The organism is Novosphingobium sp. BL-S-20 (assembly GCF_055521635.1).
On record NZ_CM145494.1, the window covers coordinates 2,879,007 to 2,933,213 of the forward strand.

Annotated in this window: 55 protein-coding genes and 1 tRNA gene (1 of these 56 cut by a window edge); 25 read left to right on the top strand and 31 right to left on the bottom strand. The window is 66.2% G+C overall.

Annotated elements, in window-relative coordinates:
• Nucleotides 1–256 carry the end of a tryptophan--tRNA ligase gene (gene trpS / locus ACZ1II_RS21225; protein WP_465145549.1) on the top strand. The gene continues 761 nt to the left of window position 1, outside the view, so 256 of the gene's 1,017 nt are visible here — the last part of the coding sequence; its start codon lies beyond the left edge, outside the window; the stop codon is at nt 254–256.
• 46 nt (nt 257–302) lie between these two features.
• On the opposite strand, the gene ACZ1II_RS21230 is transcribed toward trpS, so the two are convergent.
• A complete protein-coding gene (locus ACZ1II_RS21230; protein WP_465145550.1) occupies nt 303–983 on the bottom strand; it encodes an MOSC domain-containing protein in 681 nt (226 codons plus the stop codon).
• 203 nt (nt 984–1,186) lie between these two features.
• On the opposite strand from ACZ1II_RS21230, the gene ACZ1II_RS21235 reads away from it, so the two are divergent.
• Together ACZ1II_RS21235 and ACZ1II_RS21240 are read left to right on the top strand one after the other, a co-directional pair.
• The gene (locus tag ACZ1II_RS21235; RefSeq protein ID WP_465145551.1) at nt 1,187–1,873 is read left to right on the top strand and encodes a DUF4136 domain-containing protein; all 687 of its coding nucleotides are present in this window, start codon (nt 1,187–1,189) and stop codon (nt 1,871–1,873) included.
• A gap of 170 nt (nt 1,874–2,043) precedes the next feature.
• Nucleotides 2,044–2,211: a hypothetical protein gene (locus tag ACZ1II_RS21240; RefSeq protein WP_465145552.1), complete on the top strand. Its 168-nt coding sequence runs from the start codon at nt 2,044–2,046 to the stop codon at nt 2,209–2,211.
• Nucleotides 2,212–2,413: 202 nt separating this feature from the next.
• Here ACZ1II_RS21240 and dut read toward each other — a convergent pair whose 3' ends face one another.
• The 4 genes from dut to ACZ1II_RS21260 form a co-directional block, all read right to left on the bottom strand.
• Nucleotides 2,414–2,884, bottom strand: a complete 471-nt coding sequence (gene dut / locus ACZ1II_RS21245; protein ID WP_465145553.1) for a dUTP diphosphatase — start codon at nt 2,882–2,884, stop codon at nt 2,414–2,416.
• Nucleotides 2,868–4,331 carry a bifunctional phosphopantothenoylcysteine decarboxylase/phosphopantothenate synthase gene (locus tag ACZ1II_RS21250; RefSeq protein ID WP_465145554.1) on the bottom strand — a complete coding sequence of 488 codons (1,464 nt, stop codon included), beginning with the start codon at nt 4,329–4,331 and terminating at the stop codon, nt 2,868–2,870. The genes dut and ACZ1II_RS21250 overlap by 17 nt, the downstream gene beginning before the upstream one ends.
• A 242-nt stretch (nt 4,332–4,573) precedes the next feature.
• Complete coding sequence (gene ubiB, locus ACZ1II_RS21255; RefSeq protein WP_465145555.1) at nt 4,574–6,127, bottom strand: 2-polyprenylphenol 6-hydroxylase; 1,554 nt, start codon at nt 6,125–6,127, stop codon at nt 4,574–4,576.
• A gap of 9 nt (nt 6,128–6,136) precedes the next feature.
• Nucleotides 6,137–6,868 carry a class I SAM-dependent methyltransferase gene (locus ACZ1II_RS21260; protein WP_334181658.1) on the bottom strand — a complete coding sequence of 244 codons (732 nt, stop codon included), beginning with the start codon at nt 6,866–6,868 and terminating at the stop codon, nt 6,137–6,139.
• A gap of 307 nt (nt 6,869–7,175) precedes the next feature.
• Here ACZ1II_RS21260 and mutM point away from each other — a divergent pair, with 307 nt between their 5' ends.
• The 6 genes from mutM to ACZ1II_RS21290 all read left to right on the top strand — a co-directional run bounded on the left by mutM (nt 7,176) and on the right by ACZ1II_RS21290 (nt 13,096).
• Nucleotides 7,176–7,988: a bifunctional DNA-formamidopyrimidine glycosylase/DNA-(apurinic or apyrimidinic site) lyase gene (gene mutM, locus ACZ1II_RS21265; RefSeq protein ID WP_465145556.1), complete on the top strand. Its 813-nt coding sequence runs from the start codon at nt 7,176–7,178 to the stop codon at nt 7,986–7,988.
• Between the two features lie 143 nt (nt 7,989–8,131).
• The gene (gene rpsT / locus ACZ1II_RS21270) at nt 8,132–8,395 is read left to right on the top strand and encodes a 30S ribosomal protein S20 (protein ID WP_147221613.1); all 264 of its coding nucleotides are present in this window, start codon (nt 8,132–8,134) and stop codon (nt 8,393–8,395) included.
• Between the two features lie 946 nt (nt 8,396–9,341).
• Nucleotides 9,342–10,793 (top strand): chromosomal replication initiator protein DnaA, encoded by a 1,452-nt coding sequence (gene dnaA / locus ACZ1II_RS21275; RefSeq protein WP_465147357.1) that lies wholly within the window; start codon nt 9,342–9,344, stop codon nt 10,791–10,793.
• A 180-nt stretch (nt 10,794–10,973) separates the two neighbouring features.
• Nucleotides 10,974–11,828 carry a GGDEF domain-containing protein gene (locus ACZ1II_RS21280; RefSeq protein WP_465145557.1) on the top strand — a complete coding sequence of 285 codons (855 nt, stop codon included), beginning with the start codon at nt 10,974–10,976 and terminating at the stop codon, nt 11,826–11,828.
• 60 nt (nt 11,829–11,888) lie between these two features.
• Nucleotides 11,889–12,302 (top strand): DUF983 domain-containing protein, encoded by a 414-nt coding sequence (locus tag ACZ1II_RS21285; RefSeq protein WP_465145558.1) that lies wholly within the window; start codon nt 11,889–11,891, stop codon nt 12,300–12,302.
• Complete coding sequence (locus ACZ1II_RS21290; RefSeq protein ID WP_465145559.1) at nt 12,299–13,096, top strand: HesA/MoeB/ThiF family protein; 798 nt, start codon at nt 12,299–12,301, stop codon at nt 13,094–13,096. The genes ACZ1II_RS21285 and ACZ1II_RS21290 overlap by 4 nt, the downstream gene beginning before the upstream one ends.
• Here the strand turns inward: ACZ1II_RS21290 and ACZ1II_RS21295 are convergent.
• Together ACZ1II_RS21295 and ACZ1II_RS21300 are read right to left on the bottom strand one after the other, a co-directional pair.
• On the bottom strand, nt 13,075–13,413 hold the full coding sequence (locus tag ACZ1II_RS21295; RefSeq protein ID WP_465145560.1) for a GFA family protein: 339 nt from the start codon (nt 13,411–13,413) through the stop codon (nt 13,075–13,077). The genes ACZ1II_RS21290 and ACZ1II_RS21295 overlap by 22 nt on opposite strands.
• On the bottom strand, nt 13,410–14,111 hold the full coding sequence (locus ACZ1II_RS21300; protein WP_465147358.1) for an NAD-dependent deacylase: 702 nt from the start codon (nt 14,109–14,111) through the stop codon (nt 13,410–13,412). The genes ACZ1II_RS21295 and ACZ1II_RS21300 overlap by 4 nt, the downstream gene beginning before the upstream one ends.
• A gap of 36 nt (nt 14,112–14,147) precedes the next feature.
• Here ACZ1II_RS21300 and dapB point away from each other — a divergent pair, with 36 nt between their 5' ends.
• Both dapB and nth read left to right on the top strand, forming a co-directional pair.
• On the top strand, nt 14,148–14,876 hold the full coding sequence (gene dapB, locus ACZ1II_RS21305) for a 4-hydroxy-tetrahydrodipicolinate reductase (RefSeq protein ID WP_465145561.1): 729 nt from the start codon (nt 14,148–14,150) through the stop codon (nt 14,874–14,876).
• Entirely contained in the window at nt 14,873–15,532 is a 660-nt protein-coding gene (nth, locus tag ACZ1II_RS21310) for an endonuclease III (RefSeq protein ID WP_465145562.1), read from the top strand. Before dapB ends, nth begins: the two co-directional genes overlap by 4 nt.
• Before the next feature lie 202 nt (nt 15,533–15,734).
• Here the strand turns inward: nth and ACZ1II_RS21315 are convergent, their stop codons facing one another.
• Both ACZ1II_RS21315 and dapE read right to left on the bottom strand, forming a co-directional pair.
• The gene (locus ACZ1II_RS21315; protein ID WP_465145563.1) at nt 15,735–17,054 is read right to left on the bottom strand and encodes a dicarboxylate/amino acid:cation symporter; all 1,320 of its coding nucleotides are present in this window, start codon (nt 17,052–17,054) and stop codon (nt 15,735–15,737) included.
• A gap of 108 nt (nt 17,055–17,162) precedes the next feature.
• Entirely contained in the window at nt 17,163–18,305 is a 1,143-nt protein-coding gene (dapE, locus tag ACZ1II_RS21320; RefSeq protein ID WP_465145564.1) for a succinyl-diaminopimelate desuccinylase, read from the bottom strand.
• 69 nt (nt 18,306–18,374) lie between these two features.
• Between dapE and ACZ1II_RS21325 the strand changes: the two genes are divergently transcribed.
• Nucleotides 18,375–18,836, top strand: a complete 462-nt coding sequence (locus ACZ1II_RS21325) for a cupin domain-containing protein (RefSeq protein WP_465145565.1) — start codon at nt 18,375–18,377, stop codon at nt 18,834–18,836.
• Nucleotides 18,837–18,839: 3 nt separating this feature from the next.
• Here ACZ1II_RS21325 and ACZ1II_RS21330 read toward each other — a convergent pair whose 3' ends face one another.
• From ACZ1II_RS21330 to rpmH, 8 genes are all read right to left on the bottom strand, one after another.
• The gene (locus ACZ1II_RS21330; protein WP_465145566.1) at nt 18,840–19,502 is read right to left on the bottom strand and encodes a glutathione S-transferase family protein; all 663 of its coding nucleotides are present in this window, start codon (nt 19,500–19,502) and stop codon (nt 18,840–18,842) included.
• Between the two features lie 290 nt (nt 19,503–19,792).
• Nucleotides 19,793–20,794 (bottom strand): anion permease, encoded by a 1,002-nt coding sequence (locus ACZ1II_RS21335; RefSeq protein ID WP_465145567.1) that lies wholly within the window; start codon nt 20,792–20,794, stop codon nt 19,793–19,795.
• 16 nt (nt 20,795–20,810) lie between these two features.
• A complete protein-coding gene (locus tag ACZ1II_RS21340; protein WP_465145568.1) occupies nt 20,811–21,947 on the bottom strand; it encodes a DUF47 family protein in 1,137 nt (378 codons plus the stop codon).
• 256 nt (nt 21,948–22,203) lie between these two features.
• Nucleotides 22,204–22,854, bottom strand: a complete 651-nt coding sequence (gene yihA, locus ACZ1II_RS21345; protein WP_465145569.1) for a ribosome biogenesis GTP-binding protein YihA/YsxC — start codon at nt 22,852–22,854, stop codon at nt 22,204–22,206.
• A gap of 8 nt (nt 22,855–22,862) precedes the next feature.
• A complete protein-coding gene (gene yidC, locus ACZ1II_RS21350) occupies nt 22,863–24,617 on the bottom strand; it encodes a membrane protein insertase YidC (RefSeq protein ID WP_465145570.1) in 1,755 nt (584 codons plus the stop codon).
• 58 nt (nt 24,618–24,675) lie between these two features.
• Entirely contained in the window at nt 24,676–24,921 is a 246-nt protein-coding gene (yidD, locus tag ACZ1II_RS21355) for a membrane protein insertion efficiency factor YidD (RefSeq protein ID WP_442947290.1), read from the bottom strand.
• On the bottom strand, nt 24,918–25,331 hold the full coding sequence (rnpA, locus tag ACZ1II_RS21360) for a ribonuclease P protein component (protein ID WP_465145571.1): 414 nt from the start codon (nt 25,329–25,331) through the stop codon (nt 24,918–24,920). The genes yidD and rnpA overlap by 4 nt, the downstream gene beginning before the upstream one ends.
• Nucleotides 25,332–25,512: 181 nt before the next feature.
• Nucleotides 25,513–25,647 carry a 50S ribosomal protein L34 gene (gene rpmH, locus ACZ1II_RS21365; RefSeq protein WP_021233512.1) on the bottom strand — a complete coding sequence of 45 codons (135 nt, stop codon included), beginning with the start codon at nt 25,645–25,647 and terminating at the stop codon, nt 25,513–25,515.
• A 320-nt stretch (nt 25,648–25,967) separates the two neighbouring features.
• On the opposite strand from rpmH, the gene ACZ1II_RS21370 reads away from it, so the two are divergent.
• Nucleotides 25,968–26,210, top strand: coding sequence for a hypothetical protein (locus ACZ1II_RS21370; protein ID WP_465145572.1), 243 nt, complete (start codon nt 25,968–25,970; stop codon nt 26,208–26,210).
• Here the strand turns inward: ACZ1II_RS21370 and ACZ1II_RS21375 are convergent.
• The gene (locus tag ACZ1II_RS21375; RefSeq protein WP_465145573.1) at nt 26,152–26,979 is read right to left on the bottom strand and encodes an alpha/beta hydrolase; all 828 of its coding nucleotides are present in this window, start codon (nt 26,977–26,979) and stop codon (nt 26,152–26,154) included. The two genes, ACZ1II_RS21370 and ACZ1II_RS21375, sit on opposite strands and share 59 nt — an antisense overlap.
• A gap of 145 nt (nt 26,980–27,124) precedes the next feature.
• On the opposite strand from ACZ1II_RS21375, the gene ACZ1II_RS21380 reads away from it, so the two are divergent.
• The 3 genes from ACZ1II_RS21380 (at nt 27,125) to ACZ1II_RS21390 (ending at nt 30,657) form a co-directional block, all read left to right on the top strand.
• Nucleotides 27,125–28,657: a YifB family Mg chelatase-like AAA ATPase gene (locus ACZ1II_RS21380; RefSeq protein ID WP_465145574.1), complete on the top strand. Its 1,533-nt coding sequence runs from the start codon at nt 27,125–27,127 to the stop codon at nt 28,655–28,657.
• A gap of 99 nt (nt 28,658–28,756) precedes the next feature.
• Complete coding sequence (locus ACZ1II_RS21385; RefSeq protein WP_465145575.1) at nt 28,757–29,677, top strand: hypothetical protein; 921 nt, start codon at nt 28,757–28,759, stop codon at nt 29,675–29,677.
• A gap of 44 nt (nt 29,678–29,721) precedes the next feature.
• On the top strand, nt 29,722–30,657 hold the full coding sequence (locus tag ACZ1II_RS21390; protein ID WP_465145576.1) for an EamA family transporter: 936 nt from the start codon (nt 29,722–29,724) through the stop codon (nt 30,655–30,657).
• On the opposite strand, the gene ACZ1II_RS21395 is transcribed toward ACZ1II_RS21390, so the two are convergent.
• Both ACZ1II_RS21395 and ACZ1II_RS21400 read right to left on the bottom strand, forming a co-directional pair.
• Complete coding sequence (locus ACZ1II_RS21395) at nt 30,654–31,379, bottom strand: alpha/beta hydrolase (RefSeq protein ID WP_465145577.1); 726 nt, start codon at nt 31,377–31,379, stop codon at nt 30,654–30,656. The two genes, ACZ1II_RS21390 and ACZ1II_RS21395, sit on opposite strands and share 4 nt — an antisense overlap.
• A 45-nt stretch (nt 31,380–31,424) precedes the next feature.
• The gene (locus ACZ1II_RS21400; RefSeq protein WP_465145578.1) at nt 31,425–31,964 is read right to left on the bottom strand and encodes a DUF3617 domain-containing protein; all 540 of its coding nucleotides are present in this window, start codon (nt 31,962–31,964) and stop codon (nt 31,425–31,427) included.
• 118 nt (nt 31,965–32,082) lie between these two features.
• On the opposite strand from ACZ1II_RS21400, the gene uvrB reads away from it, so the two are divergent.
• The 4 genes from uvrB (at nt 32,083) to ACZ1II_RS21420 (ending at nt 39,103) form a co-directional block, all read left to right on the top strand.
• Complete coding sequence (gene uvrB, locus ACZ1II_RS21405; protein ID WP_465145579.1) at nt 32,083–34,272, top strand: excinuclease ABC subunit UvrB; 2,190 nt, start codon at nt 32,083–32,085, stop codon at nt 34,270–34,272.
• A 380-nt stretch (nt 34,273–34,652) separates the two neighbouring features.
• Nucleotides 34,653–35,774: a helix-turn-helix transcriptional regulator gene (locus ACZ1II_RS21410; RefSeq protein WP_465145580.1), complete on the top strand. Its 1,122-nt coding sequence runs from the start codon at nt 34,653–34,655 to the stop codon at nt 35,772–35,774.
• A 126-nt stretch (nt 35,775–35,900) separates the two neighbouring features.
• Nucleotides 35,901–37,406, top strand: coding sequence for an acetyl-CoA hydrolase/transferase family protein (locus ACZ1II_RS21415; RefSeq protein ID WP_465145581.1), 1,506 nt, complete (start codon nt 35,901–35,903; stop codon nt 37,404–37,406).
• A 200-nt stretch (nt 37,407–37,606) separates the two neighbouring features.
• Nucleotides 37,607–39,103, top strand: a complete 1,497-nt coding sequence (locus ACZ1II_RS21420; protein WP_465145582.1) for a S10 family peptidase — start codon at nt 37,607–37,609, stop codon at nt 39,101–39,103.
• Between the two features lie 49 nt (nt 39,104–39,152).
• Here ACZ1II_RS21420 and ACZ1II_RS21425 read toward each other — a convergent pair whose 3' ends face one another.
• From ACZ1II_RS21425 to metX, 5 genes are all read right to left on the bottom strand, one after another.
• On the bottom strand, nt 39,153–39,824 hold the full coding sequence (locus ACZ1II_RS21425) for a glutathione S-transferase family protein (RefSeq protein ID WP_334181720.1): 672 nt from the start codon (nt 39,822–39,824) through the stop codon (nt 39,153–39,155).
• Nucleotides 39,825–39,925: 101 nt separating this feature from the next.
• Nucleotides 39,926–40,492, bottom strand: a complete 567-nt coding sequence (locus ACZ1II_RS21430) for a hypothetical protein (RefSeq protein ID WP_465145583.1) — start codon at nt 40,490–40,492, stop codon at nt 39,926–39,928.
• Nucleotides 40,493–40,540: 48 nt separating this feature from the next.
• On the bottom strand, nt 40,541–41,134 hold the full coding sequence (gene metW, locus ACZ1II_RS21435) for a methionine biosynthesis protein MetW (RefSeq protein WP_465145584.1): 594 nt from the start codon (nt 41,132–41,134) through the stop codon (nt 40,541–40,543).
• Nucleotides 41,134–41,571, bottom strand: coding sequence for a GNAT family N-acetyltransferase (locus ACZ1II_RS21440; RefSeq protein ID WP_465145585.1), 438 nt, complete (start codon nt 41,569–41,571; stop codon nt 41,134–41,136). The genes metW and ACZ1II_RS21440 overlap by 1 nt, the downstream gene beginning before the upstream one ends.
• Nucleotide 41,572: 1 nt before the next feature.
• Entirely contained in the window at nt 41,573–42,685 is a 1,113-nt protein-coding gene (gene metX, locus ACZ1II_RS21445; protein WP_465145586.1) for a homoserine O-acetyltransferase MetX, read from the bottom strand.
• A 420-nt stretch (nt 42,686–43,105) separates the two neighbouring features.
• On the opposite strand from metX, the gene hisC reads away from it, so the two are divergent.
• Nucleotides 43,106–44,224, top strand: a complete 1,119-nt coding sequence (gene hisC, locus ACZ1II_RS21450; RefSeq protein ID WP_465145587.1) for a histidinol-phosphate transaminase — start codon at nt 43,106–43,108, stop codon at nt 44,222–44,224.
• A gap of 8 nt (nt 44,225–44,232) precedes the next feature.
• Nucleotides 44,233–45,162, top strand: a complete 930-nt coding sequence (locus ACZ1II_RS21455) for a prephenate/arogenate dehydrogenase family protein (protein WP_465147359.1) — start codon at nt 44,233–44,235, stop codon at nt 45,160–45,162.
• A 199-nt stretch (nt 45,163–45,361) separates the two neighbouring features.
• Here the strand turns inward: ACZ1II_RS21455 and ACZ1II_RS21460 are convergent, their stop codons facing one another.
• Genes ACZ1II_RS21460 through ftsE form a run of 4 tightly spaced genes read right to left on the bottom strand, consistent with a single transcriptional unit; the run spans nt 45,362 to nt 48,280 of the window.
• Nucleotides 45,362–46,057, bottom strand: coding sequence for a lysophospholipid acyltransferase family protein (locus ACZ1II_RS21460; RefSeq protein WP_465145588.1), 696 nt, complete (start codon nt 46,055–46,057; stop codon nt 45,362–45,364).
• Entirely contained in the window at nt 46,057–46,608 is a 552-nt protein-coding gene (locus tag ACZ1II_RS21465) for a YdcF family protein (protein WP_465145589.1), read from the bottom strand. The genes ACZ1II_RS21460 and ACZ1II_RS21465 overlap by 1 nt, the downstream gene beginning before the upstream one ends.
• Before the next feature lie 26 nt (nt 46,609–46,634).
• Nucleotides 46,635–47,570 carry a cell division protein FtsX gene (locus tag ACZ1II_RS21470; RefSeq protein WP_465145590.1) on the bottom strand — a complete coding sequence of 312 codons (936 nt, stop codon included), beginning with the start codon at nt 47,568–47,570 and terminating at the stop codon, nt 46,635–46,637.
• Nucleotides 47,567–48,280 carry a cell division ATP-binding protein FtsE gene (gene ftsE / locus ACZ1II_RS21475; protein WP_465147360.1) on the bottom strand — a complete coding sequence of 238 codons (714 nt, stop codon included), beginning with the start codon at nt 48,278–48,280 and terminating at the stop codon, nt 47,567–47,569. Before ftsE ends, ACZ1II_RS21470 begins: the two co-directional genes overlap by 4 nt.
• A gap of 147 nt (nt 48,281–48,427) precedes the next feature.
• On the opposite strand from ftsE, the gene ACZ1II_RS21480 reads away from it, so the two are divergent.
• Nucleotides 48,428–49,321, top strand: coding sequence for an MJ0042-type zinc finger domain-containing protein (locus ACZ1II_RS21480; RefSeq protein ID WP_465145591.1), 894 nt, complete (start codon nt 48,428–48,430; stop codon nt 49,319–49,321).
• A 230-nt stretch (nt 49,322–49,551) separates the two neighbouring features.
• Nucleotides 49,552–49,638, top strand: a tRNA-Leu gene (locus ACZ1II_RS21485).
• A gap of 102 nt (nt 49,639–49,740) precedes the next feature.
• Here ACZ1II_RS21485 and ACZ1II_RS21490 read toward each other — a convergent pair.
• The gene (locus tag ACZ1II_RS21490; protein WP_465145592.1) at nt 49,741–50,604 is read right to left on the bottom strand and encodes an NTP transferase domain-containing protein; all 864 of its coding nucleotides are present in this window, start codon (nt 50,602–50,604) and stop codon (nt 49,741–49,743) included.
• Between the two features lie 155 nt (nt 50,605–50,759).
• On the opposite strand from ACZ1II_RS21490, the gene ACZ1II_RS21495 reads away from it, so the two are divergent.
• Nucleotides 50,760–52,232 carry a helicase HerA domain-containing protein gene (locus ACZ1II_RS21495; RefSeq protein ID WP_465145593.1) on the top strand — a complete coding sequence of 491 codons (1,473 nt, stop codon included), beginning with the start codon at nt 50,760–50,762 and terminating at the stop codon, nt 52,230–52,232.
• A gap of 188 nt (nt 52,233–52,420) precedes the next feature.
• On the opposite strand, the gene nadB is transcribed toward ACZ1II_RS21495, so the two are convergent.
• Nucleotides 52,421–54,019, bottom strand: a complete 1,599-nt coding sequence (gene nadB / locus ACZ1II_RS21500) for an L-aspartate oxidase (RefSeq protein ID WP_465145594.1) — start codon at nt 54,017–54,019, stop codon at nt 52,421–52,423.
• Nucleotides 54,020–54,207 lie beyond the last annotated feature (188 nt).

The window sequence follows — 54,207 nt, forward strand, 5'->3', positions numbered from 1 at the left end:
CATCTACGCGGTGATGGCCGGAACCACGGTCGAGGCGGTGCTCTCGGACTTCGGCGGCGAAGGCTTCGGCAAGTTCAAGCCCGCGCTGGGCGAACTGCTGGTGGAGAAGCTGGCGCCGATCAACGCCCGCTTCGTCGAACTGCGCGGCGACCGCGACGCGCTCGATGCGATCCTGCGCAAGGGTTCGGAAAAGGCCCGCGCGCTGGCCGTGCCGACGCTGGACAAGGCTTACGAGGCGCTCGGCCTGGTGCGCTGATCCAACGGTTCAGGCGTCGCCCCGCGATCTCGGGGCGGCGCCTTTCTTACGATTCCAGCCCCAGCAGCTTGGCCCGCCGCCTGATCCACGTCGCGGCGAGCGGAGCGACTTCGCCCAGCGCTTCCAGCCCCTCGCGGTCCCGCTTGTGTTCGCCCGCGATCAGCAGGCCGAAGACGCGCTTCACGCTCCAGTCCGGATAGGGCCGCTCGACCAGCACCATGCGGTCCCCGGCGGCAAGTTCCCCTTCCTCCAGCACCCGGTAATACCAGCCCGAGCGGCGGGACTTCACCACGCGGGCATTGACCGCCGCCCCGTCGAAGCGGTGATCGAGCTTCCAGCACGGCTGGCGCCCCTGGCTCACTTCGACCAGCGCCGTGCCCAGCCGCCAGCGGTCTCCCACGCAGATCTCATCCTCGGTCAGGCCCTCAGTGGCGATGTTCTCGCCGAACGCGCCGTAGCCTGACAGCAACGGATGATCGCCGAGCGACTCGCGCCAGAAGGCGTAATGGTCATGCGGGTAGTGATGGATCGCCTTGTCCACCCCGCCATGGACCGCCAGATCGGCCTGCTCGTCACCATCGAGGCCGAGGCGATGAATCCCCACCGGCCCGGCAACCGGCGTCTTGCCGATGGCGCTGGGTTCATCCTCGCCGCGAAAGGGGCTGACCCTGCCGCATTGAATCGAAAGAATCGGGACGGAAAATGTGTCGGGGGAACTGTTCAACATGCAGAGGGCTTCCTACATGATAATCCTGATCTCAAGCCGTGACTTACGGCTGAATGGCGCAAAGGCCCCGGAATCGCTTCACCGCCGCCATGCCACCATTCAACCGCTATTCAGGGCATTGATATTAAGGCAGAGTCAGAAGGAATCACAGGCCACGCTTGGGAAGGGCGTTTCGGGCCTGTCAGGTTCGTGGAGTGAAACCGATGACAGATAATCCCGGAAACCATCGCGGAAAGCTGAGGCTCGTCGCCGCAGCCGCCCTGCTGATGGCCCTTGCCGCCTGCGCAACGCCCTTCAAGGCCAACGTTTCGCGCTTCCAATCACAGCTTCCGGCCCCGTCCGGCCAGACCGTCGCGGTCGTCGCCGACGATCCCAAGCTGGCGGGCGGCCTCGAATTCGCGACTTATGCCCGGCTGGTGAGCGATCACCTCCAGAAGGTCGGCTACACCACGGTCGACGATCCCGCAAAGGCAACCCTGATCGCCCACTTCGACTACGGCGTCGACAGCGGCCGCGAACGCATCCGGTCCAACCCCGGCATGGGCGGCTACTGGGGCCCGTGGTACGGTGGCGGCTGGGGCGGCCGCGGCTTCTACGGTCGCGGCTGGGGCGGCGGCGGTTGGGGCTGGGGCGGCCCGTGGCGCTACGGCTGGTATGATCCGTTCTTCGACGGCGGCGTGGATTCCTACACCGTCTACACCAGCGGCATCACTCTGAAGATCGACCGCGCAGCCGACAACCAGCGCCTGTTCGAAGGCAAGGCCGAAGCGGTCTCGACCTCGAACCACCTGCAGTACCTCGTGCCGAACCTCGTCGAATCGATGTTCACGAATTTCCCGGGGAATTCGGGTGAAACGGTGCGCATTACGGTCGCGCCTGAAAAGAAGTAGTTACATAAACGAGACGACTGGCTCCCCCTGTAAAGAGGGAGGCACCGAGGGGCGGGTCCGCTGAAATATGCGGGCCCGTCCTTTCTTTTTGCCGTTCCGGCCCGTATCCCCGCCCTTCCGGTTGACCCCCGCCAACCGCACGGGAATGCTCGCCGCCGATGAATACCTTCATGGCCATACTATCACAGCTCTTCTGGGGCGTGACCGTGGGCGCACTTTCCGCAGCGTTCTCAACGCTTGCCAAAGGACTGGCGACCATCGTCGGGATCGGCGGCGTGGGCTGGTATTCGCTCAAGCGACGGCGGGAACGGCGCGGGCGAATCGGGCGGAAGGATTGAAGGCTGAAGGGAAGCAGCAGGGGTTAACACCCCTGCACCCCATTACCGTCTAGGTCAGGTGCGACCTACCCGTTGCGCGCCCATAGCTGCGTCGGGAGACATATTGGCTGCGCCGCAAGGAGCGCACAACGGATAGGGTACGCGCGGCGTCGACATTCCGAGGGTCCGGGGGATCATCCCCCGGTATCTTCCCTCATTCTTCTCAATTCCCCAAAGCAACAACCCCGCCGGTAGACCCGAACCCGCCCTCACCCCGCTCGGTGGATTCGAGTTCGTCCACGGTCAGCCACGCCGCCCGCGTCACCGGCGCCAGCACGAGCTGCGCCACGCGGTCGCCGCGCAGGATCTCGAAGGGCTTCGCGCCGTGGTTGATGAGGATCACCTTCAATTCGCCCCGGTAGTCCGAATCGATCGTGCCCGGTGCGTTGGGCACCGAAATCCCGTGCTTGAGCGCGAGGCCCGAGCGCGGGCGAACCTGGATCTCGAAACCCGGCGGGATCGCCATGGCGAGGCCGGTGGCCACCGCGTGACGGGCGCCGGGAGCCAAGGTCACGTCCTCGGCCGAGACCACGTCCATGCCCGCTGCCCCGTCGGTGGCGTAGGCGGGGAGGTCCAGCCCTTCGCCGTGGGGCAGGATCTTGACGGGAACGGGAACATCAACGGGGGAGTGCATCTGAGAACCTTTCAACGAGGGCGCGCGCGACGTCCTCCTTGGGCATTTCCGGAAGACTGATCACATCGTCCGCGCGCACGATGTGGACCGCATTGACGTCCCCGCCCATCACATCGCCCGACACGTCGTTGGCGATGATCCAGTCGGCGCCCTTGCGTTTGCGCTTTTCGGTGGCGTAGCGGATGACGTCCTGTGTCTCGGCGGCGAAGCCGATCACCAGCGGCGGGCGGTTCGGCCCGGTCGCGAGGGTGGCGAGGATGTCGGGATTTTCGGTGAGCAGCAGCGCCGGGGGGGCCGAGCCGCGCTTCTTGAGCTTCTGGTCGGCGGCCTGAGCGACGCGCCAGTCGGCGACGGCGGCGACCATCACGGCGATGTCGGCGGGCAGCGACTGCCGGACCGCCTCGGCCATCTGCAGGGCGCTTTCCACATCGATGCGGTCGACGCCCGGCGGGGTCGGCAGGTGGACCGGACCGGCGACGAGCGTCACCCGCGCCCCGGCCTCTGCGGCGGCGGCGGCGATGGCGAAGCCCTGCTTTCCGGACGAGCGGTTGGCGATGTAGCGCACCGGATCGATCGGTTCCCAGGTCGGGCCGGCGGTGATGAGGACATGGCGGCCGGAGAGCGGTCCCTCGAATGCCTCGCGCAGCGGGTGCAGCGAATCGGGATCGGTCGCCGGGGCGGCGCGCGCTTCGCCCTTACGGGCGGCGAGCGCGGCTTCCTCGGGCGTGAAGCCGAGGTCTTCATGGCTGAAAGTAATCGCCTTCCTGCCCTTGCCGCGCCCTTGCGAGACCATGCCGCCGGTCAGGCCGCCAAGATCGATATTGCCCGGATCGCGATGTTCGGGTTCGTCGAAGTGCGCGGATGCGAAAGGATCGCTCCCCGGCAGCGGGGCCACTTCCACCGGGCCGAGGCCAAGCGCCCAGGCGATGCGCTGCCAGATCGCCAGCGGGTCGGGCAGGCGACCGGGGCCGTATTCGCCGCAGGCCATAGTGCCTTCGTCCGGCTCCATCACGTCCACGCCCGCATCGCGCAGGGTCTGGACGTTGCGGGTGGTGGCGGCGTGCTGCCACATGCGCACGTTCATCGCCGGGACCGCCATGACCGGTTTGTCGGTGGCGAGCAGCATCGTCGTCGCCAGATCGTCGGCGATGCCTGCGGCCATCTTGGCCATGAGGTCCGCCGTCGCCGGGCAGACGACCACGAGATCGGCCTCGCGGCTGAGCTGGATATGCCCCATCTCGGCCTCGTTCTTGAGGTCCCAGAGCGTGGTGTAGACGGGCTTTTCGGACAATGCGGCCAGCGCCATCGGCGTGACGAAGTGCGACCCGCCCTCGGTCAGGACGCAAGTGACTTCGCCGCCTTCCTTGCGGATCTGCCGGACGAGTTCGCAGGACTTGTAGGCCGCGATGCCGCCGCCGACGACCAGGAGAATGCGTGGTCCACTCATGCTGCGGGCTTGTGCAACAGCGGGCGGGCGGGCGCAATCGGTTTGCGTGTGCCGGGCGGGGATAGCGCCTGCGAAATCAGCGCATCGTGCGCATCCCCACCCCTCTCAGGTTGCCCCAAACACTCCGCTCATCCTGAGCTTGCCGAAGGATGGCGTGCAAGGCGCCCCGCCGCCGGGGGCTCGACAGGCTCAGCCTGAGCGGAGTGGGGATGTCAGCTGGAGAAACGCGCCCGGCAGGCCCGCTATCCGAGCAATGTCCAGTAGGTCACGCCCCAGGCCACGGCGCCGCCGATCAGCGCTGCCAGACCATGACCGATCCATTGGCTCGGTTCGGGCCTGCGCGGGAAGATCAGATCGACTTCCGGCAGCGGCGCCTGCTCCGGCGCGCCGCCCTTGGGCGGGAACTTCTCCTCGATCCGCCGCACCAGCGCGGGCAGGCGGAACAGGGTGCCGAGGTCCTCGCGCAGACGGTCGGCAATGACCGCCTCGGGGCCGAGTTCGTCGCGCAGCCAGCTCTTCACGAACGGCGCGGAAACGTCCCACATGTTGATCGCGGGATCGAGCGCGGTCGCCAGCCCCTCGACCATGACCATGGTCTTCTGGAGCAGCAGCAAGTGCGGCTGGACCTGCATGTCGAAATCGCGGGTGATGGCGAAGAGGCCGTCGAGCATCTGGCCGACCGACAGCTCGGATACCGGCTTGCCCCGCATCGGCTCGCCCACGGCGCGCAGGGCGGTCGCGAACTCTTCCACCGTGTGGTAGCTCGGCACGTACTGCGCTTCGAAGTGAATCTCGGCGACGCGGCGGTAGTTGCCGGTGGTCAGGCCGTAGAGGATTTCCGCCAGCCAGAGCCGCGCCTGCCGGTTGATCCGGCCCATGATGCCGAAATCGATGGCGACGATCGTGCCGTCCGCTTCCACGAACAGGTTGCCCTGGTGCATGTCGGCATGGAAGAAACCGCTGGAGATCGCCTGCGTCAGGAACGTCAGCACCAGCTTGTGCGCCAGCTTGGGCAAGTCGTGCCCGCCAGCGCGCAGACCGGCGAGGTCGCTCATCTTGGTGGCGCCGATCCACTCGATCGTCAGGACCTGGCCGTTGGTGCGGTCCCAGTCGATGTGCGGCACGCGGTAGCCGTGAATGCCCTTCATCGCGTCGGACAGTTCGGAGGCCGAGGCCGCCTCGCGCCGGAGGTCCAGCTCGCGCAGGGTCCAGCGCTTGAGATTGGCGACGACCGCGCGCGGGCGCAGGCGCGAAGCCTCGCCGCCCAGCGCTTCGAGATGGGCGGCGGCCCATTCGTAAGTCTCGACATCGCGGGCGAACTGCTCGCGGATACCGGGACGCTGGACCTTGACCGCGACGGTGCGGCCGTCCGGCGTCACCGCCTTGTGGACTTGCGCGATCGAGGCCGCGCCCACCGGGTTCTCGTCGATCGAGGCGAAGACCTGCTTCAGCGGACGGCCGAAGCTGCTCTCGATCGCCTGGCGGATTTCGGAGAAAGCCACCGGCGGCAGGCTGTCCTGCAAGGTCAGCAGGTTGCGCGCGGGGCCTTCGCCGACGAGGTCGGGCCGGGTCGCCAGCGCCTGCCCCAGCTTGATCGCCGCCGGGCCGATTTCCTGGAAGGCACCGGCATAGTCCGGCTCGACCGGCTGGCGCGCGCCGAAACGGGCGATCCGGCACAGGCGCTTGACCTGGGCCGGGGCGTTGCGGTCATTCTCGATACCGCGCAGCGCGCCGTGGCGTGCGAGGATACGCCCCCACTTGAGGAGGCGCAGGATATGGGTCGTCGAACTGGTCACGGTCTGCGCTTAGACTTTCCAGCCCGAGTGGATCGCGACGAGGCCGCCCATGATCGGCTCGACCTTGGTGTGCTTGAAGCCCGCCGCGCGGATCATCTTCTCGAATTCCGGCATCGGCGGGAAGCGGCGGATCGATTCGATCAGGTAGCGATACGATTCGGCGTCACCGGCGATGGCCTGCCCGATCTTCGGCACCAGATGGTGCGAATAGGCATCGTAGACTTCCTTGAAGCCCGGCCATTCGGTGGTCGAGAACTCAAGACAGAAGAACCGCCCGCCGAACTTGAGCACCCGGTGCGCCTCGGCCAGGGCCTTGTCGATATGGGTGACGTTGCGGATGCCGAAAGCGATCGTATAGGCATCGAAGAAACGGTCGCCGAACGAAAGGACCTCGGCGTTCTGGCGCGACCAGACGAGGCCATCGATGCCCTGTTCCATCGCACGCTCGATGCCGACGTCCAGCATGTCCTGGTTGATGTCCGACACGGTGATCGAGGCGCCCTGCGCGGCCATGCGGAAGGCGATGTCGCCGGTGCCGCCCGCCATGTCGAGGATCTGCTCGCCCTCGCGCGGCTTCACGCGGCGGACGAACTTGTCCTTCCAGAGCCGGTGCATGCCGACCGACATGGCATCGTTCATCACGTCGTACTTGCGTGCAACGCTGGAGAAGACGGCGCCGACGCGCCCTTCCTTCTCCTCGGGGCTGACCTCTTCGTAGCCGAAGGAAACCGTTTCGCTCATGGCGCAGTCCTCTAGCCTCCCGGCCGCGCCTGCGCCAGTCCGTCGCACCGGTTATTTTGTCCTTGGCGTTGGTGAAGGAAGAGAAGGAACGCAGGGGGATCATCCCCCTGCACCCCGATACTGTCGAGGTCGTGCCCTGCCCATGCGTCGTGCGCTCACGGCTGCGTCGGGAGACTTATTGGCTGCGCCGCAAGGAGCGCACCACGGATAGGTAGTGCGCGGCGTCGCCAATTCCGAGGGTCTGGGGGATCATCCCCCAGGACTTCCCCTTTTCCTTCTACTCTCCGCCCCCTATCTCCCCATCAAGATGCCAGAACTCCCCGAAGTAGAAACCACCGTCCGCGGCCTCGCCCGCTATCTGGAGGGCGAGCGGATCGCCCGCGTCACGCTGAACCGACCGGATTTGCGCCGTCCGTTCCCGCCTGATCTCGTCCAGGTGCTTACCGGAGCACGGGTCACGTCGATGGGCCGCCGGGCCAAGTACGGCCTCATCCATACCGACCGCGAGCAAACCCTGGTGTTCCATCTCGGCATGTCGGGGCGCTGGCGGATCGAGCCGGAGAAGCCGGAGAAGCACGACCATCTGGTGATCGAGACCGGCGCGGGCCATGTTCTGGCGCTCAACGATGCGCGGCGCTTCGGTTCGGTGGACCTGGTGCCGACGGCATCGCTCGATGCGTGGGGGGCGTTTGCGGCGCTCGGCCCGGAGCCGCTGGGCGTAGGGCTGACCCCGGCGCATCTCAAGACGGCTCTCAAGGGCCGAATCGCCCCGATCAAGCAGATGTTGCTCGACCAGTCAGTGGTGGCGGGGCTGGGCAATATATATGTCTGCGAGGCGCTGTTCCGTTCCGGCATCCGGCCCGACAAGGAAGCGGGGCTGGTGAGCCTGCCCGCCTTGCGCAAGCTGGTTCCGGCGATCCGCGCGGTCCTGTCCGAATCGATCGCGGCGGGCGGCTCGACGATCCGCGACTACGCCCAGCCCAACGGGGAACTGGGATATTTCGCTACCGCCTGGCAGGTTTATGGGCGGGAGGGGCAGGACTGCACCTGCGGCGCACCCGTCCGGCGATTCGTACAGGGTGGGCGAAGCACGTTCTGGTGCTCGAAATGCCAGAAATAGGCGGTTTCGCGGACCTCGCACGGGTTGACGAAACAGCCCTGCACCGTTAAGGGGCGCGCTTTCCGGCGAGTCCGCTCGCCTAGAGATTCGATCAGGCAATTGGGCCGCCATCACCGCTGTGGGGGCCAGACAGAGGAAATTCGATGGCCAATACGCCGCAAGCCCGCAAGCGCATCCGCCGTAACGAGCGCCGCGCGGAGATCAATACGAACCGCATCAGCCGCATCCGCACCTTCCTCAAGAAGGTCGAGACCGCGATTGCCGGTGGTGACAAGGGCGCCGCTTCGGCCGCTCTGAAGGAAGCCCAGCCCGAGCTGGCCCGCGGCGTGGCTCGCGGCGTGCTTCACAAGAACACCGCTTCGCGCAAGCTCTCGCGCCTCACCAAGCGCGTTTCCGCGCTCGGCTGATTACCCGGCAGGCGCGCCTTCGGGCGCGTCCGACCGTACGGCAGTGGCCCGCGTTGCCACCTGAATCCTTGCCCTATGCGGCGAGATTTCAGGTGGCAACGCGGGCCGCGCCCGTTTGGGCTGCGGAAATTTGCGGCGGAACGCCTTGCGCGAGGCTCCTCTGCCTTGTTGCCCTGCCCATTCCCAAGCGCGCGCCGTCCTCTTGCGCACCGGCCGGAGGCGCCCGCTGCGAATCGCAGGCCGATTCGGTAGCGCGCCTGCCCGAAACGACAGAATCGCAGCGCCGATTCGGCAGCAGCCGAATCTCACGGCCTGAGTCGAAAGCCGATTCGCTTCTCCGAACTGCGCGAGCGAGTACGGAACGGGAACGCAATCCCGCATCGCGCGCGACCTGTCGGGACAGTACGCCCGGCTGCCCGCGGCACGTCCGGGGCAAACGCACGGAAATGTTGCGATTCGCATGCAGGCTCGAAAGCCAGATCCATCAAAGCATTGAATTTAATGCATTAAATTCGATCATGACGGAAATTGGGCACTCGAGGCGAGTCAACAGCCATAATTTTTTTTATTTGGGGAGGACCGTCTTGCACCGCGGTCAAACCCGTTCCTAAAAGAAGTCCACAGGCCGAGCGGAACCGGCCCGGGGAACATCGACAGCGACGAAGAACCTGCTGCAAGCCATGCTTTGCAGTTGGGGGATTTTTTGTCTCCGAATTCCCAGTCCCGGCTGAGGTCCACCTCGTCCGGGGCTCGTCTTTCGCTGGGGTTCGCCCCGGAAGAGCACCGGTTCCACGCACGGCATTCAACTTTCGCGGCCCGCTGGGTCACATTCGATAACTGCCAACATAGGGGAGTTGGTGCAGTGTCAGGTTCAACAGCGGGCCGGTCTCCGGCAAGTCAGGGCGCAAACGGCGTGATTAAGAAATCGAAGGCGGTACGAGTGGCGATGGAAGAGGATCAGGAAGCCGTGAATCTGGCGGCAGACTGGGCTGACATCAGCCAGGGCCTGCGCAAGGACCTCGGCCAGCAGGCGCACAGCCAGTGGATCAAGCCCATCCAGCCGGGCAACTACTGCAAGGAAACCGGCACTCTCGACCTCTATCTCCCCACCGAATTCTCGGCGAACTGGGTCGCGGATCGTTTTGCCGACCGGCTGTCGCTGGCCTGGAAGATCGCCCGCCCCGACGTGCGCCACGTCCGTGTGCTGGTTCACCCCGGCCGCCGCCAGCTCCCCGAGCTGCGCCTGGGCGGCGGCAATGGCCGCCCGTCGAGCGCGCCGGCCAACGATTCGGCCCAGGGCTGGCCCAAGGACGGCGGCGCCGATTCGATCGCTGCCGTTCTCCAGGGCGAGGCTTTCGCCGCGCTCGGCCAGGGTCCGGTCGGCATCGACGCCTCGCAGACCTTTACCTCGTTCGTGACCGGCCAGAGCAACGTCCTCGCCTGCAATGCCGCGCAGCGCATGGCCGCCACCGAAACGCCGCAGTTCTCGCCGCTCTACCTCAAGGGCGCGACCGGCCAGGGCAAGACCCACCTGCTCCACGCGATCGGCCACGCCTATCTCGCCAACCACCCGCACGCGCGGATCTTCTACTGCTCGGCCGAGCGCTTCATGGTCGAGTTCGTCCAGGCCCTGCGCCAGAACCAGATGATCGAGTTCAAGGCCCGCCTGCGCGGCTTCGACCTGCTGCTGGTGGACGATATCCAGTTCATCATCGGCAAGGCTTCGGCGCAGGAAGAGCTGCTCTACACGATCGATGCCCTGCTCCAGGAAGGCAAGCGCCTGGTCTTCGCCGCCGACCGTGCGCCCCAGGCGCTCGACGGCGTCGAGCCCCGCCTGCTCTCGCGCCTGTCGATGGGTCTCGTCGCCGACATCCAGCCCGCCGACATCGAACTGCGCCGCTCGATTCTCGAAAACCGCCTCGGCCGCTTCGCTTCGGTGGACGTGCCGGCCGACGTGATCGAGTTCCTTGCCCGCACCATCAACCGCAACGTGCGTGAACTGGTCGGCGGCCTCAACAAGCTGATCGCCTATGCCCAGCTGACCGGCCAGGCAGTTTCGCTCCAGCTGGCCGAAGAGCAGCTGACCGACATCCTTTCGGCCAACCGCCGCCGCATCACGATCGACGAGATCCAGCGCACGGTCTGCCAGTTCTACCGCATCGACCGCACGGAAATGAGCTCGAAGCGCCGCGCCCGCGCCGTCGTGCGTCCGCGCCAGGTGGCCATGTACCTCGCCAAGGTCCTGACGCCGCGCTCCTACCCCGAGATCGGCCGCAAGTTCGGCGGCCGCGATCACTCGACGGTGATTCACGCCGTACGCCTGATCGAGGAACTGCGTACCCGCGACGCCGACATGGACGGCGACGTGCGCTCGCTGCTGCGCCAGCTGGAATCCTGAGCGCCGCTTTCCGGCCCTGTAGTTCCGATTATCGCCTCGCTTCTGGCGGGATGGCTTGCCCGGCACGCGCGAAAAGCGCTTGCCGGGCGGGACTGCAAAATTTTAACCATTGCATAAGCGTCGCTGTGTAAGTCTTCTGCCGATCCGGACATGTTTGGTCCGGCGGAAGAGGCACCCTTCATGCGCTTCTATCAGGCCACGACGTTCCTGTTTCCGCGCCGCTACGAGTGGCGCATCCTCCTCGTCTGCTTTGCCGCCATTCTCGTACCGCCGCTCGCCTGCGCCGCCTATCAGGCCGCGACCGGGCAATGGCAGCCGGAAATTCTGCTCGTCCTGCTGGGCGCCGCACTGGCGAGCGCCGTGCTCGGCCTTGCCGCGATCCGGGCGCTGCTGCGCCCGATCGAGACCGCCACACAGATGCTGCGCGCGGCCCAGGCGGGCGAGCGCGTCGGGCCGGTTCCGGTCGGCAACACAGATCTGATCGGGCGCCTGTTCCACAGCGTCACCGTGGCCGCGGGCGAATCGGCGGCGCGGATCGAACGGCTGGTCGAAACCGCCGAGCGCGACGAACTGACCGGCCTGCGTAGCCGCCGCGGTTTCCTCGATTCCGCCCGCCGCATGCTCACCGATGACAGCAACGGCGTGCTCGCCATGGTCGATATCGACCGCTTCACGGCGATCAACGACCGCTTCGGCCATGCCACCGGCGATGCCCTGCTGCGCGAAGTGGCGTTGCGACTGGAGCATGGGGTGCGCCGCTCCGACATGGTCGGGCGCTGGGGCGGCGAGGAATTTGCGATCCTGTTTCCCGATACCCTGCTGGAGGAAGCCCGCATGGTGATGGAGCGCTTGCGCGCCAGCATCGCCCTCGACCCCAGCCTGCAGGGCGACGAATGGCCGGTGACCTTCTCCTGCGGCCTCGCGCCGGTGCGCAGCTTCGCCCACCTCGATCATGCCACCCGAAACGCCGACGGCGCGCTCTATGCCGCCAAGAACGGCGGACGGAACCGCGTTCAGATTTCAAGGAACGACTAGGGCCAAGGACGACAGGGTCCGCGCTTGCCCCTTCCGGCCCCCATGCTGTAGGCCGGGCAGATGAGCGCTGCCCTTCCCGCCGCCTATTCGCAAGCCGCCCTGCGAGGCATCCGCTGCCGCTGCCCGCGCTGCGGTGAGGGGCGACTGTTCCGCAAGTGGCTGAAGCCGCTGGAACGCTGCCCGGTCTGCACGCTCGACCTCACCCCGCAGCGCGCCGATGACTTCCCCGCCTACATCGCCATGATCGTCACCGGCCACCTGATGGCGCCGCTGATCATCACCCTGTCCAAGGATTTCCACCTCGGGCCGGCAGCGATGTTCGCGATCCTGATTCCGCTGGCGGTGGCGATGATGATCGGCATGCTCCAGCCCGCCAAGGGCGCAGTGATCGCCACCCAGTGGTGGTTCGGGATGCACGGATTCCGCAAGGAACGGCCCGAATCCACCGAAGCGGAAAACACCGAAAGCCGATGACTCTTTCCCCCGATCGCCTCCAGCGCTTCGCGCGCCATATCGTGCTGCCCGAAGTGGGCGGCGTCGGCCAGGTCGCGCTGGCCAATGCCCATGTGGTGCTTGTCGGCTGCGGCGGGATCGGCAGTCCTGCCCTTCAATATCTCGCCGCAGCCGGCATAGGACGGCTGACGCTGATCGACGACGACACGGTGGACGTCAGCAATCTGCAACGCCAGACGATTTATGCGCCATCTGATATCGGCAAGCCCAAGGCGGAAGCGGCGGCCGAATGGGTGCGGCGCTTTGATCTTGGCCTTGAGGTCCTGCCGTACGTTACGCGTCTCGGGGGTGACAACGCAGCAGAGATTCTCTCCGGCGCGAGCGTGGTACTGGACGGGTGTGACAACTTCGCGACTCGGCTCATGGTGTCGGATTCCTGTGTGAAACTCGGCATTCCCCTCACCTCTGCCGCGGTTGGCCGCTTCCAGGGCCAGGTCGCCAATTTCGCCGGGCACCTGCCGAATCACGCCTGCTACCGCTGTTTCGTGGGCGATGCCTTCGATGCGCAGGACTGCGATACTTGCGCGGCGGACGGCGTTCTCGGAGCCATGGTCGGCATGGTCGGCACGTTCGCAGCGATGCACGCGATGCGCGTGCTGCTAGCGGGCCGGTCGGCGCTGGGCGAACCGCAGTTCGGCACGCTGCACCTGATCGACGGCATGGCTCCGTCGATGCGGCCGCTGAAGATTGCCAAGGACCCCGGCTGTTCGGTTTGCGGGGTTGAAGCACCCGTTCAGGCCGATCTGCCATCGTGACTGTAGACCGCTAAACCAGCGAGCAGTTCGGGCGCGAACAGGCGCATGTTCACGCCCATCCGCTCCAGCGCCGGATCGACCGCGCTCCAGTGCGTGGTGCAGCCACATTGGGGGCAGTGCCAGAAGGTCAGCACTTTATCGCCAGTCTGATAGCCACTGAGCTTGCCCTTGATCCGTACTTTCGCGGGGCTGTGATAGGACCACAAGGTGCCAAGCCGGTGGCAGACCGAGCAGTTGCAGTCACAGACCTCATGCGGCTGATCCGCCAGTTCCAACGTGACCGCGCCGCAGTGGCAGCTTCCCCGATGGACGGTCATCCGCCGAGCACTTCGTCCACCCAGGCCGTGACCAGTTCGGTCGCCGGGCCATGGCGTGCCTCGTCGAACCAGAAGCTGCCTTGCGAGGGTTCGAGGTTCAGTTCCAGCGTCTCCGCCCCGAATTCGCGCGCATTGCGCACGAAGCCCGCAGCCGGATAGACCGCGCCCGAAGTGCCGATGGAGACGAACAGGTCCGCCCGCTCCAGCGCCTCGAAGATGGCGTCCATGCGATAGGGCATTTCCCCGAACCAGACGATATCGGGCCGCAGCGCCGCCGCTCCGCATGTCGGACAGGCCGGGCGGTCGATCAGCGGCCCGGTCCATGGCACGCGCTCGTCGCAGGCGGTGCACCAGGCGTTGAGATGTTCGCCGTGCATGTGGAGCACGCGTTTGGCCCCTGCCCGCTCATGCAGATCATCAACGTTCTGGGTGACGATCAGCAGTTCACCCTGCCACTCGCGGTCCAGCCTCGCCAGCGCGTGGTGCGCGGCATTCGGCTCCTTGGTCTGGATCGCCTCGCGCCGCATGTCGTAGAAGCGCAGCACAAGGTCGGGATCGCGGGCGAAAGCCTCGGGCGTTGCCACGTCCTCGACGCGGTGCTGCTCCCACAGCCCTCCCCCGTCCCGAAAGGTGTCGATGCCGCTTTCGGCGCTTACGCCCGCGCCGGTGAGGATGACGATGTTGCGGATGTCCTTCATCCCGGCCATGAGACCAGCCTTCAACGGAGACGGCAAGTGGCACGAATCGGAATTATCGGCAGCGCGGGACGCATGGGTCAGGCCATCGCAGAGGCCATCACGGCAGCAGGCGAAGAATTGTCCGGCGGCGTGGGCCGCGACGGCGATCTCGGGGCGCTGGCCGCGCATTCGGACGTGCTGATCGACTTCTCCAGCCCCACGGCGCTGGAAGCCAACCTCGATGCCGCGGTCGATGCGGGCATTCCCATCGTCGTCGGCACCACCGGCCTGGAGGAACGCCACCACTGGCTGATCGATTCGGCCGCGCAGCACATCCCCGTGCTCCAGACCGGCAACACCTCGCTGGGCGTCACCCTGCTCGCCCACCTCGTGCGCGAAGCCGCCAGCAAGCTGGGCGAAGACTGGGATATCGAGATCGTCGAGACCCACCACCGCATGAAAGTGGACGCCCCCTCCGGCACCGCCCTGCTGCTGGGCGAAGCCGCCGCCAAGGGCCGCGAGGTCAGCCTGTCCGACACCGCCGTGCGCGGCCGCGACGGCATCACCGGCAAGCGCGAGGCGGGCACCATCGGTTTCGCCGCCCTGCGCGGCGGCACCGTGGCGGGCGAGCACACCGTGCACTTCCTGAGCGATAACGAGCGTCTCTCGTTCTCGCACCTCGCCGAAAACCGCACGATCTTTGCCAAGGGCGCGGTCAAGGCCGCCCAGTGGCTCCGGCACAAGCACGCCGGTCGCTACACGATGCCCGAGGTGCTGGACCTTTGAACAAGGCCGAGATCTTCGAATTCTTCCGCCGTCTCGCCGAGCTTAACCCCTCGCCCGAGACGGAGCTGGAATTCGGCAACAACTACCAGCTGCTCGTCGCCGTGGTGCTCTCCGCGCAGTCGACCGACGTCGGCGTCAACAAGGCCACGCGGGCGCTGTTCCGCGAGGTGAAGACGCCCGCGCAGATGGTCGAGCTGGGCGAAGAGGGGCTGAAAGAACACATCAAGACCATCGGCCTGTTCAATTCCAAGGCCAAGAACGTCATCGCGCTCTCCGAAATCCTCGTCGCGCGCTACGACGGCGAAGTGCCGGAAGACCGCGACGCCCTGGTCGAACTGCCCGGCGTCGGCCGCAAGACCGCAAACGTGGTGATGAACTGCGCCTTCGGAGCGGAAACCTTCGCGGTGGACACCCATATCTTCCGCGTCGGCAACCGCACCGGCATGGCCAAGGGCAAGACGCCGCTCGCGGTCGAGAAGCAGCTCGAAAAGCGCGTGCCGCAGCCGTTCCGGGTGGGATCGCACCACTGGATGATCCTGCACGGCCGCTACATCTGCAAGGCGCGGACGCCCGAATGCTGGCGCTGCCCGGTGGTCGACTTGTGCGACTACAGGGACAAGGTTCTTGAGAAGGGCGCCGCTCGCAAGGCGGCCTGATTAGCAAGGAAAAGAGAAGTCCTGGGGGATGATCCCCCAGACCCTCGGAACTGGCAGCGCCGCGCGCCGCCTATCCGTAGCGCGCTCCCTGCGGCGCAGCCAATAGGTCTCCCGACGCAGCCATGGGCGCAGGGCGGAGTTGGTCCGCGTGACCTAGACGGTAATGGGGGTGCAGGGGGTGTTGACCCCCTGCTCATTCCCTTCAACTTTCATACTGCTCCGGATCGATATTCAGCCCGGCCCGCCCATGCGACGAAGTCCGCGTCGGCGCATGCGGCATTTCCTCGTCCGGATCGACCAGCGGCTGGAGCATGCCTTCGCTGCGGGTGATGACCGCCGTCGCCACGGCATTGCCCACCACGTTCGTCGCCGAGCGGCCCATGTCGAGGAAGGTGTCGATGCCCAGCAGCAGCGCGATTCCTTCGACCGGCAGGCCGAACTGCGTCAGCGTCGCGGCGATCACCACGAGGCTGGCGCGCGGCACCCCGGCGATGCCCTTGGAGCTGACCATCAAGGTCAGCAGCATCAGAATCTGCGTGCCGATGTTTACGTGGATGCCATAGGCCTGCGCGATGAAGATCGACGCGAAGCTCATGTAGATCATCGAGCCATCGAGGTTGAAGCTGTAGCCCAGCGGCAGGATGAAGCCCGAGATGCGGCGCGGCACGCCGAAGCGATCGAGCTGCTCGAACAGCTTGGGCAGGCTCGCTTCCGACGATGCGGTCGAGAACGAGAGCAGCAGCGGCTCGCGGATGTAGCGGAACAGGGTGACGATCCGCCCGCGCAGGAAAATCCCGCCCACCAGGAACAGCAGCACCCAGAGCAGCAGCATCGCGAAGTAGAACTCGCTGACGAGCACCCCGTAAGTGATGATGATGCCAAGGCCCTGCTTGGCGATCACGCTGGCGAGCGCGCCGAACACCGCGAAGGGTGCGAAGCGCATCACGTAGTCGGTGATCTGCAGCATCAGTTCGGACAGCGCCTCGCTCACCTTGACGATGATCGCGCCCTTTTCGCCGATCGCGGTCAGACCGACGCCGACGAAGACCGAGAAGACGAGGATTTGCAGGATATTGTTCTGCGCCATCGCATCGACGGCACTGCTAGGGAAGATTTCGAGGATGAAGTGATGCAGGGTCAGCTCACCCGTTTCCAGCTTGCCGAGGTCCGAACCGGTGGTGAGGCCCGCGCCGACGCCCGGCTTGAACAGGTTGACCAGCACCAGGCCGAGGCCCAGCGAGATCAGGCTGGCGGTGATGAACCAACCCAGCGCCTTGCCGCCGATGCGGCCCAGCGCGGCGCTGTCGCCCATGCCGGAGATGCCGGTGACGATCGTCGCGAAGACCAGCGGCGCGATGATCATCTTGATCAGCTTCAGGAAGACGTCGGGCAACAGTTTGAAATAGTCGGCCCACTGCACGAGGCGCGGGTCGTCCGCCGGGATAGTCGCATGCAGCAGCCAGCCCGCGGCGATGCCCAGAACCATGCCGATAAGAATATAAAGCGTCAGGCGCCTGCCCATTGTCACCTCGCAATAAAATTGCCGGGGAGACTAACAGCGTGACCGGTCCGGTCAACGTCGTCCGCCGGACTTACGTTCAGGGTTTTGATTTAGCGATCCGCGCGCAGATCAGCCTTGCGCGAGCGCGGCCTCGGTGACGCGGCGATAGATGCGCACGAGCATGTCGAGATCGGGGATCGCCACGGCCTCGTCGCGCTTGTGCATCGTCGCGTTGGAAAGGCCAAACTCGATCACCGGCGACAGGTCCTTGAGGAAGCGCGCGTCCGAAGTGCCGCCGCTGGTGGAAAGCTCCGGCTCCACGCCGGTTTCGGCGCGGATCGCATCGGCCAGCATCGCCGAGAAGGCGCCGGGCTGGGTAAGGAAGGCCTCACCAGAGATCACCGGACGGGCGGTGCCGCCGTGGCGCTCGGCAATCTCGGTGACGCGGCGCGACAGGCTCTCGCCGGTGTGCAGGTCGTTGAAGCGGATCGAGATGCGGGCCGAGGCCTTTGCCGGGATCACGTTCGTCGCCGGATTGCCGACGGTGAGGTCGGTCACTTCGAGATTGCTGGCCTGGAACCAGTCGGTGCCCTCGTCCAGCACGATGGCGCCGAGTTCGGCGAGCATGGCGACCAGGCGGGGAATCGGATTGTCGGCCAGATGCGGGTAGGCGACGTGGCCCTGCACGCCCTCGACTTCCAGCCAGATATTGACCGAGCCGCGGCGGCCGATCTTCATCATGTCGCCGAGGCGGTGCACCGAAGTCGGTTCGCCGACGAGGCAGAGGTCGGGGATTTCACCCACGTCGCGCATGTGGTCGATCAGCGCGAGCGTGCCGAACCGGGCCGGGCCTTCCTCGTCGCCGGTGATGATGAAGCTGATCGTGCCCGCGTCGGCGGGGATCTGCGCGGCGGCGGCGACCATGCAGGCAATCGAGCCCTTCATGTCCACCGCACCGCGACCGTAGAGCAGCTCGCCGCGCACTTCCGGCGCGAAGGGCGCGCTCGACCAGCCCTCACCCGGCGGCACCACGTCGAGGTGGCCGGCAAAGGCGAAGTGACGCGAGCCTTCCGGCCCCTTGCGGATCGCGAAGAGGTTCTCGACCGGGCCGTCCGGCGCCTCGCCCGCCAGGAAGCGGTGAACCGCGAAGCCGAGCGGGGCGAGCTGGCTTTCCAGACAGTCGAACACCGCGCCGGTGGCGGGCGTGACGCTGGGGCAGGCAAGCAGGGCTTCGGCGAGCACGAGTACGGGCGCGAGTACGGGCTGGGTCATGTCGCGGGCCATTGCACAGGTCCGCGCCCAAGACCATAGCCGAGACACAGGCTTTCAAGGAAGCGAACCATGCCCAGACTGGATATCGAGGCGATCCCGCAATCCAACCGCACCGGCTATCCGCAGCCGTTCGACACTGCGGTCGAAGGCCGCTGGTGGCGGCGCCTCGCCCCTGCCGGAGGACTGACGGAACTGACCGCCAGCCATGTCGTGCTGAAGCCCGGCGCATGGTCCAGCCAGCGCCACTGGCACCGGGGCGAGGACGAGCTGCTGGTGATGCTCTCCGGCGAGGCCGTGCTGATCGAGGACGGCGGGCGCACCGCGATCCGCCCCGGCGACATATGCGCCTGGCCCAAGGGCGCCGAGAACGGCCACCACCTCGTCAACGAGACGGACAGCGACTGCACGTTCATCGCCATCGCCGCCGGAGCGGATACCGGCGGCTTCTATCCCGACATCGACATGCTCTGGAACGAGCAGGGCTACCTCCACAAGGACGGCACGCCCTATGCCGCCCAACGGCCCGGATGAGGTCTAGCGGACGGGGTGCTCGTACTGCTCGATCACCCAGTCCTCGGACTCGGCGGCGTTGATCCACTGCTGCATCCACTCATGCTCCCACACGGCCTGCATATAGGCCTGCGCGAAGCCGGGAACGCCGATCCCGTACGTCAGGAACCGGCTGACGACCGGCGCATAGATCACGTCCGCAGCGCCGAAAGTGCCGAACAGGAACGGCCCGCCCTTGCCGAAACGGGCGCGGGCCTCGGCCCAGAGCGTGAGGATACGCACGATGTCCGCGCGCACGTCCTCGCCCAACGGAACGCCCTCGACGCGGCTGCGGATGTTCATCGGGCAGGCCCGGCGCAGCGCCATGTAGCTCGAATGCATTTCCGCCACCATCGAACGCGCCATCGCCCGCGCGGCGTCGTCCTTGGGCCAGAAACGGTCGCGCCCGACTTTGTCGGCAAGATATTCGATGATCGCGAGACTGTCCCACACCACCGCCTCGCCGTCCCACAGGATCGGCACTTTGCCATGGCTGGGCGCGAGATCGTCGGAACTGCGGGCCGCCTCCCAGTCGTCGCCGAACAGCGGGACAGTGATCTCCTCGAAGGCCAGACCCGACTGCTTGCAGGCCAGCCAGCCACGCAGCGACCAGCTGGAGTAGTTCTTGTTGCCGATGATAAGCTTCACTGCGCAGTTCCCCGTAGGCCGTCGGTTTGGCCTATCGGTTCAGCCTGGCAAAGTCGAGGATGAACGGCGTCGCAAGATGTCGCAGGAGGGGAAGGATAAAAGCAGGGGAGCATAGCCCCCCTGCACCCCCAATACCGTCTAGGTCACGCGGGCCAACGCCGTCGTGCGCTCATGGTGGCGCCGGGAGACTTATTGGCTGCGCCGCAAGGAGCGCACGACGGATAGGGTGCGCGCGGCGCTGCCAATTCCGAGGGTCTGGGGGATCATCCCCCAGGACTTCCCTCTTACCCTTAGAAAAGCCGGGTCAGATAAAAGAACAGCGCCCCAACGATAGCGCTAGCCGGAATCGTCACGAACCATGCGACGATGACCCGGCTCGCCACCGACCACCGCACCGCACTGGCGCGCCGTGCCGCACCCGTACCGACGACGGCGCCGGTGATGGCGTGGGTCGTCGAGACCGGAATGCCCATGGCGCTCGCGCCGAAGACCACGAACGAGCCGGCCGTGGAGGCGCAGAAGCCCGAGTGGTGGTTCAGCTTGGTGAGCTTGGACCCCATGGTCTTGATGATCTTCCACCCGCCCGAGAGCGTGCCGATGGAGATCGCCGTGTAGCAGGCGAGCACGACCCATTCGGGCACGTGGAAGCCGCCCTGGAGGTGGCCGGTCGAGTAGAGCAGCACGGCGATGATGCCCATGGTCTTCTGCGCATCGTTGCCGCCATGGCTGATCGAGTAGGCGGCCGAGGAGAACAGGTGCAGCGTCTTGAAGATGCCGTTGGAGGAACGCGGGGTCGTGCCCTTGAACAGCCAGGAGGTCAGCAGCATCATGGCCATGGCGATGATGAAGCCGAGCACCGGCGAGGCGACGATGGCGACCACCGTTTTCACGGTGCCTTCCGATTCGACCACGCCCGGCCCGGCGGCGGCGATACCGGCGCCGAGGAGGCCACCGATCAGGGCATGGCTGGAGGACGAGGGAATGCCCTTGATCCAGGTCAGCACGTTCCAGAACATCGCACCGACGAGGGCACCGAACACCACGGCAGGCGTCACCGCGTCCTTGTCGATGATGCCCTTGCCCACTGTCTCGGCGACGTGGAGGCCCATGATCCAGTAGGCGGCGAAGTTGCCGAAGGCGGCGAAGAGCACCGCGACGACCGGCGACAGCAGGCGCGTGGCGACGACCGTGGCGATGGCGTTGGCGGCGTCATGAAGGCCGTTCAGGAAGTCGAAGGCGAGCGCCAGCGCGACGAGGCCGAACAGCAGCGGCAGGGCAAGGGTATGCTCCATGTCGAGTGCCCGCCCGTCAGGCGTGATCGATCACGAGACCGTCGATCTCGTTGGCGACGTCCTCGAAGCGGTCGACGACGCGTTCGAGGCGCTTGAACATTTCCTGGCGCACGATGAAGTGCAGCGCATCCTTGCCCGTGTCCTGCTTGAACACGCGCTTCAGGCCGCGCGCGTGAATCTCGTCGGCATGGCCTTCCATGCGCACGAGGCGCTCGGTGAGTTCGTGCAGGCGGTGGCCGTTGTCGGCGATCTTGCGCAGCAGCGGCATGATCTCTGCCGTCAGGCGCGCGGCGTCGACGATGATCGCCGCCATGTCGATCATTTCGGGCTCGAACTCGGCGACCTCGTAAAGGTTCACGGCGGTGGCCACCTGCTGCATCTCGTCGATGGCATCGTCCATCGTGGTGATGAGGCTGGTGATCGACGAGCGGTCGAACGGCGTGAGGAAAGTCCGGCGAACGGTCTGGAGCACTTCGCGGGTGATATTGTCCGCGTCGTGTTCGCGTTCCTCGATCTCGCGGATGTGCTGGCCGCGGCCGGGGCCGCCCTGCGCCAGACGCGCGAGCGCGTCGGCACCGGCAACCAAGGTGGCAGCCTGCTGCTCGAACAGATCGAAGAAATTGCCCTGCTGCGGAAGCAGCTTCTGGAACCAGGCAAACATTGTATTGATCCCTGTCTTGTCGGCCATGCGGTCAGCCATCGCGCCGATCAGGCGCGCCGGGCTGGCCGCAGCGCGGAACTCGCGCGCTCCGAAGGACCGGATCAGCGCGCGAAGATCCTCTTCGTCGACCGCCTTAGCGGCGTCGGCGAGAGAGAACCAGCGGCGTTCGCGCTGATGCTGTTCGTCCCACGAGTCAAGCTCTTCGGTGACGGCGAAGGGGAATACATCCACATCCGCCCATACCGAAGCGCCGGAAGCGCGCTGCTTGCGGTAGCGATAGGACCCCAGCGGGATCGGACATGCCGCGCCGAGCACACCCGCTTCCTCCTCCGCTTCGGCGGCGGCGGCGGCGTGGGGCAGATAGCCCTTCATCAGCCCGCCCTTGGGAATGACCCAGCGCCGCGTGCTGCGCGACGTGATCAGCAGGATCTGAATCGGCGCATCCACGGCAGGGCCGATAGTGCGATAGGGAAGAACGGCGATCTGGCGCATGGCGAGAGTCCTTTCTTCTCATTGGCGCGACCGAGCGCCTCTAGGGGAACTGCTCTCGTCACGCAATCGTCACATTTGCGGTTTCTCGCAGAAAAGCAGGGAAGTCCTGGGGGATGATCCCCCAGACCCTCGAAAAGGGCAGCCTTGCGCGTGCAGCGACCTTGCTCGCTCACGGAAAACCTGCGGGTCTTCCGACGCAAACGGCGCGCCAACCGCAGATGCGGAGGCGCGCCGGAAGTCAGCGATATTCGAATATTCAGATCAGCGAATCGCCCAGAACCGCCGCCCGCAGTTCCGCAATGCCGAGGCCCTTTTCCGAGGAGGTGATGTGCACTTCCGGAAAAGCCGCCGGATGCTTGCGGGCTTCGGCGATCGTCGCGGCGTGAACCTTTTCGAGTTCGCTCGCCTTGATCTTGTCCGCCTTGGTCAGGACGATGCGGTAGCCGACGGCGGCTTCGTCGAGCATCTTCATCATCTCGGCATCGACATCCTTCACGCCGTGGCGCGAATCGACCAGCAGCAGCGTGCGCTTGAGCACCACGCGGCCACGCAGATAGTCGCGCACCAGGCGGCGCCAGGTCTCGACGACCTTGGGCGGCGCCTTGGCGAAGCCGTAGCCCGGCATGTCGACCAGGCGGAACTGCATCGGTTCGCCCACCTCGAAGAAGTTCAGTTCCTGCGTGCGGCCCGGCGTCACCGAAGTACGCGCGATCGCCTTGCGGCCGGTAAGCGCGTTCAGCAGCGACGACTTGCCGACGTTCGAGCGACCGCAGAAGGCGATCTCCGGCGCGTCGGGATCGGGCAGGAACTTGAGCGCAGGCGCGCTCTTCAGGAACGTCACCGGTCCTGAAAAGAGCTTGCGCGCCTGCTCGGCCAGTTCAGCCTGTGCGGCCTGTTCTTCGGTCATGATCGGTCTCAGGCCTTGCTCTTGCCGCGCTCGGCGGCGCGCGCCTTGTCCTGCGCTTCCTTCTCGGCCATCGCCTTGAGCTGCGGATGGCGGCTGTAGAGGAACTTCTGCTGGGCGATGGTCAGCAGGTTCGAGGTGATCCAGTAGACCAGCAGGCCCGAGGCGAACGGCGCCATGATGAACATCATGAACCAGGGCATCAGCGCGAAGACCTGCTGCTGCGCCGGGTCCATCTGGGCCGGGTTCAGCTTGAACTGCAGGTACATCGTCACGCCGAGCAGCAGGGCCAGCACGCCAATCGCCAGGAAGCTCGGCGGCGTGAACGGCAGCAGGCCGAACAGGTTCAGGATGTGCAGCGGATCGGGGGCGGAAAGGTCCTTGATCCAGAACACGAAGGGCTGGTGGCGCATCTCGATCGCCAGCATCAGCACCTTGTAGAGCGCGAAGAACACCGGGATCTGAAGGAACATCGGCAGGCAGCCGGCGAGCGGGTTCACCTTCTCCTGCTTGTAGAGCGCCATGATCTCAAGCTGCTGCTTCTGCTTGTCGTCCTTGTAGCGCTCCTGGATCGCCTTCATCTTCGGCTGGATTGCGCGCATCGCGGCCATCGAGGCGAAGCCGCGCTGGGCGACCGGGAACATGATGCCGCGCACGATCGCGGTCAGCAGGATGATGGCGACGCCGAAGTTGCCGACGAGGCTGAACAGCTTGGTCAGCAGCCAGAAGATCGGCTTTTCGAACCAGCGGAACCAGCCCCAGTCGATCGCGAGGCCGAAGTTGGCGATGCCCTGCGCTTCGTAGGCGTCGAGCACCTTGTGCTCCTTGGCGCCGGCGAAGAGCTTGGTCTCGCGGGTCAGGGCCTGGCCCGGCTGGACCACCGACTTGTCGTAGACGACATCGGCGCGGAAGATGCCGTTACCCTGCGAGCGGAACGCGCCCTGGGCCTTGGCATTGACGGGGATCACGGCCGACATCCAGTAGACGTCGGTGAAGCCGATCCAGTCGGCATTGCCCGGCTGCGGCATCGTGCCGTCCTTGGCGAGGGTTTCGTACTTGGGACCGAACGCCACCGAGCCGTCGAAGGCGCCGATGCCGCCGGTGCGCAGCGTCCAGGCATAGGCGGCGGCGGTGCGGTCGGTACGGTTGACCAGCGCGAAGGGCTGGACCGCAACCGCGCCGGTGCCGCGGTTCTGGATCTGCTGGTCGGCAGTGATCAGGTAGTTGTCATCGACCTTGAAGGTGATCGAGAAGACCTGGCCCTTGCCGTTGTCCCAGGTGAGAACGACGGGCGTGGACGGCGTAAGCTTCGCGCCCTGCGGCGCGGTCCAGACCGTCTGCGCGGTCGGCGCGGCGATGCCTTCGCCGACCCAGCCGAACTGGGCATACTGCTGCGCCGGGGTGCCCGAGGGGGAGAACATGCGGACCGGGCCGGAGTTCTTCTCCACGGTCTCGCGGTGACGGTTGAGCACGAGATCGTCGAGCAGCGCGCCGGTCAGGTTGATCGAGCCGGAAACGCCAGGGGCGGCGATGGGAACGCGACCGGGTGCGGCAAGCGCGGTCTTGAGGTCCTTCTGCTCCAGCGCCAGATCGGCCGCATCGCGCAGGCCGCCTTCGCGGGTCGGCTTGCCGACTTCCGGAGCGGTCTGCTCGACCGGCTGCGGCTTGTTCGCCTGCGGATAGAAATACCCGACCCCGGCTTCCCAGCCAAAGAGCACGAGCGCGGTCAGAACGACCGCGATTATGATGTTGCGCTGCTTATCCACGAAGGCTTTTTCCTGTCGTATTCGCGTCAGTGGCAGCGACGGGGCTGCCCGATTTCATTCAGTCGGGGACCGGGTCGTAGCCGTGCCCGCCCCAAGGTTGGCAGCGCAATATACGCTTGAACGCCAGCCAGCCACCCTTAATCGCACCGTGCTTGCGGACCGCTATGATGGCGTACTGCGAGCAGGACGGGGCATAACGGCAAGTCGGCGGCATCAGTTTCGAGGGACCGAGCTGCCAGGCCCGCGCCACCAGAATCAGCAGCAGCCCCGGCAGCGAGACGAGGAAGGCGAGCGCCTTCTTCATTGTCCCGCCTTCGGAGCGCCGCTCTTGCCCGGCCCGCGCTTGCGCCCGCGATGATTGCGCGGCGGATCGCCCTTCCCCGCCTGGGCGCGGCCAAGCGCGGCCAGCAGTTCGCCCTGCAGCAGGGTAAAGTCGCGCTCGACGCCGTTCTCGCGGCCGATCAGGACGTGGTCGGTATCGGCAAGCCCATGCTCCGGCAGCATCTCGCGCAGCAGCGCCCGAAAGCGCCGCTTCATGCGGTTGCGCACCACGGCATTGCCGATCTTCTTGGTGACGGTGATGCCGACGCGCATGCCCTGCCCGCCGTTCGCCTTGGCAAGCAGCACGAATCCGGGCCGCGCGACCCGCAGACCGGCGTTGGCCGCGACGAAGTCGGCGCGCTTCGTCATCGTGGAGTAAGGGCTGGCGGTCATCGCGTCAGAGATAGGGTCGGCAGCCCGGACTGCAATTGGCGCAAGTCACGAAAGCCGCAGGCCCAAACGGCGGCGGCCCGTGCCGCCACCCGAATCCCCGAGATACGGGAACTCGGATGGCGACACGGGCCGCGTGCCGCATCCCAGCCCAAATCCGGTTAAGGATTTGGGCTTGAAAGACTTAGGCCGAAAGCTTCGAACGGCCGCGAGCGCGGCGCGCACGAAGCACCTTGCGGCCACCGGCAGTCGCCGTGCGGGCGCGGAAGCCGTGACGGCGGGCGCGGACAAGGCGGCTGGGCTGGAAAGTGCGCTTCATGACGGTCCTCGAAATTCAAATGCGGCCCCGGAGGACCCGAACAAACAGGGCCGCCCCAAGAGGTCGACCGCAAAACTGAAGCGCGCCGTTACGAGAGCGGGGCGCGAGAGTCAAGGGAAAGGCGCATTCGCGAGCACTCGGGAAACGCATTCCCTGCCGCGAGATCGACACACCGATGCTCCGTGCCCATGCGAGTACCCCCAATGCCCCGCCGCGTCCACCCGAGCGCTCCCGAACGCACGGCGCCGCTTATGCTAACCTCGCGCCAAAGGCCCGTTTCCGGCAGCGCAGGAGCGATTCAAGGTGATCACGGCGAATCGATGACGAAGGACGAGCGAATCGGCGTGCTGGTGGGCTGGTCCTCGCGCGACCTCGGCCCCAACGTGATGCTGGAACTCCAGACCTTCGAGCGGGATAGCTGGGACGCGGGCGAGGAACCCGATACCTCGCGCTTCTTCCTGACCCGGAACCAGGCGACGCTACTGGCGAATCACCTGTTGCAGGTCAGCGGTGCGCAGCGACCGCCAAGACGCAGGGGCTGGCTGGCCTCGCTGTTCGGTTAGCACCGCAGGCGTCGAGCCGATCGAGACGGACCCAGCGCGCCATTTCCGCGCCGTCGAACCAGCGCGCCGATTCGAACGGGACCGCATTGGTCATGCCGTAGAAGGCCGAGGCCTCGGCCTCGCTCATGCCCATCTGCCGATAGTAGTCGAGATAGCGGCGATTCTCGGGCGAGTTCGCGCCATAGTCGCGCGGCGAGCGGCCGGTATCGTCCAGCCAGGCGTGGACCGCGAATTCGGAACCGGCATCGGCATAGCGACGCACTCCGGCAAGGAACAGCTCGACCGCGCCCGACCGCACCGAGCCGCCGGTCGGGACATGGGTGGCGATGCCCCGCTCGCGAATCAGTCGCCCAAGACGCAAGTTGGCGAGATCGTCCTCGGTGCCGGGGCATTCGATCATCTCAAGCTGGGCAATACCCGGATAGTCACGCAGGAGCGCCGCGAACTGCGCCGGGCTGCGCGAATCGGTGGCATCGACGAGCGCCGCATGGGTGGCATCGATCACGCGAAACGGACCGTAAGCGGCGATCCCGCGCGGAATGGCCGCCGGGCCGCTCTGCCAGAAGGCCGCCTGCGACAGACCGGCGCGATCGGTCTCGATAGCCGCCTGCTCGGCGTAATTTGGATCGGCAAGCCCCGGATCGCCCTCAAAGACACCCGACTCCGTCTCCACCAGCTCGTAGGAAATCCTGCTCTCCGCAGCCTGCGCGGGCAGGGCCGGAAGCAGGGTCGCCAGAGCGAGAAGAGTGGCAAGCGAGCGCATTTCCATAGGATGCGACCTATCTGCTTACACAAGTCGTTAGAGCTAAGGTTAAAAGACTTTAACCTTCTGGACAACGAGAAATACTTCGGTTTAGTTTAGTTATATAACGCGATTGTCCAATATTAATGAGAACAGGCAAGGAATAACCTTCGTGGTCGCTCTCGTTTCAACCGTCGCCTACTTGGGGTTGGAAGCGCGTACGGTTGAAGTGCAGTGTCAGGTTGCCCCCGGAATGCCGGGGTTCACGCTCGTCGGCCTGCCGGACAAGGCCGTCGGGGAGAGTCGCCAGCGGGTAAGTGCCGCGCTAACCGCCATGGGTCTCGCGCTGCCGCCCAAGCGGATCACGATCAACCTCTCCCCGGCGGACTTGCCGAAGGAAGGCTCGCACTACGACCTGCCGATCGCGCTGGCGCTGCTGGCGGCGATGGGGATCGCCGATTCGGAGCAACTGGCGGATTTCGTCGCAGTGGGCGAGCTGGCGCTGGACGGCCGGGTGATCCCCTCACCCGGCGTGCTGCTGGCAGCGCTCCACGCCAGCGAGCGCGATCTCGGACTGATCTGCCCGGCCGCGCAGGGCAGCGAGGCGCGCTGGGCCAGCGGCGTGCCGGTGGTGGCGACGCCGAACCTCATCAGCCTGCTCAACCATCTGAAGGGCACGCAAGTCCTGCCGCCGCCCGAGCCGGGCCGCGCCGACCCGCCCGAGCCGGGCCGCGCCGACCCGCCCGAACGCGGCCCCGACCTGCGACAGGTGAAAGGGCAGGAAGTCGCCCGCCGCGCGCTGGAGATCGCCGCCGCCGGATCGCACAACCTGCTGATGAGCGGGCCTCCGGGTGCAGGCAAGTCGCTGCTCGCCTCGTGCCTGCCCGGCATCCTGCCCGAACTGACCGCCGCCGAGGCACTGGAGGTCTCGATGATCGCCTCGGTCGCGGGAACCCTGGAGGAAGGCCGGATCAGCCGCGCCCGCCCGTTTCGCGCGCCACACCATTCCGCCTCGATGGCGGCGCTGACCGGCGGCGGCCTCAAAGTGCGGCCCGGCGAAGTCTCGATGGCACACCTCGGCGTGCTGTTCCTCGACGAACTGCCGGAATTCCAGCGCGCCGTGCTCGATTCGCTGCGCCAGCCGCTGGAGACCGGCGAAGTCACCGTGGCCCGCGCCAATGCCCACCTGACTTATCCCGCGCGGGTCCAGTTGATCGCTGCGATGAACCCGTGCCGCTGCGGTTTCCTCGGCGATCCGGCCCTCGCCTGCTCGCGTGTGCCGAAATGCGCGGCGGACTATCAGGGCAAAGTCTCCGGCCCGCTGCTCGACCGGATCGACCTGCACGTCGAAGTCGACCCAGTGCGCGCCGTCGATCTCGCGCTGCCGCCGCCCAAGGAAGGCAGCGCCGAAGTCGCCGCCCGCGTCGCCCGCGCCCGCCTGATCCAGACCGCGCGGCTCGAAGGCACGCGCAAACGCACCAATGCCGAACTCGACGGCGACCTCCTCGAAACCCACGCGACACCGGACGAAGCGGGGCGGAAACTACTGATGCAGGCGGCGGAGGCGATGCACCTCTCGGCCCGCAGCTACACCCGCATCCTGCGCGTCGCCCGCACGATCGCCGACCTAGCTGGGATGGAGCAAGTCACGCGCCTCCACGTCGCCGAGGCGCTGAGCTACCGCAGGCGGTCTCCGAGCAGCTGATCGAAGAACGGGCAGACGGTTTATTAAATAACGGGAATCGTCATCGAAACGGTCCGCTCTATTCTTTGAAAGGCACGATAATGACGCAAGGATAGAGCCATGCTCCTGATCTCCTCGATCCTGCTCGCCGCCTCAGCCCTGACCTCCGCAGCCACGGTGCCTTCACCCCCGGCACCTGCCGTGGAGCCATGCGCCGTGCCCGTAGGCTGGTCGGACGTCGCAAGTCGTCAGCCCCGTTATGTCGTCTTCGGGGAATTACACGGTACCCAGCAGAGTCCCGCGTTCATCGGCGACCTGACCTGCGCCTTGGCGTCACGAAACCAGCGCATTCTGGTAGCAGTCGAACTGGACTCGACGGCCAACGAAGCCTTGCAGGACGCCTGGAAACTGCCTGCCGACCAATTCGATCAGGCTCTTCTCCGCGCGGGATGGAGGGGACGTGAGGACGGCGTGGCCAGTCAGGCCATGTTCGCGATGCTGGTTCGCCTGCATGATCTGAAGGAAGCAGGGCGATCCATTGACGTGGTAGCGTTCAACGGCATCCGCAACGAAACGCAGCGGAACCGTTTTGCCGATCTCGCCGGACAAGGTCCACATGAAGCCGCACAGGCGGAGAATATCCACGAGGCGGCAACGCATGGCGATTACGATCAGGTGCTCATCCTCGTCGGCGGGTTCCATGCCGAGAAGACCCGCTATGGCGAAGGTGCCGGGAGTTTCGATCCAATGGCCGCACGCCTTGCTGCCTTTGGTCCCGTCGTGAGCCTGAAGATGCACTTCGCGAAAGGCACGGAATGGAACTGTATCGCGAAGCCGGGTTTGCGTTTCGAGCCCGGAGAAAAGATTCCAAAAGATGCCATCGAATGCGGCAACCATCCCGCCAGGAGCGAGATCGATCTGAAACGCGCACCTTTCATCGGCCTCTGCGCCTTTCCGGGCAAAGAGCCGGACGCCCGCTACGACGGCTTTTTCTGGCTCGGCCCGATCAGCGGCTCTGCACCGCAATTGCCGGGCAGTTAGGCGACCACGCGGTTCGGAGGCGAACACCACTTCTTACGAACCTCTTGCCCCGCACCGCCGCCAAGGGCATCGCGCGGGGCATGACCGCGACGCCCTACTCTTCAACCAACGACCGTACCGCCCTGCTCGCAGGTCTTTCCATCGTCGTGGCGCAGGCCTCGATCAATCTCGGTGCGGCTTTCGCCAAGAGCCTGTTTCCGATTGTCGGCCCGGAAGGCGTCGCGGCGCTGCGCACGGCGATCTCGGCGGTGATCCTGCTCGCCATCGCCCGGCCGTGGCGCAGCCGGGTGACGGCGCAGCAACTGCGCTGGCTACTGGTCTACGGCCTCGTGCTGGGCGGCATGAACCTGATGATCTACTGGGCCTTCCGCCGCATCCCCATCGGCATCGGCGTCGCCATCGAGATCTGCGGACCGCTCGGCGTGGTCCTGGCCACCTCGCGGTCGGTGCGCGACTTCCTCTGGCTTGTGCTGGCGCTCGGCGGCCTTGCCCTGCTGATCCCCTGGCCCGGCCGCGCCCAGCCGCTGGACCTTGCCGGGATCGCCTTCGCCCTCGGCGCGGCGGCTTGCTGGGCGCTCTACATCCTCTGCGGCAAGCGCGCCTCCGAGGTCGGCAGCACGACGGCGGTTTCGCTGGGCATGACCGTGGCCTGCCTCGTTACCGTGCCGTTCGGCCTCGCCGCGGCCCCGGCGAGCCTGCCGCTCCACGCGCTCGGCCTCGGCCTCGTCGTTGCCCTGCTGTCAAGCGCCCTGCCCTATATGCTGGAGATGCGCGCGATGACGCAGCTTTCCAGCCGGATCGTCGGCCTGCTCAGTTCGATGGCGCCTGCGCTTGGCGCCATTGTCGGCTTCCTTGTGCTGGACGAGCGGCTGACCGCCCTGCAATGGCTGGCGGTGGTGATGATGATCGCGGCGAGCGCCGGTTGCTCGCTCGGCGCCAAGGCTCCCGTCGCCAAGGCCCGCGACGACGTGATGGCCTAACCTTCGATATCGAGTTGCCGCAGCACTTCCGCGATCACGCGCGGATCGGCGGCAAAGCCGAGGTGCGAGCAGCGGATCGCCACCGCCCGGTCGCGCTCATGCGGCCAGCCGCAAGCCGAGCGCGGATGGATCACCCCGTCGCGGGGACTCCACAGGGCGATCGTCGGCACCGGCGGCTTCTCGGAGAAATCGCAGTCGATCGGCGGTGCATGAACCGAGTGCCCGGTGACGACCTGATAGGCCCGCCAGGCATTGTTCGCGCGTGGATCGCCGGAAAACGGCGTGCCCATCGTCACCACTTTGCCGACGCTGGCAGGCTGCCGCCGCGCGATCTCGCGCGCGAAGAGGCCGCCGAGACTCCAGCCGACGAGTGTGACCGGCGCCCGGTGCCGCCGCGCCAGTGAACCGACCCGGCGCATCAGGAACTCGAAGTTCTCCCGGTTCGGCCCGAAATTGAAGCCGAGGCCCCATTCGTGGACTTCGTGCCCGGCCTGCGTCAGCGCCTCGGCCATCGGGCGCATCCGGTTGGGATGCGCGCCGAAGCCCGGCAGCAGCATGACCGGCTGGGGATGAAGCGCCTTCTCGACCCCCAGCAGCTTGCGCCCGCCCCGCCGCAGCGAGGCGAGTTCGGCGAAGAACAGGCGCAGAGGCGGCTTGCGCACCCCTTCCGGATGCGGCTCACGCGCCAGCGCCGCGCGGCGCGCGATGGCGCTGCGCATCATGTCTAGCTGTCGCGGGGCCGGTCCGTTCACGTCAGTCCTTCAACCTTAGGGGCAATCGCCGACCCGCGAGGTGGTCAGGTGCATTGCCATCTTCATCTGCCCCATCGGCGCGGGGCCGCCGGACATGTCCATGTCCACATTGATATCCGAGCCCTGCTCGCTCACGGTGCCGGCCAGCTTGATGCTCGCCTGCCCCTGTTCGTTGGACTTGCAATCCATCTGGGCATCGAGTCTGCCGCCATCAACGTCGAAGCGCGAATAAGTGCATTCGCGCCCCTTGCCGATGTCATCGAACATGTCGCGGTAGCCCTTGTCGGCTTCGGCCTTGGTCAGGCAGAAGGTGTTGACCTGCCCCTTCGCCATGGCCGCCTTCATCTGCGCGGCAGCCTCGCTGGAGAGGCCGGGCATGTCCATCTTCGTGATCTCGACCTTCTGCGTGTACTGCCCCGGCTTCGGGCGCTGAAGCTGCGCGGCTTCCTGCTTGACGTCGTCCATCGACCTGGCTTCGCCGCCCTTCTGCTCCTTCGAACAGGCTGCCAGAGCCAGTACCAGACACACCACCGAAACCGCCGTGATCCGCTTCATGGAGTCGGGACCTTTCACACCGAGTTGAAGGGCAGACGAATTACCATCGACGCGCCGTTCCCGCGAGTCCCCACTCAGGTCATTGCGAGCATAGGCGATATACCCCATATGTTCTCGCATGGCAGAGCTGATCATTCGCCGGGGCCTTGAGGAACCGGATACCTCGGGCACGTTCGTCCCCCACAAGCCCGCGCGTCCCGACAAGTCGATGCCGGGCAGGCCGTTCAAGGTCGTTTCCGAATACGAGCCGAACGGCGACCAGCCGACCGCCATCGCCGACCTCGTCTCCACGGCGGGCGAAGGCGAGAAGACGCAAGTGCTGCTGGGCGTCACCGGTTCGGGCAAGACCTTCACGATGGCCAAGGTGATCGAGGAACTGCAACGCCCGGCGCTGATCCTGGCGCCGAACAAGATTCTCGCCGCGCAGCTCTATGCCGAGATGAAGGATTTCTTCCCCGAGAACGCGGTCGAGTACTTCGTCTCCTACTACGACTATTACCAGCCCGAGGCCTATGTCGCCCGGTCGGACACTTACATCGAGAAGGAAAGCTCGGTGAACGAGGCGATCGACCGCATGCGCCACTCGGCGACGCGCGCGCTGCTGGAGCGGGACGACGTGATCATCGTCGCCTCGGTCTCGTGCCTCTATGGCATCGGTTCGGTCGAGACCTACTCGGCGATGATCTTCGACCTCAAGACCGGCGACACGCAGGACCAGCGCGAGATCATCCGCAAGCTCGTCGCGCTCCAGTACAAACGCAACGATGCGGCGTTCACGCGCGGCACCTTCCGTGTGCGCGGGGACAATCTGGAACTGTTTCCCAGCCACCTTGAGGATACCGCCTGGCGCATCTCGTTCTTCGGGGACGAGATCGAGGAGATCGCCGAGTTCGATCCGCTCACCGGCAAGAAAGGTTCCGCGCTCGAAAAGGTGCGGGTCTATGCGAACTCGCACTACGTCACGCCCGGCCCGACGATGAAGCAGGCGAGCGAGGCGATCCGCTTCGAACTGACCGAGCGGCTGAAGGAACTGGAAGCCGAAGGCCGCCTACTCGAAGCCCAGCGGCTGGAGCAGCGCACCAATTTCGACCTCGAAATGATCGCCGCCACCGGAAGCTGCGCGGGGATCGAGAACTATTCGCGCTTCCTCACCGGCCGCCTGCCGGGCGAACCGCCGCCGACTTTGTTCGAATATCTGCCGGACAATGCGCTGTTATTTGTGGACGAAAGCCACCAGACGGTGCCGCAGATCGGCGCGATGTCGAAGGGCGACCACCGCCGCAAGATCACGCTGGCCGAATACGGCTTCCGCTTGCCGAGCTGCATCGACAACCGCCCGCTGCGCTTCAACGAGTGGGACGCGATGCGCCCGCAGACCATCGCCGTCTCTGCCACGCCCGGCCACTGGGAGATGGACGAAGCGGGCGGCGTCTTTGCCGAACAGGTGATCCGCCCTACCGGCCTGATCGACCCGCCCGTGGAAATCCGCCCGGTCGAGGACCAGGTGCAGGACTGCATCGTGGAGTGCAAGGCGGTGGCCGAAAAGGGCTACCGTACCCTCGTCACCACCCTCACCAAGCGCATGGCCGAGGACCTCACCGAGTTCATGCACGAGGCCGGGGTGCGCGTGCGCTACATGCACAGCGATGTCGAGACGCTGGAGCGCATCGAGCTGATCCGCGATCTGCGCATGGGCGTCTACGACGTGCTGGTGGGCATCAACCTCTTGCGCGAGGGCCTCGACATTCCCGAGTGCGGCCTCGTCTGCATCCTCGATGCCGACAAGGAAGGCTTCCTGCGCAGCGAGACTTCGCTGATCCAGACCATCGGCCGCGCCGCGCGCAACGTCGATGGCCGCGTGATCCTCTATGCCGACCGCATGACCGGGTCGATGGAACGCGCCATTGCCGAAACCGACCGCCGCCGCGCCAAGCAGGAAGAATATAACGCCGAGCACGGCATCACCCCGCAGACGATCAAGCGCCGCATCGCCGACATCGTCGCGGACACCGCCAGCCGCGACGGGGTGCTGGTGGACATCGATGCGGAAGGGCAGAACAACCTCGTCGGCCACAATCTGCGCGCCTACATCGAGGAACTCGAACAGAAGATGCGCAATGCCGCCGCCGACCTCGAATTCGAGGAAGCCGGCCGCCTGCGCGACGAAATCCGGCGCCTCGAAGCCAGCGAACTCGGCATTCCCGACGATCACAAGAAAGCGCCGATCGTCGGGCGCAGCAACGAGGGCAAGCCGGGGACGCGCAAGACCCGCTATGGCAAGTCCCAGAAGAAGCGGTGGGGCAGTTAGCGAGCTACCAGCCCCCTCCCGTCGTCCCCGCGACGGCGGGGACCCCGCTTCTTCTCTTGGCCAAAAGCGCGAAGTTGCAAAAGCAAAGCGGGACCCCCCGCCTTCGCGGGGGCGACGGAATGAATGAGCGCAGCGATCTTCCCGAATTCGATCATCGCCCATCAAGTCGCGATGGTCCCAGCTTATCGAACAGCTGCAAAAGAAAATGCCCGAGACCTGTCGAAACGGGCCTCGGGCAAGTGTCAGGATGGCTTGTCGCCGATCCCTCGGGTCGCGAATCCGTTGTGAACCCGTTTCGGATCAGGGGCATACCACGTTCATGGTATTTCGCGTCGAGCCACGCTTCATAACAGTACTTGTTAAGCACTCTTCATGGCTCCATGACTGGGTTCGTGGGCAAAAGTGGGGACGAATCCGAAACGGAGCGGCTGGCCGCCCTGTTCGCTCGCGCACCTTTCGAGGAGGCGGGCTGGGACCGGGCGCTGAAGGCGCTGGCGAGCATGACCGGCTCCTCGCGGGCGCAACTGCTCGCGCTGGGCGATCGCCACACGGCCTTCAACTGGGTCACGGACGGCGACGAGATATTTCTCTCCGAATTCGAAGCGATTGGCGGCTATCGCCCCGATGTGAACTACCGCGTCGCTGCCACGAGGGCGCCGCTCGAACTGTCCTGGGAAGTGCACTACGCCGCCGCGCGCGCCGTCTCCACCAATGAGGCCTACCTCGACTATGTGCGGCGGCACGAGGCGGAGTTCGGGGTGCAGATGGTGCTGAGCCAGCGGCCCGGCGTGATGTTCGGCCTTGCCGCCCTCCACGGCGGCAGCGACGGCGCGACCACCGAAGTCCAGCGCGAGGTGTTCCGGCGGATCGGCCCCACCGTGCTTGACGCCATCCGGCTCCAGGATTCCATCGAGCACCAGGGCGCCGCCTTGCTGCAAGGCTCGCTCGAATCGATCAGCAGCGCGGCGATCCTGCTCGATGCAGTGGGCAAGGTCTGCGGCATGACCTCGGCGGCGCAGGCCCTGCTCGGACGCACGACACTCCAGGTCCGATCCGGTGCGCTCCACGCGGTGCGGCAGGATATCGACCTCACGCTCCAGAGCCGCATCGCCGCCGCGCTCGACGGTTCGGGCGTCGGCCCTGCCGACCTCTGGCTGCGGACCGAGGACACGCTCATCCTCCTCGACGTGCGCACCCTGCCCCGTCACGACTGGACCTTCGGCTTCGCCCCCCGTGCCATCGTCACCTTGCGCACGCCGCTCGCCCCCGGTCTCGTCCCGGCCTGGCGACTGGCGGAGGCGATGAGGCTGACCGGCGCCGAAGCCGAAGTCGTCGCCTTGCTCGCACAGGGACACTCCCGCAAGACCGTCGCGCAGATGCGCGGCGTCAGCGTCCAGACGGTGGTGGCGCAGCTTCGCACGATATTCCAGAAATGCGGCGTCAATCGCGAAGCGGAACTCGTGGCCATCGCCCGAACCGTCATCGAAATGGCTTCCCGCTAGGATAGATATCGGCGCGCTTTCTATCATGCGTCTGCCGCAATCGTCGGGTTTTACTTTGCACTGGATTCCTCGCGCGCAGAGGCCGACTGGCGCTGCAAAGGTCAGACAGAAAGGATGAGGTTGCCCATGCGTATCGAGAGTCCCGAACTCCGTTCGAAAATCATGCCTGCGGAGGAAGCCGCGCGCCTGATCGCCAGCGGCACCGCCGTAGGCATGAGCGGATTCACCGGCTCGGGCTATCCCAAGGCCGTTCCCCTCGCCCTCGCCGCCCATATCGAGGCCGAGCACGCCGCCGGACGCGGCTTCAAGGTGCGCATGTGGACCGGCGCCTCGACCGGCCCCGAACTCGACGGCGCGCTGGCCAAGGCCGACGGCATCGAATTCCGCCTGCCCTACAATTCCGACCCCATCGCCCGCGAACGCATCAACAAGGGCGAGATGAACTACTTCGACATGCACCTCAGCCAGGTGGCGCCGATGGCCTGGCAGGGCTTCCTCGGCCCGCTCGATACGGCGGTGATCGAAGTAGCCGGCATCCGCGCCGACGGCAGCCTGATCCCCTCCTCCTCGGTGGGCAACAACAAGACCTGGCTGGACCGCGCCTCCAAAGTGATCCTCGAAGTGAACGCGTGGCAGAACGAGGCACTGGAGGGGATGCACGACATCTACTACGGCACCGCCCTGCCGCCCAGCCGCGTGCCGATCCCGCTGGTGAAGCCCGACGACCGCATCGGTGAACCCTATCTCAAGGTCGATCCCGCCAAAGTCGTCGCCGTCGTCGAGACCGACCGTCCGGACCGCAACGCCCCGTTCAGCCCGCCGGACGAAAAGGCCAAGGCGATCGCCGGGCACATCCTCGAATTCCTCAGCCACGAAGTGAAGCTGGGCCGCCTGCCCTCCGCGCTGCTGCCGATCCAGTCGGGCGTGGGCAATATCGCCAATGCCGTGCTGACCGGCCTGGTCGATGCGCCGTTCGACAGCCTGACTTCCTATACCGAAGTGATCCAGGACGGCATGCTGGACCTGCTGGATTCGGGCAAGCTGCGCATGGCTTCGGCCACTGCCTTCTCGCTCAGCCCCGAGGCCGCCGCGCGCGTCAATGCGGACATGCACCGCTACCGCGACAAGATGATCCTGCGCCCGCAGGAAATCTCCAACCACCCGGAACTGATCCGCCGCCTCGGCTGCATCGCCATGAACGGGCTGATCGAGGCGGACATATACGGCGCGGTGAACTCCACCCACGTCATGGGCTCGCGCATCCAGAACGGCATCGGCGGTTCGGGCGACTTCGCGCGCAATGCCTATATCTCGATCTTCATGACGCCCTCCACGGCGAAGGGCGGCAAGATCTCGGCCATCGTGCCGCAGGCGAGCCATGTCGACCACATCAACCAGGACGTGCAGGTGATCGTCACCGAGCAGGGCCTGGCCGACCTTCGCGGCCTCAGCCCCAAGGAGCGCGCCCAGGTCATCATCGCCAATTGCGCGCACCCGGACTATCGCCCGCTGCTGGAAGACTACTACGCCCGCGCGCTGAAGGGCTCCTACGGCCTCCAGTCGCCCTCGCTGCCGGGCGAGGCGCTGTCCTGGCACCAGCGCTTCATCGAGACGGGTTCGATGCTGCCCTGACGAACGAGATTTCGGACGGCACCCCCGCGCCGTCCGAGCCTGACCTGCCCTGCCTTCCGAATGGTTCAACCCATGGCCAATCCCCGGAAGGCAGGACGGGCCAGGCACCATCTTTTGCCCTTGTCGTATACTATCTTCCGGTTCTACCTACCGCCCCTGTCGTCCGTTCGGACGCATCGACAAAAGGGGTCGTTCCTTCCATGCGCAAAGTTTCGCTGGCCTGTCTGGCCATGGTGCTCGCCGCCACTTCCTTCCCGGCTTTCGCGGCCGACAAGCCCGCCGCCGAAAACGCCGAAGCGAAGAAGGGCGACGAAGTCCCCCTCCTGCCCGCGCCCAAGTCGATCAAGCAGAGCGCGGTGATCGGCGGCAAGACCGTCAACTACGTCGCCACCGTCGGCGCGCTGCCGATCAAGGACGAGAAGGGCAAGACCATCGGCGAGGTGGTCTATACCGCCTATACTGTCCCCGGCGCCCCCACTTCGCGCCCCGTGACCTTCGCCTTCAACGGCGGCCCCGGCGCGGCCTCGGTCTACCTGAACCTGGGCGCCATCGGCCCCAAGCGCGTGCAGTTCGGCGCCCAGGGTGATGCCCCATCCGACCCGGCAGTGCTGCACGACAACCCGAATTCGTGGCTGGACTTCACCGACCTCGTGTTCATCGATCCGATCGGCACCGGCTTCTCGCGCAGCCGCGTCGATGCCGAGGCGACCAAGAAGGCGTTCTACACCTCCGAGAACGACATCAAGTACCTCAGCCGCATCGTCTACGACTGGCTGAACGCCAACGGCCGCCTGACCAGCCGCAAGTACTTGGCGGGCGAAAGCTACGGCGGCTACCGCGTGCCGCGCCTTGCCTATTACCTCCAGACCCAGATGGGCGTGGGCATCAACGGCATGACACTGGTCTCGCCCTACCTCGACCCGCCCGCCATCGGCGACGACGACGCGCTTTCGCCGCTGCCCTGGATGCTCAACCTGCCCGCCATGGCCGCCGGTCACTTCGAGCGTCAGGGCAATCTGAGCGAGGCCACCATGGCCCCGGTCGAACAGTACCTGAAGACCGAATTCGTCGCCGACTTCCTCGCCGGTCCCAGGGACAAGGCCGCAACCGACCGCCTTTCCGCCAAAGTCGCCGAGATCACCGGCCTCGACCCGGCGCTCGTGCGCCGCATGGACGGCCGCGTCGATATCGGCACCTACTTGCGCGAAATCCGCCGCGACCAGGGCCTGATCGGCTCGGTCTACGATTCGAATTTCACCTCGTTCGACCCGTTCCCGGCCAGCGCCCGCCCGCAGTACGGCGACCCGCTGCTGACCACGCTGATCGCGCCGACCACTTCGGCCATGGTCGATTTCGTGACGCGTCAGGTCGGCTGGAAGGTCGACGCGCGCTACAACGCACTGTCCTACGACGTGAACAACGCCTGGGACCGCGACAACACCGACACGCCGGTGAAGGACTTGCGGCAGGCGATCTCGATCGACCCGAAGATGACCGTCGACATCGTCCACGGCTGGGACGATCTTTCGTGCCCCTACTTCGGTTCGCGCCTGATCGTCTCGCAGATGCCGGAATTCGGCCGCCCCGACCGCGTGCACCTGCACATGTATCCGGGCGGGCACATGTTCTACTCGCGCACCGACAGCGGCGCGGCCCTGCGCCGCGACATCCTGGAAAGCTACCGCGCGGGGGCTTGAGGGACGTTCTGACAATCGCCGTCCCAAGCCAGCTCGGGACGGCGATTACTCAGGCATCCACTTCGGCATAGTGGCTGGGCGGCTGGATCACTTCCATCCGCTCGCTCAGCAGCGGCCGGAACGAGGGCCGCGACTTCATCACCAGATACCAGCCGCGCGCCTGCTCGTGGCTCGACCAGTCGAGACCGCCGAGATAGTCCGCCACCGAGATCTGCGCGGCGGCGGCGAGGTCGGCGAGCGTCATCGTCGCGCCCGCCAGCCAGGGCCGGTTGTCGATCAGATAATCGATGTAGTCGAGATAGTCGTGCGCCAGCTTCATCGATTCGCGCAGGATCTTCGCGTCCGGCGACTGGCGCAGAACGAGGCGCTTCTTCATCCGCTCATGGAGCAGCGGGCCGGATACGTCGTTGAAGAAGTTCTCGTCGAACATCGCGATCAGACGGCGGATTTCGGCGCGCTGGACGGCGGTGCCGCTGATCTGCGGATTGCGATCGACGGTTTCCTCGAAATATTCGCAGATCGCGCGGCTATCGACGATCACCGTGCCGCGCTCGGTCTCGCGCACGACCGGAGTGCGGCCTGCCGGGTTCATCTCGAACAGCCGGTCCTCGCCTTCCCAGGGCCGCGCGGTCTGGAGTTCGTAGGCGATGCCCTTTTCGGCCATGAGCAGCCGGACCTTGCGGCTGAAGGGGCAGAGCGGAAACTGGAAGATGTGCCACATGGCGTTTTCGAATGCCAAACCTGCCCGCAAGCGTCCACCCGAACCGCAAGACCCGTTCCCGGCAGGGGGCGAAACGCGTGGATAAGTCGCGGTTGCTGGCCCTATTCGGCAGAGCCAGCGACAGGACAGCTATAGGCAGCCTTGTAGCTCTGCCCCCAACACCGCAGCAGCGCATCGAGAACGTGAAGGTTCATCGGCCAGCGCATTTTTGCCGGCTTTCCATCGGGTCCCGTCATCGTCGCCAGTTCGGCAGGTTCCGGAAGCAGGGAGAGTTTGCGCCGGACCTCCTCCAATCCGGAACGGTCGCCGCGCAAAAATGCAATGCTACCATCGACGTACAAGTTCCAGCCCCAGGCCGCATCCTGGGCGGCAGGATGGCGTGCCTTGTCGAAGAGTGCGGCTGCCGTTTCATAGTCACCCGTCTGGGCGAGAAGCTGACCCTCGTGCCAGTAGAGTGTAGTGCTCGTCGAACGGTGCGCCTCGCGCCAGCGTCTGATCAGGCTGGCAGCGTCCCGGTCACACCCTTTCTCTTCCAGAACCCGCCAGCCACCTTCGAGGTCCTGATCGAACTTCTGTTCATCGAGGGTGAGCATCGCATCCAGGTCGTAAGCGCATGCGGTGGGCTGCGGTGATACGGAAGCTAGAACCAGAGCAAGAGCGGCAAGCATTTTCCTTGATCCTCCACTTACGAAACGAATGCGCTGTCTATTTTCAACTTATCCCCGCGAGAGCAGGAACACCGCATGCTCGGCGCGGAAGTTGGCCGCTGCCGGGCTGCATTGCCGGTCGCCGGAGAGGAACCACGCGCCTTCTACCGCGATCCCGCGGCTTGCCACGAGTTCGCGGAAGTCGTTCACGGTGAGGTGGTGGATGTTCGGCGTCTCGTACCAGGCGACCGGCAGCAGGCGCGTCACCGGCATCCGCCCGCGCCAGAGCAGCGAGAGCCGGACCCGCCAGTGGGCGAAATTCGGAAAGCTCACGAAAGCCCGGCGGCCGATGCGCAGCAGTTCTTCGAGCACGAGGTCCGGCCGCATCGTCGTCTGGAGCGTCTGCGAGAGGATCGCATAGTCCACCGACTGGTCCGGGTAAAACGCGAGGTCCTTGTCGGCATCGCCCTGAATCACCGACAGCCCCTTGCCGACGCAGAGGCCGACATTGGCGGAATCGAGTTCCATGCCGCGGGCGTCGCAGCGCTTGTCGTCGCGCAGGGCCTGCATCAGCGTACCGTCGCCGCAGCCGACGTCGAGCACGCGGGCGCCCGGCGCGACGTTCGCCGCGATCACCGCAAGGTCCGGGCGCAGCAGGCTCATCAGTCCTGTTCCAGGATCGCCGCGAACGGCCCGGACAGCTTTTCCATCAGCCGGTCGGGGCGCGACAGCGGCGTGAAGCCCAGCCTGGCGTAGACGCCGTGGGCATCCTTGGTGGCAAGGCCGAAGCGGCGCACGCCGGCATATTCGGGATGCTCGACGAACCACTGCGCCAGCCGGGTACCGAGGCCCTGCCCGCGCACGCTTTCGTCCACCCAGACGTCAGCGAGCCAGGCGAAGCTGGCGCGGTCGGAGATCACGCGGGCAAAACCGACGAGGGTGCCGTCCGCAAGGTAAGCGCTGAGGCAGTGCGACCCGGCGATCTGGCGTTCGACCTGTTCGCGCGCGATCCCCGGTGTCCAGTAGCTCGACGCCAGCCAGCCGTGGATGCGCGCGATATCCAGCCGCGAAACATCGTCGGACAGTTCGATTTCGAGCATTTTAGTAACCTTCTCCAAGAAATCCTGCGACCACGCGGTCGAGCGCGGGCACGTCGAGCAGGAATGAGTCGTGCCCGAACGGGGCGGACAGTTCGACGAAGCTCACCGGCAGCCCGGCGGCATTGAGGGCGTGGACCACGTTCCGCGAATCCGCCGTGGGGTAGAGCCAGTCGGTATCGAAGCTGACGAGGCAGAAGCGCGCCCTCGACTTGGCGAAAGCATTGGCGAGCAAGCCGCCATGCTCTTCGGCAAGGTCGAAATAGTCCATCGCGCGGGTGATGTAGAGGTACGAGTTCGCATCGAAGCGGTCGGTGAAGGCCAGCCCCTGATAGCGCAGATAGGACTCGATCTGGAAATCGGCGTCGAAGCCGAAGGTCTTTTCCTCGCGGTCCTGCAGGCGGCGGCCGAACTTTTCGGTGAGGCCCGCTTCCGACAGGTAGGTGATGTGCGCGGCCATGCGCGCGACGGAGAGACCTTTTTCCGGCCCCTTGCCATGCGCGTAATAGTCGCCGTCGCGCCATTCGGGATCGGCCATGATCGACTGGCGGCCCACTTCGTGAAACGCGATGTTCTGGGCCGAGTGGCGCGCGGTGGAGGCGATCACCAGCGCCGCGCGGGTGCGGTCGGCGAAGTTGGCGGCAAGGCTCAGCGCCTGCATCCCGCCCATCGATCCGCCGACGACGGCATAGAGGCTTTCGATCCCCAGCGCGTCCAGCAAGGCGACGTGGCCGCGCACCATGTCGCGGATGGTGATGACCGGGAAGCGCATGCCCCAGGGCTTGCCGTCTTCCGCGAGGCTGGCCGGGCCGGTGGAGCCCATGCACGAGCCGATGACATTGGCGCAAATCACGAAGAAACGGTCGGTGTCGATCGGCTTGCCGGGTCCGACCATGCGCACCCACCAGCCGGGCTTGCCCGTCTTGGGGTGGTTGGAGACGACGTGATGGTCCCCGGTCAGCGCGTGACAGATCAGGATCGCATTGTCCTTCGCCGCATTGAGCGTGCCGTGCGTTTCGTAGGCGATGCGGACATCGGCCAGGCTCTGCCCGCCGTCGAGCGGAAGCGGGCGGGCGAGGCTGAGAACCTGGGTGGCGTCGGTGATCGGCGTAGACATGATGCTGACGTGGAGGTGGGGGAGCGCCTGCCCGCTGTCAATTGTTCTGGCCGGTTTGAAAAAGTGCGCGGGGGCGCATTTTCGTTTCGCGTGGCATGCCACCACCTCCCAGCCCCGCTCAGGCTGAGCTTGTCGAAGCCCCCGGAAGCGTGGCGCTGAACTCCCATCCTTCGACAAGCTCAGGATGAGCGGGGTGGGGAGGAAGGAGCACTTTCAACAAGCCCTGCCAACCCAAATCCCGTCGTCCCCGCGAAGTTGGGGACCCCGCCTTCACGGGGGCGACGGGTAATGTTCGGCGATAGAGGTCCGCGCGATACGCAGCATTGCGATGGACAACGCACCGGCACCCGACACATCCGACCTCGCCCGCCCAAATCGCCCCCTGTGCATATGCCCCATGCTGAGCTAAGTCCGCCCATCATGACCGACAGCCAGACGATCTCCTCTCGCCAAGCCCCGCAGCCCAAGCCGTGGATCGACGCGATCCATGCCTATGTTCCGGGCAAGTCGAAAGGCAAGGACGGCAGGCCGCTCATAAAGCTCTCGGCCAACGAGAATCCGCTCGGCACCAGCGAGGCCGCGCTGGAGGCCCGCGCACAGGCGCCCGCGCTCTATCCTGATCCCGACAGCACCGCCCTGCGCACGGCGATCGCCGCAAAGTACGGCCTCGACGCCGCGCGCGTGGTCATGGGCACCGGCTCGGACGAACTGCTCAACCTCGCCGCGCAGGGCTATGCTGGCCTTGGCGACGAAGTGATCTACGTGCGCTACGGCTTCTCGGTCTATGACATCGCCGCCCGCCGCTGCGGCGCGACGCCGGTCGTCGCGCCCGATGCCGACTACGGCACCGATGTCGATGCGCTGCTGGCGCTGGTGAGCGAAAAGACCCGCGTGGTCTTCGTCGCCAACCCCAACAACCCCACCGGCTCGTACCTGCCGGGCGGCGAGATCGCGCGTCTCCACGCGGGCCTGCCGTCCGACGTGCTGCTGGTGCTCGACCAGGCCTACGGCGAATATGTCGCCGCCGAGGACGACGACGGATCGCTGTTGCTGGCCGCCGCGCACGACAACGTGCTGGTGACGCGCACTTTCTCCAAGATCTTCGGCCTCGCGGGCGAGCGCATCGGCTGGGCCACCGGCGCGCCGGGCATCGTCGCCACGCTCAACCGCATTCGCGGCCCCTTCAACGTCTCCGCCACCGGACAGGCCATGGCCCTCGCCGCGCTGGGCGACACGGCTTTCGTCGAGGCCAGCCGCGTCCACAACCGCGACGAGCGCGCCCGCTTCGCCTGCAAGCTGGAGGCGCTGGGCAACCACGGGTTGCGCCCGCTGCCGAGCCAGGCGAACTTCGTGCTGGTGCTGTTCGAAGGCGCCCTCACCGCCGAGACCGCCTTCGACGGCCTCGCCGAGCGCGGCTATATCGTCCGCTGGCTGCCGGGTCAGGGCCTGCCGCAGGCGCTGCGCATCACCATCGGCAAGCCCGAGGACATGGACGTGATCGCCGCAGCCCTGCGCGAAATGGCGGAAGCCGCGCAATGAGCCCTGCAGTGAGCTTCACCAACGTCGCGATCATCGGCCTCGGCCTTCAGGGCGGCTCCATCGGGCTCGCCGTGCAGGAATGCCTGCCCGGCACTCGGACCACCGGCTACGACCTCAGCCCCGCCCACCGCGCCCGTGCCGCCGAGCGCGGCCTCGTCCATCAGGTCTGCGAGACCCCCGCCGAGGCCGTGCAGAACGCCGACCTCGTGATCTTCTGCGTGCCGCCCGGCGTCATGGGCCTCGCCGCCGAACAAGTGCGCGATGCCCTGCCCGCCCATGCCCTCGTCAGCGATGTCGGCTCCAGCAAGCAGGCGATCTCGAAGGCGCTGGGCGAGGCCCTGCCGGACCACATGGTGATCCCCGCCCACCCGGTCGCGGGCACGGAGAACTCCGGCCCGGACGCCGGTTTCGGGCATCTCTTCCGCAACCGCTGGTGCATCGTCACCCCGGAGACGCGGACCGACCTCGTCAAGCTGAGCGAACTCGTCGGCTTCTGGGAAGCGCTGGGCGCCAATGTCGAGATCATGACGCCCGAGCACCACGACCTCGTGCTCGCCGTCACCAGCCATGTGCCGCACCTGATCGCCTATACGATCGTCGGCACCGCCTCCGACCTGGAGGACGTGACCCAGGGCGAAGTCATCAAGTATTCGGCGGGCGGCTTCCGCGACTTCACCCGCATCGCCGCCTCCGACCCGACGATGTGGCGCGACGTGTTCCTGTCCAACAAGGACGCGGTGCTGACGATGCTCCAGCGCTTCACCGAAGACCTCACCGCCCTGCAACGCGCGATCCGCGTGGGCGACGGGCAGGCGCTGTTCGACCAGTTCACCCGCACCCGCGCGATCCGCCGCTCGATCATTGAGGAAGGCCAGGACGATTCCCGCCCCGACTTCGGGCGCGGCGATCACGAGGCGGGATCGGAAGCGGCGGAGTAGTGCAAGCGCCGCTATCCGCTGATCCGCGCACTCCCTCTCCCAACGGTACTCGTCATCCTGAACTTGTTTCAGGATCCATTTCTGACCATCAGCGGCGGGGTGTTCGGCACGATGGATCCTGAGCCGAAGGCCAGCGAAGCTAAACAAGTTCAGAATGACGGAGCGGGCAAACGAAACGTCGCCCCTCACCCCGCCGAACTCACCCGTTCAGGGCGTTGATCTCTTCCAGCACCAGCGCCTCGACCTCGTCGCGCGGAAGGCCCGGCTCGATACGCGGGCCGACACGCAGAGTGATCGTCCCGGACTTCTTCCAGAGCCGGTGGTAGAGCCGCCCGCTGTCCACCGCCACCGGCACCACCGGCAGCGCCAGCAGCTTGTAAAGCCCGGCAAAGCCCGACTGCAAAGGCGCCCGCTCGCCGGACGGCACGCGCGTACCTTCGGGGAAGATCGCCAGAGGCCGCCCCTGCGCCGAGAACCCGCGCGCCGAGGCCACCATCGCCCGCAAGGCCCGCGCGCCCTGGTCGCGTTCCACCTTGACGACGCCGTACTGGCGCGCGGCCCAGCCCCAGCCGGGCAGGTCGACCAGCTCGGCCTTGGGAAACGGCGCGGGGAAATTCATCTGCGCCGGCAGGTCGATGGCCTCGAAGAAGCTCTCGTGCTTCATCGCCACCAGCACGCCTTCCTCGGGCATCTCGCCCTCGATTTTCAGGCGGATGCCGAGCAGCCAGCGGCAGCACAGGCGATGGAACCGGCTCCAGCCGCGCACGGTGCGCCGCATCGGCTCGCGCCCGATCAGCGAGGCCAGCCAGACACCGGCGATGAACACCAGCGTTCCGGGATAGAACACCAGATAGAAGAGAATGCTGCGAACGACGTCGAGCGGAGTGGCGCGCATCAGGGCTTTTTCCAGGGTGGCCGGTTCCAGAAATCGAGCGCCATGCGCCCGAAGAACTTGTGATATTCGAGGAACAGCGTGCTCAGGCTCGGGCGGGAAGGCACGCCGTCCTCCAGCACGGTGACATGATCGGGCAGCGCCCGCGCCAGTTCGTAGGCGGCGCGGCGCATGTGCCAGTCGGCCGTGACCAGCCGCACCGAACGCGCCTTGCGCCGCGCCACCCAGCCCGCCACCTCGATCGCGTTGGAGCGCGTATCATAGGCCTCGTAGCCGAGGGTGATGCAGCATTTCATGAGGCGCGCGGGAATGCGGAACTCGGCGGCGAGTTCGCCGGGCTTCACCTCACGGTCGACGCCGGAAATCAGCAGGCGCGGCGCGCGTCCGGCCTCCAGCACGGAAAGCGCCCGCTCGATCCGGCCCTTGCTGCCGGTCAGCACGATCACCGTATCGGTACGCACGGTATCGTCGAGCGGACCCGGCAGCGTCACCGCGAACCAGAGGAACCCGAAGAGCCAGATCAGCAGCAGGAAGGCAGCGGTGCGACGGAACATGAACGATCTATAGCGGCTTGTGACGACTATAGCATCTTGCGCAGTGCATGAAGCACTGTCAGCCGTGCCGTCAGCATCGCCAGCAGGGTCGAGAGCAGCGGCACCAGCGCCAGGAGCAGCCAGTCGCTCCAGACCAGCGCGCCGCTGTCCACCAGACCCGCGCCGAGGCTCGCGAACCGGCGGCCGAGCGAGAGGATCACCACCATGGCCAGCGCCAGGCCGACGGTGCCGCCGCCCGCCGCGTCATAGCCGATCGAGCGCTGGAACACCCGCGCCACCTGGCTATCGGTGCCGCCGAGCAAGTGGACGATCTCGATCACGTCGCGGTTGGCGCCGAGCGCCGAGCGCGCCGCCAGCAGCACTGCGGCAGCCAGCGCGCCGGCCAGCAGCACGACCAGCGAGATCGACAGCACCTGAAGCGAGACCATCGCGTCGAACACCGGCTTCAGCCAGGTGGACTGGGCATCGACTTTCGCGGAGGGCGCGACTTTGACGAGCACTTTCTCGATTGCGGCGAGTTGCTGCGGCGTCGCCGCGCCTTTCAGCCGCACGTCGATCAGCGAAGGCACCGGAATGGCCGCTCCGGACGCGGCAGCGATGCCGGTGCCGAGCCAGGGTTCGATCAGCGCGTCGAGTTCGGCCTGCGGCACCTGCCGCAGTCCGGCGACGCGCGGCAGGTGCTTGATCGCCTCGACCGCCGCCGCAGCCTCGCGCGCACGGATATCGTCGCGCGGTTCGAGCACCTGCACGGTGACGCCGCCCTCGATCTCGGCCCGCGCCGAACTGGTGGCATTGCCGAGCGCCAGCCCCGCCGCCAGCGCGATCGCGGTCATCGCCACCATGATCGCGATGACCCAGGGCATCGGCCCCGACATGCGGGTCTGCGGGATAAGCTCGGCACCGCGCACGCCGAGGCGGCGCAGGCGGAAACCGGGAAAGCTGAAACGCGGCACGTCGCTCATGTCGGCCTGCGCGGCGGATAGCGCAGTGCGCCGGTGGGATCGGCCAGACGCCCCCGGTCGAGCCGCATGATGAGACTGTCGGGCACCTTGCGCAGCAGGTCTAGATCGTGGGTGGCGACGACGACGGTGGTGCCCTGCCGGTTGAGCATCTCGAACAGGCGCAGCAGTTTGAGCGCCATTTCGGCATCGACGTTGCCGGTCGGCTCGTCGGCCACCAGCACAGCCGGGCGTGCGATCACCGCGCGGGCGATGGCGACGCGCTGCTGCTCGCCGCCCGAAAGCGTGGCGGGGCGCGCGTCGATCTTGTCGGAGAGGCCGACCCATTCAAGAATGTCGCGCACCGGCCCACCGATGTCGCGCTCCTGATGACCGGCGACGCGCAGCGGCAGGGCGACATTGTCGAAGGCGGAAAGATGCGGGATCAGGCGGAAGTCCTGGAACACCACGCCGATCCGCCGGCGCAGGCCCGGCAACCCGCTGCGCGGCAGGGTGATGGCATCGGTGCCGAACATGCGGATGGCCCCGCGCGAGGGGCGCTGCGCCAGATAGAGCAGCCGCAGCAGCGAAGTCTTGCCCGCGCCGCTGGCCCCGGTCAGGAAATAGAAACGGCCCGCGAAAAGCGTGAAGGTCAGATCCGACAGGACCTCGCGCTCCGTACCGTAGCGCAGGCCGACATTGTCGAAATGAACGATTTCCCCGTCGGCGATCATGCTCATGGTATCTGTGCTGCGTCGGGTCCGAACGGGCGACGCAAGCGGCTATAGCGAGCATTGAATGTGGAAAAAAGGGCGTTCCGGCTTGTGCCCACAGGTCGATGCCTTGTCGCGGGCGACTCACTCGTGCTTTAGCTCGTTATCATGATCATCGCCTGCCCAGCTTGCTCTACACGATATGCCGTGCCGGACAGCGCGATAGGTGCGGACGGCCGCACCGTGCGCTGCGCCAAGTGCCGCCACAGCTGGCACCAGGAAGGCCCCGATCTTGCGGCACCGCCGGTCGAGACCCTGGCGGAAGTTCCGGCTCCTGCGCCCGAACCCGCGCCTGCCGCCCCTGTCTATGAAGAAGTCGTCGCCGAGCCTGCCGCTCCGCAGCCCGTGCAGCCCGCTCCGGTTCAACAGGCCGCCCCACCTCCGCGCGAAGCGATCCGCGTGCCCGGACGCCACCCTGCCCCGGAAGCACCGCCAGCGGCAGAACCCGTGCCCGTAGCGGCACCCGCCGAACGCCCCGCCCGCAAGCCCGCGCCCGTCTATGACGACACCACGGCGGTCCACTATGCGGACGAAGGCCATTCCAGCTTCGACTTCGCCCCGCCGTTCCGCCAGCGCCGCAACTGGACGCGGATCGCGACCTTCGGCTCGGTGCTGTTCGCCGTGGTCGCGCTCGGCCTGACCGGCGCGGTCGCCTGGGGCGGACTGCCGGACTGGCTGCCGATCCCGCACCAGACTTTCTCGCAGGCCCAGCCCGACCTCCAGCTCGACTTCCCGCGCAAGCGGCAGGACCGCAAGCCCCTGCCCGACGGCACCGAGTTCTTCTCGGTCAGCGGCACGATCAGCAATATCGGCAGCCAAAGCCGCAAGGTGCCCTCGCTGCTGGTGGTGCTGCGCGACAAGCGCGACCGCATCGTCTACGAAAAGGAAGTCGTCCCCTCCAAGCGCCAGCTCGCGCCGGGAGAGGCGATCACCGTCAACGAAGCGCTGACCGACATTCCCAAGGCCGCCTCCGCCGCCGAGATCGGCTGGAAGCCCGAGTAATCCTTCCCGTGAAACCCGGCGGAAACCCGCCGGAAAACAGGCGCGCCCGGCCGGATGGCTTGGGCGCGTTTTTGTATTTTCACGGAATTCTGCCGATTTTCTGCCCCCTCTCAAAAAAAATCACTCTTTTTGAAAATAATTGAACAAGCCCTCTTGCCGGGTCCGGAACCCTTTGCTAGTGGCGCGCTCCTACCACGGGGCGGCCCCAAAAGCTCCCCGGTGATGATTTAGCGGTCATGGCGGAATTGGTAGACGCGCAACGTTGAGGTCGTTGTGGGCGAAAGCCCGTGGAAGTTCGAGTCTTCTTGACCGCACCATCACTCTCGCAAGAGATAGAGTAAAGCCTTCGGGCCCCCGCAAGGGGGCCCGAAAGTCGTTTGGGCTTCTGAAACTTCAGCGCTTCGAAGACAGGCCGCGATTCACGCCACGGCGCGGGCGGCATCCCTCTCCAGCTCATCCACCGAAACATCGCCCAGCAGATCGCGCACGATCGCATAAGTGCGATCGTTGTCGACGTCGATCGCCTGTGTCCCGTCCGGCAGAATCACCGCACGGACCCGCAAGCCCATCCGCCGCGATGCCCGCACCACCGCACCCGAGAGCGATTCCACCCCCAGCTTCACCAGCGCGAGGCCCACGACACCGATGGCCCGCAGGATGCGCGCACTTTCGCGCCCACCGATCCGGGCGCCGCGAAACACCTCCACGGCATCGACGAAACGAGTATGCGCCATGCCGTAGAGATCGCATGTCGCAAAGGCACCGTCGCGCAAAGTGAGATAACTGCGCAAGGCGCTCGGATGCGCGGCCTCGACCGCCTCGCGCCGGGCCAGCGCGAACGTCACGTCGCAGCCCTCCAGCGCATCGGCCATGGCGTCGATCGAGTCCGCGCTCAGCAGGGCATGGTCGGCGGTGGTGACGAGCAGCGGCCCGTCCCAGTCCTGCGCGGCGGCGCGAACGCTGGCAGCAATGTCCTCGCGTGCTTCCACCAAAGCGACCGAACCGCGCCCCGGCAGGCGGGTGAGCACGTCCCAGATTGGATCGAAGGCCTCGCGCTCGACGCAGACGGCGAGGCTCGCCACGCGCGGATGCTGCACGGCGGTTTGCAGCACATGGGCGATCAGCGGCCTGCCCGCGAGGGGGATCAGGCAGCGGTGCCGCTCCCCGAAGCGCTCGGCCAGTGCGTCGGTCTCGGCAGAACCCAAGCCATGCCCAGCCAGCACCACCAGCCGGAGCGGCCTGCGCACATCATCGTCGATATCGGGAGAAACCGGAGAAGCCATGATCCCAGAGCCTATGCCGCCTGCGTGTGACAGCGCGGTGACTGGCGATTCGGCGAGGCTGAGGACGGGGCTTCGGACCGGGGAGCCGATCCAAGCTATGGATAAAGCCCCTCCCCCGGCTTGCCTCTCGCGAGCGCCTTGCCCAAGGCAGAGCCGTGAGCGCCAATATCGTGATCGGCCAGACCCCGCAGGGCGAGTCGATCGAGATCGACATCAAGGAACTTCTCGCGACCCGCCTGCTGGTGCAGGGCAATTCCGGGTCCGGAAAGTCGCACCTGCTGCGCCGCCTGCTCGAAGAGAGCGCCTCGGTCGTCCAGCAGGTGGTGATCGACCCGGAAGGCGATTTCGTCAGCCTCGCGGAAGAGTTCGGCCATGTCGTGATCGACGGCGCCGCTTATGCCGAGGCCGAGATCGTCCGCCTCGGCGCCCGCATTCGCGAGCATCGCGCCTCGGTGGTCCTGGCGCTGGACGAGCTGGAAATCGACCAGCAGATGAAGTGTGCCGCGCAGTTCCTCAACGCCATGTTCGATGCCCCGCGCGAGCAGTGGTATCCGGCGCTGGTGGTGGTGGACGAAGCGCAGATGTTCGCGCCTGCCGCTGCCGGTGAAGTCTCCGAAGAAGCGCGCCGCGTCAGTTTGGCGGCGATGACCAACCTCATGTGCCGGGGCCGCAAGCGCGGTCTCGCCGGGGTGATCGCCACCCAGCGGCTCGCCAAGCTGGCGAAGAACGTCGCTGCCGAGGCCTCGAACTTCCTGATGGGCCGCACGTTCCTCGACATCGACATGGTGCGCGCCGCCGACCTGCTCGGCATGGAGCGGCGCCAGGCCGAATCGATCCGCGACCTTGCGCGCGGGCAGTTCCTCGGCCTCGGCCCGGCGATCAGCCGCCGTCCGGTGGCGGTCAACATCGGTTCGGTGCTGACCGGCGCCAAGTCGGTCACGCCCGGCCTGATGCCGCTGCCCACCGCCTCGACCGACGAGCTGCGCGAGCTGCTGCACGACAATCTCCACGTCGAACCCGAGCGCCCCGAATTCCCGCGCCCGGCCCCGCGCCCCAGCGTGGATATCGAGGAACTGAGCGAATCGATCGCCCATGGCCCGACCTCCGCGTCGGCACCGCCCTCGCGCCCGGAACGCCCCGAGCCGGAGCCGGAGGAAAACCGCGCGGCGATGCTCGAAATCCTCAATGCCATGGCGCAGGACCCGGAATGCACGTTCCAGTCCGCGACCACGTTGTTCCAGGATTTCACCATCCGCTGCCGGATGAAGGGCATTTCGGTGCGCGGGCTGGACGCGACGATGTTCCGCCGCGGTTTCGCCGCTGCCATCGCCGGGATCGAGGACCCCGAGGACGAGCGCTGGTTCGACCTCATCAACCTCGCCAAGCATGTTCCGGACGATGCGCTGGCGCCGTTCTACATGATCGCCCGCGCGGCGATGAACGACGAGCCCTGCCCCGACGACATGGTGCTCGCCCGCGTCTACGGCACCAGCAGCCCGCGCCGCGTGCAGCGTCTGCTCGACTATCTGGAGAAGGACGGGCTGATCGTGGTCCGTACCGATTTCTCCGGCAAGCGCTCGGTCGGGCTGCCGGATCTCGGGGTTACGACGGCGCCCGTCGAGGGTTGAGCGTTCGCGCTTCCCTCCTGCCGTTTCAATCTCCCTACAAACCACAACATACCCCGTCGCCCCCGCGAAGGCGGGGGCCCGCTTTCTTCTCCAAGCTATCGGCCAGCCGCAAGACAAGCGGGGTCCCCGCCTTCGCGGGGACGACGGGGTTCATTTTATGCTTTCAAATGGCCGTTCGCGCCGCGTCGTCACGGCACCAGCACGGTATCCTGCGGCTGCCCCTCGGTCTCCGGATAGTCGAGCGTGAAGTGCAACCCCCGGCTCTCATGCCGGTGCAGCGCCGAACGCACGATCAGTTCCGCCGTCTGGAGCAGGTTGCGCAGTTCGATCAGGTCGGTCGAGACGCGGAAGTGGCGGTAATATTCCTCCACTTCGCCGTTGAGCATCTGGATACGGTGCATGGCCCGCTCCAGCCGCTTGGTGGTGCGCACGATGCCCACGTAGTTCCACATGAACCGCCGGATTTCGGTCCAGTTCTGCTTGATGACGACTTCCTCGTCCGAGTCCGTCACCCGGCTTTCGTCCCATGGGCGCACCGGCGGCGGCGCGTCGAAGGCATCCCAGTGGTCGAGAATATGCGCCGCGCAGGATTCGCCGAAGACGAAGCATTCGAGCAGCGAGTTCGAGGCCAGGCGATTGGCGCCGTGGAGGCCGCTCTCGGTGCACTCGCCCGCCGCGTAGAGGCCGGGCAGATCGGTCTTGCCGTCGAGATCGATCAGGATGCCGCCGCAAGTATAGTGCTGCGCGGGCACGACCGGGATCGGCTCCTTGGTCATGTCGATGCCGAGGCCGAGCAGCTTCTCGTAGATGTTGGGGAAGTGCTCGCGGATGAACGCTTCGCTCTGGTGACTGATGTCGAGGTGGACGTAATCGAGGCCGTAGCGCTTGATCTGGTCGTCGATGGCGCGGGCCACGACATCGCGCGGCGCGAGTTCGGCGCGCGCGTCGTAGTCGGGCATGAAGCGGTGGCCGGTGACGGGATGGAGCAGCCGCCCGCCCTCGCCGCGCACCGCCTCGGTGATGAGGAAGTTCTTGACCTCCAGGTTGTAGAGGCAGGTCGGGTGGAACTGCATCATCTCCATGTTGGAGACGCGCGCACCGGCACGCCAGGCCATGGCGATGCCGTCGCCGGTAGCGCCGCGCGGCGCCGTGGAGAACTGGTAGACGCGCCCCGCCCCGCCGGTGGCGAGGATCGTCGCGTGCGCGGTGTGCGCCGAAACCCGGCCGGTCTGCTCGTCTAGCGCATAGACGCCCCAGACCCGGCCCGAGCCGGAGTAGCGCAGTTCGTGCCGCCCGGTGATGAGATCGATGCACGATTGCCCCGGCAGCAGGGTAATGTTGGGGTGGTCCTCGGCGGCCTTGAGCAAGGCGCTCTGCACCGCCCAGCCGGTCGCATCGGCGACGTGGACGATGCGGCGGTGCGAGTGGCCGCCCTCGCGGGTGAGGTGCAGTTCGCTGCCCTCGGTGTTGAACGGCACGCCCAGTTCCACCAGCCGCTCGATCGCATGGGGCGCGCGTTCGATCACGAATTCCACGGTATCGCGCCGGTTCAGCCCCGCGCCTGCGACCATGGTGTCGGAGATATGCTCCTCGAACGTATCGCCCGCGTCGAGCACCGCCGCGATCCCGCCTTGCGCCCAGGCCGTCGAGCCTCCGGTCAGCGTGCCCTTGGCAAGGACGAGAACCTTGAGTTTCTCCGCCAATGCCAGGGCGGCGGTAAGACCGGCAGCACCGGAACCGACAACAATGACGTCATGGGCGGGAACGGGATCGATATGCGTAGCCATGGCGGCTCCATGCCGGGACTATGACGATGACGCAATAATTAGCTTTGCACCCTAACTTGCTCTGTAATCATGTTGCAGTGCAGCGTCACAGTCGGTAAGCTCGCCGCGCATTCATAACGATAAAAGATGAGAGTTGCCGGGCGGTCGCACGCAGGAAAGCAGGAGAAACTGCTTTTCAACTGAACCCT

What these genes read in the sequence shown, in the direction of transcription:
- ftsE (WP_465147360.1), bottom strand. Translation starts at nt 48,280, where the DNA reads ATGATCGCCGACGGGGAAATCGTTCATTTCGACAATGTCGGCCTGCGC.
- yidD (WP_442947290.1), bottom strand. Translation starts at nt 24,921, where the DNA reads ATGAAGAAGGCGCTCGCCTTCCTCGTCTCGCTGCCGGGGCTGCTGCTG.
- yihA (WP_465145569.1), bottom strand. Translation starts at nt 22,854, where the DNA reads ATGACCGAAGAACAGGCCGCACAGGCTGAACTGGCCGAGCAGGCGCGC.
- ACZ1II_RS21260 (WP_334181658.1), bottom strand. Translation starts at nt 6,868, where the DNA reads ATGAGCGAAACGGTTTCCTTCGGCTACGAAGAGGTCAGCCCCGAGGAG.
- ACZ1II_RS21410 (WP_465145580.1), top strand. Translation starts at nt 34,653, where the DNA reads ATGACTGGGTTCGTGGGCAAAAGTGGGGACGAATCCGAAACGGAGCGG.
- rpsT (WP_147221613.1), top strand. Translation starts at nt 8,132, where the DNA reads ATGGCCAATACGCCGCAAGCCCGCAAGCGCATCCGCCGTAACGAGCGC.
- ACZ1II_RS21325 (WP_465145565.1), top strand. Translation starts at nt 18,375, where the DNA reads ATGCCCAGACTGGATATCGAGGCGATCCCGCAATCCAACCGCACCGGC.
- ACZ1II_RS21295 (WP_465145560.1), bottom strand. Translation starts at nt 13,413, where the DNA reads ATGACCGTCCATCGGGGAAGCTGCCACTGCGGCGCGGTCACGTTGGAA.
- ACZ1II_RS21400 (WP_465145578.1), bottom strand. Translation starts at nt 31,964, where the DNA reads ATGAAGCGGATCACGGCGGTTTCGGTGGTGTGTCTGGTACTGGCTCTG.
- ACZ1II_RS21315 (WP_465145563.1), bottom strand. Translation starts at nt 17,054, where the DNA reads ATGGGCAGGCGCCTGACGCTTTATATTCTTATCGGCATGGTTCTGGGC.
- ACZ1II_RS21480 (WP_465145591.1), top strand. Translation starts at nt 48,428, where the DNA reads ATGATCATCGCCTGCCCAGCTTGCTCTACACGATATGCCGTGCCGGAC.
- ACZ1II_RS21285 (WP_465145558.1), top strand. Translation starts at nt 11,889, where the DNA reads ATGAGCGCTGCCCTTCCCGCCGCCTATTCGCAAGCCGCCCTGCGAGGC.
- ACZ1II_RS21230 (WP_465145550.1), bottom strand. Translation starts at nt 983, where the DNA reads ATGTTGAACAGTTCCCCCGACACATTTTCCGTCCCGATTCTTTCGATT.
- rnpA (WP_465145571.1), bottom strand. Translation starts at nt 25,331, where the DNA reads ATGACCGCCAGCCCTTACTCCACGATGACGAAGCGCGCCGACTTCGTC.
- dapE (WP_465145564.1), bottom strand. Translation starts at nt 18,305, where the DNA reads ATGACCCAGCCCGTACTCGCGCCCGTACTCGTGCTCGCCGAAGCCCTG.
- ACZ1II_RS21300 (WP_465147358.1), bottom strand. Translation starts at nt 14,111, where the DNA reads ATGAAGGACATCCGCAACATCGTCATCCTCACCGGCGCGGGCGTAAGC.
- ACZ1II_RS21250 (WP_465145554.1), bottom strand. Translation starts at nt 4,331, where the DNA reads ATGAGTGGACCACGCATTCTCCTGGTCGTCGGCGGCGGCATCGCGGCC.
- rpmH (WP_021233512.1), bottom strand. Translation starts at nt 25,647, where the DNA reads ATGAAGCGCACTTTCCAGCCCAGCCGCCTTGTCCGCGCCCGCCGTCAC.
- ACZ1II_RS21235 (WP_465145551.1), top strand. Translation starts at nt 1,187, where the DNA reads ATGACAGATAATCCCGGAAACCATCGCGGAAAGCTGAGGCTCGTCGCC.
- ACZ1II_RS21470 (WP_465145590.1), bottom strand. Translation starts at nt 47,570, where the DNA reads ATGAGCGACGTGCCGCGTTTCAGCTTTCCCGGTTTCCGCCTGCGCCGC.
- ACZ1II_RS21395 (WP_465145577.1), bottom strand. Translation starts at nt 31,379, where the DNA reads ATGATGCGCAGCGCCATCGCGCGCCGCGCGGCGCTGGCGCGTGAGCCG.
- uvrB (WP_465145579.1), top strand. Translation starts at nt 32,083, where the DNA reads ATGGCAGAGCTGATCATTCGCCGGGGCCTTGAGGAACCGGATACCTCG.
- ACZ1II_RS21420 (WP_465145582.1), top strand. Translation starts at nt 37,607, where the DNA reads ATGCGCAAAGTTTCGCTGGCCTGTCTGGCCATGGTGCTCGCCGCCACT.
- ACZ1II_RS21375 (WP_465145573.1), bottom strand. Translation starts at nt 26,979, where the DNA reads ATGGAAATGCGCTCGCTTGCCACTCTTCTCGCTCTGGCGACCCTGCTT.
- metW (WP_465145584.1), bottom strand. Translation starts at nt 41,134, where the DNA reads ATGAGCCTGCTGCGCCCGGACCTTGCGGTGATCGCGGCGAACGTCGCG.
- ACZ1II_RS21240 (WP_465145552.1), top strand. Translation starts at nt 2,044, where the DNA reads ATGGCCATACTATCACAGCTCTTCTGGGGCGTGACCGTGGGCGCACTT.
- ACZ1II_RS21415 (WP_465145581.1), top strand. Translation starts at nt 35,901, where the DNA reads ATGCGTATCGAGAGTCCCGAACTCCGTTCGAAAATCATGCCTGCGGAG.
- ACZ1II_RS21440 (WP_465145585.1), bottom strand. Translation starts at nt 41,571, where the DNA reads ATGCTCGAAATCGAACTGTCCGACGATGTTTCGCGGCTGGATATCGCG.
- nadB (WP_465145594.1), bottom strand. Translation starts at nt 54,019, where the DNA reads ATGGCTACGCATATCGATCCCGTTCCCGCCCATGACGTCATTGTTGTC.
- ACZ1II_RS21425 (WP_334181720.1), bottom strand. Translation starts at nt 39,824, where the DNA reads ATGTGGCACATCTTCCAGTTTCCGCTCTGCCCCTTCAGCCGCAAGGTC.
- dut (WP_465145553.1), bottom strand. Translation starts at nt 2,884, where the DNA reads ATGCACTCCCCCGTTGATGTTCCCGTTCCCGTCAAGATCCTGCCCCAC.
- hisC (WP_465145587.1), top strand. Translation starts at nt 43,106, where the DNA reads ATGACCGACAGCCAGACGATCTCCTCTCGCCAAGCCCCGCAGCCCAAG.
- ACZ1II_RS21490 (WP_465145592.1), bottom strand. Translation starts at nt 50,604, where the DNA reads ATGGCTTCTCCGGTTTCTCCCGATATCGACGATGATGTGCGCAGGCCG.
- metX (WP_465145586.1), bottom strand. Translation starts at nt 42,685, where the DNA reads ATGTCTACGCCGATCACCGACGCCACCCAGGTTCTCAGCCTCGCCCGC.
- ACZ1II_RS21290 (WP_465145559.1), top strand. Translation starts at nt 12,299, where the DNA reads ATGACTCTTTCCCCCGATCGCCTCCAGCGCTTCGCGCGCCATATCGTG.
- ACZ1II_RS21370 (WP_465145572.1), top strand. Translation starts at nt 25,968, where the DNA reads ATGACGAAGGACGAGCGAATCGGCGTGCTGGTGGGCTGGTCCTCGCGC.
- ACZ1II_RS21340 (WP_465145568.1), bottom strand. Translation starts at nt 21,947, where the DNA reads ATGCGCCAGATCGCCGTTCTTCCCTATCGCACTATCGGCCCTGCCGTG.
- ACZ1II_RS21430 (WP_465145583.1), bottom strand. Translation starts at nt 40,492, where the DNA reads ATGCTTGCCGCTCTTGCTCTGGTTCTAGCTTCCGTATCACCGCAGCCC.
- ACZ1II_RS21385 (WP_465145575.1), top strand. Translation starts at nt 28,757, where the DNA reads ATGCTCCTGATCTCCTCGATCCTGCTCGCCGCCTCAGCCCTGACCTCC.
- dnaA (WP_465147357.1), top strand. Translation starts at nt 9,342, where the DNA reads ATGGAAGAGGATCAGGAAGCCGTGAATCTGGCGGCAGACTGGGCTGAC.
- ACZ1II_RS21460 (WP_465145588.1), bottom strand. Translation starts at nt 46,057, where the DNA reads ATGCGCGCCACTCCGCTCGACGTCGTTCGCAGCATTCTCTTCTATCTG.
- ACZ1II_RS21465 (WP_465145589.1), bottom strand. Translation starts at nt 46,608, where the DNA reads ATGTTCCGTCGCACCGCTGCCTTCCTGCTGCTGATCTGGCTCTTCGGG.
- ACZ1II_RS21280 (WP_465145557.1), top strand. Translation starts at nt 10,974, where the DNA reads ATGCGCTTCTATCAGGCCACGACGTTCCTGTTTCCGCGCCGCTACGAG.
- mutM (WP_465145556.1), top strand. Translation starts at nt 7,176, where the DNA reads ATGCCAGAACTCCCCGAAGTAGAAACCACCGTCCGCGGCCTCGCCCGC.
- ACZ1II_RS21335 (WP_465145567.1), bottom strand. Translation starts at nt 20,794, where the DNA reads ATGGAGCATACCCTTGCCCTGCCGCTGCTGTTCGGCCTCGTCGCGCTG.